This is a genomic window from Microcoleus sp. Pol12A5, from assembly GCF_036701435.1.
GTDB lineage: Bacteria > Cyanobacteriota > Cyanobacteriia > Cyanobacteriales > Microcoleaceae > Microcoleus.
This window is the reverse complement of the sequence record NZ_JAUBQU010000027.1, coordinates 1-57671: the sequence shown is the minus strand read 5'-3', so window position 1 is coordinate 57671 and position 57671 is coordinate 1. Positions and strand designations below refer to the sequence as shown.

Genomic DNA, 57671 nt, shown 5'->3' with positions numbered 1-57671 from the left:
CCAACAGCAGCAACTCATCAAGACCTTTAGTTCGCCACACTATCCACGATTGGGAATGAAGTTGCGGCGAAACGGCAAGAGCCCTAGTACCGCGCTCTATAAAGTTAACAGCGGTTTCAGGCTTTCCTTGATAAAAAGAAATAGCTGTGGAAAGAAACAGGTAGATGTCAGCCCACCGCGGGTCGCGCTGCGTAACTATGTCAAAATAATCTTGGCTCAGATTGTAGCCCGTCACATCTCGGGCTTCGTCGTCGCCAAAATACTGCAAAAATTTTAGAAATGTCCAATCTGCAATTAAATTGTCAAATCCAAAACTAGGGATAGTTTTGACCATTTTTAGCCGCAGGGCTTCTTGCTGTGCTTCTTGCTGTGCGGCTTGCTTGAAACTGGCAGCAGACACTGCAGAGAGCGGCTTTTGCCCCTGAACGCGAACTGGGGACATTCCGCCCAACTCCCCGCTCGACTGCATGGCGACGACCCCCGCCAGCGCTGCTAGACCGATAGCTCCATTAACTAGCAGGCTCAACCACTTACGTGAAAATTGTTCGATTTTAGCTTCCACGGCACTTTATAAATCCAAGTTTTAAATTAAGTTTATTGAAAGAGAGTAATAATTGGTTGGCGATCGACTATGAATCTCGTTAAACTGTCCAAAGGGATAGTGGAGCCTCCACACAATAGTTTAAGTAGTAGTGTGAGATTTTTTAGCAATATAAAATCTCAAATCAAAAATCTAAAATCGAATTGAGCCAAATTCAATGAATCAAGCCCGCAGACGCTTTTCTAAATTACAGGCAGCCCTGTTCAGTGGGGCGATGGCAACAACCGCTTCGATATCTTTACTCGTTCCCGGCCTGAGTCAATCAGTCCGCGCCGAGCTTCAAGATAGCCCCAAAGCTGTCTTAGATGAAGCTTGGCAGATTGTGAACCGAGACTATGTTGATGGCAGCTTTAACAAGACTGACTGGCAATTGACCCGCCAAGAACTGTTGAGCAAAAACTATACCTCTCGCGAAGCAGCCTATACCGCTCTCCGTAAAGCTCTAGAGAAATTAAACGACCAGTACACGCGCTTCATGGACCCGAAGCAGTACGAAGCGCTGACGAATCAAACCTCTGGGGAACTGACAGGGGTGGGGATGAGGCTCGAAGAAGACGAGAAAACGAAAGTGATTACTGTAGTCGAGCCGATGGAAAATTCCCCCGCCCTGAAGGCCGGGATTTTAGCGGGCGATAGGATTTTGGTGATAGACGGCAAAACTACCAAAGGCATGACTGTCTCGGATGCGGCTCAGATAATTCGAGGCGATGAAGGCACAAAAGTCACGCTGCGGATTGCTCGTGAGGGTAAAAGCGAATTTGATGTAACTCTGACTAGGGCGAGAATAGAGGTAGCAGCGGTTCGCTACAGCCTCAAGAAAGAAGGCGGTCAGAATGTCGGTTACATCCGTTTGCAAGAGTTTAGCTCTCATGCCGGGGAACAAATGCAGGCGGCAATTAAAAAGCTCTCGGATCAGAAAGCTGATGCTTTTGTTTTAGATTTGCGGGGAAATCCCGGCGGGTTGCTGCGAGTGAGCATTGATATCGCTCGGATGTGGATGGATACAGGGGCGATCGTCCGTACAGTCGATCGCACGGGAGATTCTCAGGAAATGCGGGCCAACCGCACTGCAATCACTGACAAGCCTTTGGTGGTGCTCGTGGATGATAACTCGGCCAGCGCTAGCGAGATTTTGGCCGGTGCTCTGAAGGATAACAAGCGCGCAACTGTGATGGGCGGCCAAACTTTTGGCAAAGCTTTGGTGCAGTCGGTACATTCTTTGGCTGACGGTTCGGGATTGGCAGTGACGATCGCTCACTACTATACTCCCAACGGTACGGATATCAGCCACAAGGGGGTTACTCCCGATGTGAAAGTTGAAGTAACCGACGAACAAAAGCTGAAATTAGCTAACAAACCGATGTTGGTTGCGACTAAGGAGGATCCTTGCTACGCGCAGGCGATCGCTCTTTTGAAAACTACTGCTTCCTCGGCCCGTCCCGTTGCCGCTCATGAGGTTGTCGTTCCTCATAAGTAGTTGAAACCGTCAGTCCTTAAACAATTAGCTTTAAGATAAAACCCGCTCCGGCGGGTTTTGTTGTTGTAGTTTGATTGAGCCTCAGATTGCTAGAAAATGGTTTGTAATAACAGCCAACTATTTAATCCTACTATAATACTAGCCACTAACCAAGCTAAGGCTTTCAGCCAAAATGGATTTACAAAATCTCCCATTAAGTTGCGGTTTGAGGTAAACATTACCAAGGGAATTACTGCAAAGGGTAATTGCAAACTGAGAATCACTTGACTGAAAATCAGTAAATTAGTTGTACTACCTTCCCCAAACAAGATAATTACGCTCAAAGCCGGCACAATTGCAATCAGTCGAGTTAGCAAGCGCCGCAACCAAGGTCGCAGTCGAAAATTTAGAAACCCTTCCATCACAATCTGTCCTGCTAAAGTTGCTGTCAAGGTTGAGTTCTGCCCCGAAGCCAATAAAGCAAAGGCAAAAATTGCACTGGCAGAACCCACGCCCAGTACCGGAGAAAGCAGTTTGTAAGCATCTTGAATTTCTGCTACTGCTTGATAGCCGGAAAAATGAAAGCTGGCTGCAGACAAAATCAGAATAGCTGAATTAATAAACAAAGCTATTGACAGCGCTACTGTAGAATCAATTGTGCCAAATTTAATTGCTTCCCATTTTTTATCAGCCGTTTCTTCCCAAGAGCGAGTTTGCACGATCGACGAATGCAAGTAAAGATTGTGCGGCATCACAGTTGCCCCTAAAATACCAACCGCAATATAAAGCATTGCCTGATTTTGCAAACTCTCTAGGTTGGGAACATAACCGAGTAAAACTCCTCCGGCATCTGGTTTGGCAAAAATTATTTCTGCGATAAAGCAACCGCCAATAATTGCAATAATTGTAATCACTAAAGCTTCGATATAACGAAAGCCTTTTCCTTGTATAAATAACACCATTATCACATCTAGTGCAGTGAGGCACACTCCCCAAACTAAGGGAATGCCAAATAGCAATTGCAGTCCGATCGCACTACCAACAAGTTCAGCTAAATCGCAAGCAGAAATAGCAATTTCACAAAGTATCCACAGAAAAAAACTGACTCGCGGACTGAAATAATCTCGACAAGCTTGTGCCAAATCTCGTCCCGTTGCCACTCCCAAACGCACGCAGAGTGATTGCAGCAAAATTGCCATCAAATTAGATAGCAAAATCACACTTAATAGCGCATAGCCAAACTTTGCTCCCCCTGTTAAGTCAGTCGCCCAGTTTCCGGGGTCCATGTAACCCACTGAAACCAAATATCCAGGCCCTGCGTATGCCAGCATTTTACGCCAGAAACCTTTGCTGTTGGGAATGGGGATGCTGCGGTGGACTTCAGGAAGGCTGGGCCTATTGTCCGAGTCAGTCATTGGTTTTACCGTTCAATATTTTTCATATTTTTTTCATAATATGATAAATTCCGCTAAATTTGATCGGTCGTATAGCTCAAAATCCGCCGGAGTCACTGTATATATTAAGTTGTGTATATTTTGAGGTTGAACTGAGGTGCGCGCGATCGACTATGATGAGGTCGATCGGCAAAAATCACTCTTATCTGCGAATACTCTATTTCAAAACTCTAGTCGCATTGAAAATAGCTGCTAAAGCCACCCCAACATCGGCAAAAACTGCTTCCCACATTGTCGCTAACCCAAAAGCACCCAAAGCAATAAATATGCCTTTGACTAACATGGCAAAAATGATATTTTGCCAAACAATATTGTGAGTTTTTCGGGCAATTTTCATGGCTTCAGCCACCTTTGACGGTGCATCTGACATAATTACAACATCGGCAGTTTCGATCGCCGCATCGGAGCCCAAACCCCCCATCGCTATGCCCACATCAGCTCTAGCAAGCACGGGTGCATCATTAATTCCATCCCCGACAAAGACAATTTTATCGCCTTTTTTAGATTGACCGATCAATTTTTCGATTGCCTCGACTTTTCCTTCTGGTAATAACTCAGCTAAATAGGAATCTAAACCGAGATTTTTCGCAACACTATCGGCTACAGCTTGATTATCTCCTGTGAGCATCACGATTCGCTCAACACCAAGTTTCTTGAGGTCGCGAATAGCCTGTACTGCGTCTTCCTTCAGCTCGTCAGCAATCAAAATATACCCAGCATAGCGGTTGTCTACGGCTAAATGCACGATCGTACCTTCAGCATTGCAGACATCGTGAGCAATGTTTTTTCGGTGCAGCAAACGGTCATTTCCCGCCAGCACAGTTTGATTATTTAATTTTGCTCGGATGCCATGTCCCGCTATTTCTTCGTAATCTTTCACATCCGATGAATCTACTTTTCTGCCGTAAGCTTCCAGAATAGATTTCGCGACTGGGTGATTGGATTGAAATTCTACTTGAGCCGCTATTTCCATTAACTCTGTTTGGGAAAAACCATTCTGAGGCACAATTTGTGCTACTTGAAAAACTCCTTTTGTCAGAGTTCCTGTTTTGTCCAAAACAACAGTCTTGACTGCTGTCAGGGTATCTAGAAAAGTCGAGCCTTTAACCAAAATACCGCGCTTGGCTGCACCGCCAATTCCCCCAAAGTATCCCAGAGGAATGCTAATTACCAATCCGCAAGGACAGGAAATAACTAACAAGACAAGGGCGCGGTAAACCCATAAAAAGCGATCGGCATTAGTTGCTCCTGAAATGAACAAAGGCGGAATTAAAGCCACTGCTAGCGATGCAAATACGACAAAAGGCGTGTAATAACTGGCAAATTTGGTGATAAATTTCTCAGTTTCAGCTTTTTTGCTTCTGGCATTTTCTACTAATTCCAGAATTCGGGAGATTGAAGATTCGCCGAAGAGTTTGGTAACTTTGACAGTGAGAACTCCTGTCTGGTTAATTGTTCCTGCTAAAACTGTTTCTCCAACTTTCACCGTTCGAGGTACTGATTCTCCCGTGAGTGCAGATGTGTCAATCTGAGAGTTGCCGTCTATAATTTCACCGTCTAAAGGAATTTTTTCTCCCGGTTTGACAAGGATGATATCGCCGACGGCTACGGTTTCTGGCGAAACTTTTTTGATGTCGCCATTTGCCTTGAGGTTGGCGCTGTCTGGGCGAATTTCTAAAAGCGATTTGATCGATTGACGCGATCGCCCGATCGCAAATTCTTGAAAAAGTTCTCCGATTTTGAAAAACAACATCACCCCGACTGCTTCAGGGAGTTTGTGAATAGCGACAGCGCCGAGTGTTGCTATAGTCATTAAAAAATTTTCATCAAAAAATCGACCTCGCAGAATATTGCGACCCGCACTGGTTAAAACATTCCATCCGCTTAAAAGATAGGCTGGGAGGAAAACCAGATATTCACCTATAGAATAGGGCGTGTTGTGGAGTTGTTCTTCAAAAATTAAACCGCCGACAAATAGTACAACAACCAATATCACAGGAATCAATTCTTGATTGAGGTTGAAATCTCCGTTCCCGTGGTCGTGGTTGTGGTCGTGGCCGTGGCCGTGGTCGTCGTGGTTATGATTCTCATGACTGTGTTCGTGGTGGTCGTCGTAACTACAGCAGCCGGAATCGCTCGACTTGGCTTTTTGCATGGTTTTTCGTGGGTTTTGCTTATGCCTGATCGTATGAATAGATATTCATATTATAGGGTCAAAAATAAAATCTACTAGATTTTGAGTTAAAAATCTAGTAGATTTTATAAAAATATTGTTAAGTTGGTAGGAAACGTTATGAGGGATTAAGAGTAATAACTATTCTCAGTTTCCGATTGAGAAAGACAATGATTATCCATAGTCGTTAGTAATTAACTAATTAAGCCGCCGGATAAATTCTAAAGGCAAACCATCAGTATCGGCAATAAAAGCTACTTCGTAAACATTTTGCCCGATCGCCTGTTGAGTCGGTTCTAATAAAACTTTCAAAGCTTGAAACTGGTTTGGTTGGTCTTTAGCAGCTTCCTCAAACCGTTCTTTCAGAGACTGCAACCAACTAGGTAAGTCAGTTGTCGCGTCAGTTAAATCGAAAGATAAATGATAATATCCAACATAATGCTCGTCTCCAAAAGCATCCGGTGCGGGTTTTGGTTCCGGGATTTGAATTAGTTCGATGCGTCCGTTGAGACCTTCCATCCAACAGGCTAGGGTGTAACCTGTGGTAAAGCGATCGCTCACAGTAAATCCCAAATGTTCGTAAAAGGCGATCGCCCGGTGAATGTTAGCAGTGCGAATCGAGGCGTGGTGCATTCGATTTTAGATTTTAGATTTTAGATTTTAGATTTTAGAAGGGAAGTAGGAATTCCGGCTTGGGATTTTAGATTTTAGAGGGTAAATTCGTAATTCGGAATTAAAAACGGTCGCATCTTTAGCGCGAAAGCAATAGAGCCTTCTGCCCTCTTCCCTCTTCCTTCTTCCTTCTTCCTTCACTTATTCAAACAACCGAAAATAGGGATATCTAATCGGAACTCCCGGCTCTTTTTCCAAATCAAAATTAATCACTTCCCAGCAAGGGTCCTCTTGAGGATCGGGGCTAAAATCCACAGGCAAACCGTACAGCCTCGGCCGGGGCGATTCCGACTGACCGCGCCAAGGCGTGCTGCGTTCCAAATAAGCGCTGATTAAGTCTCGATAGCGTTGGGCAACGATCACGCGAGTTGCTCGGTAGCCTTGAGTATAAAGTCGATCGAGCGCCTCGTGAATTTCAAACCGAATCCCGTCCGGGTGGGTGTGCTGGCGATACCATTCACCCTCCCAGCGGCGCCAGTGCCGCCCAGACTGAAGGTGAACCAGTTCCCCCGTTTTTGGATCTGCCTCAAATGCCCCGTGACGCGGACACAAATAGGTATCCGTTAGCGTTAGAGCCGGAATTGTTTGGCGACAGTGGGGACACTGAATTTCCGGGCCAAACATCGGGTATTGCAAGGCAACTTCAATCATTTATTTGCGTCCCAGCATATTTTCTCTGCAAAAGTGCCAAATACTCTTATTATATCCCGTATCAACAACCAGCTAATCTGCTAGAAGTATAACGATCGACCAACAAATGAGCAATCTCAACGAACCTCTACCTGCACTTCCTTCCTATTGGCCCAGGCCAGATCTGTCCCAAGCGGCTTTTGTCGCTGAAGGCGCTGTTGTCATCGGCAGGGTAGAGGTGGCAGCGGGCGCTAGTATCTGGTACGGGGCGGTGGTGCGGGCGGATGTAGAGCGAATTGCGATCGGCTCAAGTACCAATATCCAAGATGGAGCAATTCTGCACGGCGATCCGGGGACGCCGACTGTTTTGGAAGATTTCGTGACAGTGGGGCACCGAGCCGTGATTCACTCAGCTTACATTGAACGGGGCTGCCTGATCGGGATTGGGGCGATCGTCCTCGATGGAGTCAGGGTGGGAACAGGCTCTATCGTCGGTGCAGGGGCTGTTGTCACCAAAGACGTTCCCCCTCACACGCTAGTTGCGGGAGTGCCTGCCAAACGCCTGCGGGATGTCTCTGAGGAAGAAGCTGCGGAGTTGGTGGAACACGCTAAGCGTTACGAAAAGTTGGCTTTGGTACACGCCGGGAAAGGTTCTGAGTTGGGATTTGGTTAGTTGATAGAATAAGATTTTTAGCAAAAAACTATTAGTTTCCAATGGCTTACACCGCGCCAAAAATCTTAACTTTTGAAACATTCCTCGATCGATATTGTGACAACTTCCGCTACGAACTCGCTGACGGAGAATTAGTTGACAGGGAACCCACAGGCCCGCACGAAACCGTCAGCGGTAAACTGGTAACTCAAATCGGCATCGCCATCGCAGCCGAAAAACTACCTTGGTTCATTCCGCGCACTTGTTTGATCCGTCCCTTCTCAGATGCAGCTACCGCCCGCCGTCCCGATATTGTCGTATTAGATGAAACTGCTATTGTCAGCGAACCTCTTTGGGAAAGAGAACCTGTGATTACGCTGGGGCGATCTATTAAATTGGTGGTAGAAGTAGTCAGCACTAACTGGGAAACAGATTACGCCCGCAAAGTTGAAGAATATGCTCTTTTAGGAATTCCCGAATATTGGATCGTTGATTATCGCGGATTGGGAGGCATGGCTTTTATCGGTAAACCAAAACAACCTACTATCACCGTTTGCCAACAGATTGACGAAGAGTACGTGCAGCAACAATTTCGCCTGGGCGATCGGATTATTTCTCCTCTGCTAAAGAACTTGCAACTTCGGTTAGATGATATTCTGCCCCGTTAGGGGAATCGCCCAAGCGATTTTAGATTTTAGATGGGAGAATTGATGAAGCCTGCGAACCTGAAACCAATTGCTTTAGACCAACAATCAACAGTCAACAATATTCGGAAAAATCGGGATTTGTTCGAGCGATAAAAGTTGAAAATCAAATAAAAAAAATTGTAAAGCTCGATCGAGCGCTAAGATTAATCACATGAATAACGATCGCACATCCAATCCAAACATTCCCCCACAGGCCTGGAAACGTCCCATCGGCCTCGGTTGGGAAAATCCCTATACAGTCCGCTACGCAAGCAATCTAGACGACGGGCCCTGGCACGGAATGCCTTTGGGCGGATTCGGTGCCGGCTGCATAGGGCGATCGCCCCGCGGCGACTTCAACCTCTGGCACATTGACGGCGGCGAGCACATTTTTCGCAGTTTGCCCGCTTGTCAGTTCAGCGTTTTTGAAGAAACTCAAGGCAAGAAACAAGCTTTTGCACTGTCCACTGAACCGCCTACAGATGGCAGTTTATCTAGTTGGAAATGGTATCCTTGCGAAGGAAGAAGGAAGAAGGAAGAAGGAAGAAGGGAAGAAGAAGAAAGAACCGGGGAAGAGTCTAATTCTTCGGGGAGTTATCATGCTTTGTATCCGCGCAGTTGGTTTGTTTACGAAAATGTTTTTCAGGCTCAATTAAGCTGCGAGCAATTTTCGCCAATTTTGCCGAACAATTATCAGGAAAGCAGTTACCCAGTCGCCATGTTTGAATGGGTGGCACACAATCCTACAGATGCGCCGATCACTCTCAGCATCATGCTGACTTGGGAGAATATTGTTGGTTGGTTTACTAATGCCAATAAGTCGCCTAAAGTGATGGTGCGAGATGATGGTAGTCCATTTTATGACTATCAACCCCGGTGGGGAGAAAGTGCCGGAAATTTGAATTTGTTGGTGGAAGATTTTCACCGGATAGGTTGCGTCATGACCCGGTTGACTGCTGAGGACGAACCGCAAGAAGGGGATGGACAATGGGCGATCGCCACTATTACTAATCCGGCGGTAGAAGTATTCTATCAAACTCGCTGGAACCCGGCGGGGAATGGCGACGATATTTGGCGCAACTTTTCTGCTGAAGGTTTCTTGTTGGATGACAAAGACGAGACAGCCGCAGCAGCAGGAGAACAGTTGGCTTGTGCGATCGCAGTTCGCTTTACTCTTCGACCGGGAAAAACTCGCAAAATTCCCTTTATTATAGCTTGGGATTTGCCCGTTACTGAGTTTGCATCGGGAGTTTGGTATTACCGCCGCTATACAGATTTCTTCGGCCGTAACGGCAAAAATGCTTGGCCGATTATTCGCACTGCAATGAAGCATTCTGATACTTGGCGCGAAAATATTGAAGCTTGGCAAAAACCGATTTTAGAACGGAAAGATTTGTCAGATAGTTTTAAAATGGCGCTGTTTAACGAGTTATACGCCCTGACTGACGGCGGTACTCTTTGGAGTGCGGCTGACGAACGCGATCCAAAGGGTCAATTTGCAGTTTTGGAGTGCATTGATTACCGCTGGTACGAAAGTTTGGACGTGCGGCTTTACGGTTCTTTTGCTTTGTTGATGCTGTGGCCTGATTTGGAAAAGTCGGTGGTTTTAGCGTTTGCTAGGGCAATTTCTGCGGGAGACGATACGCCGAGAATTATTGGCTGGAATCAAGCTTCTGCTATTAGAAAAGCTGTCGGGGCGACGCCCCACGATTTGGGTGCTCCTAACGAACACCCTTGGGAAAAAACGAATTATACTAGCTATCAAGATTGCAATTTGTGGAAGGATTTGCCTTGCGATTTTGTGTTGCAGGTTTATCGTGACTTTTTGTTGACTGGCGGCACCGATTGCGAGTTTTTGAAAGAGTGTTGGCCGGCAATTGTTGAGGCTTTGGCTTATCTGAAAACTTTTGATGAGGATGGGGACGGAATTCCCGAGAATTCTGGAGCACCCGATCAGACGTTTGATGATTGGCAAATGCGGGGGATAAGTGCGTATTGCGGCGGTTTGTGGTTGGCGGCGCTGGAGGCTGCGATCGCGATCGGCGAAATCTTGGAAGATGCAGCACCGGAGATAATTCCTAACCCTCAAGCAAAGATTGCATTATATCACAGTTGGCTGCTACAAGCAAGACCGAGCTATCAAGAAAAGCTGTGGAACGGTCAATATTACCGTTTGGACAGCGAGAGTAATTCCGAAGTGGTGATGGCTGACCAACTGTGCGGTCAATTTTACGCGAAACTGTTAGGATTGCCGGATATTGTGCCGCAGGAATGTGCAGTCAGCGCTTTAGAAACTGTGTACGATTCTTGCTTTTTGAAGTTCAACGATGGCGAGTTCGGTGCGGCAAATGGCGTGATGCTGAATGGTTCGCCGGAAAATCCGAATGCGACTCATCCTTTGGAAGTTTGGACGGGGATTAATTTTGGGCTGGCGGCTTTTTTGGTACAGATGGGGATGGAGGATAAAGCGTTTAAATTGACGGATGCAGTGGTGAAGCAGATTTATGAAAATGGCTTGCAGTTTCGCACGCCGGAAGCGATTACGGCGGGGGGGACTTTTCGGGCGAGTCACTATTTGCGGGCGATGGCAATTTGGGCAATTTACGGGGTGTTGACGAATTTTAAATAGGGAAAAAGGTATATTAGCTGGTGCATTCCACTAAACTTTTTAAAGTTTAATCCTTCCACCCAATTTTTAGCAAGGAAAACGGTTAATTTACCTATCAATAAAATTGACCGTAAAATTTTTTCGCGTTCGAGGAAGACATTAATGTTTCATTCTCAAATGTTAGCACAGCTAAAGTTTGAGCATGAAACAGCCGTGGGATGCGATGGAGAACGAACTCGGCTATAAATGAGGGAGACAAAGGGTATGAGGCAATTGTTGACACCAATGCAGTCCGCACCTTACCCGTATATAATTTGGAGCGATCGACAATTTCAAGATAAAATATAAAAATGTCAAATCCCTTACTTTCCCTCAACTACGAACCCGCCCTCGAATCTCTCGGTGGCGACTATTTTGATGAAGTCCCTGCTGCCGATTTTCCGCAGCACATTCTCCGCTTCCGCAATGACGAATTATTACGGAAATTGGGTTTAGACCCCGCACAAGTAACTGACCAACATTTTATCGAAGCGTTCGGCGAATTTCACTGCGTCCGTCCCTTTCTCGCACTCCGTTACCACGGCTATCAATTCAACGAATACAACCCGAATTTAGGCGACGGTAGAGGCTTTTTGTACGGCCAAGTTCGCGGCACTGACGGCAGACTTTACGACTTCGGCACTAAAGGTTCCGGCCGCACGCCCTACTCGCGGCACGCTGATGGTAGACTCACTCTCAAAGGGGGAGTTCGCGAAGTTTTAGCCGCCGAAGCTTTGCACCGGTTGGGAGTTCGGACATCTCGCTGTTTTAGTTTAGTTGAAACGGGCGAGGCTTTGTGGCGGGGTGATGAACCATCTCCGACGCGATCGTCCGTAATGGTGCGTTTTAGTCATTCTCACATTCGGTTTGGAACTTTTGAAAGATTGCACTATATCCGCCGCCCGGATTTAACTAAAAAACTTTTAGATTTTGTTATTGAATATTACTATCCAGAACTGCATTTAGAAGCAAGTAAAGCGGGTGTTTCGCCTGCTGAAAAATATGCGCTCTTCTATGCAGATTTAGTCAAGCGAGTAGCCGAATTAGTCGCTCAGTGGATGGCAGCAGGATTTTGCCACGCTGTGCTGAATACTGATAATATGTCGATTACTGGAGAAAGTTTCGATTACGGGCCTTTTGCTTTTATCCCAACGTACAAGCCGGAATTTACAGCAGCTTATTTTGACCATTACGGTCTGTATTGTTACGGCAATCAACCGTTTATTTGTAAGGGTAATTTAGAGAAGCTCCAGCAACCGCTAGCAGCCGCGATTTCTCAAGCTGATATGGATGCTGCTTTGGAAAAGTTTGGCGAGTATTATAATGCAGCTTATCGGCAGTTGATGCTAAATAGATTGGGATTTGAGGATTTGCCAGAGGCGGAAGGAGATGAGTTGTTGAAGGTGACAATTAAAATGCTGGCGGAGTCTCAAGTGGAGTATCACGATTTCTTTTTTGAACTGCGAAGGCAGTTCGATCGCACTTGGCGAGATGATGGTAGTCTAATTTTTGCTGAGGCGGAACCGGCCGACTTAATAGCACCTTGGCGGCAGTTTTATTATCACGTTTTGCAAAGTTTGTCGGCGGATGATATGGACCAAATGGCGGACAGGTTGCGGAAGCACAATCCCGAACAATCGCTGTTGAGGCCGACGATTGAGGCTGTGTGGGAGGCCATTGCTATTGATGATAATTGGGAACCATTTTATGAGTTGGTGAAGAGACTTCAAAACTCTTAAAGGGAAGTGGGCATGGGGCGTGGGGCATTGTTGACTGTTGACTAATAACTAGCAACTAACAAGTGACAACTGACTAATGACTACTTGAGCTTTTCAATCTCAAATTGTGCATCTTTGTAACCGCCAGTAAGTCCTTGATCTAAAAACATTTTGCCGGCTTTTTCTAAATCGCTAATCGCTCCTGCTTTGTCTCCCAAGGAGCGGCGAACTATGCCTCTACCGTAGTAAGCAGCAGCATAATTCGGACTGATCCGAATAGCTTGCACGTAATCGGCGATCGCACTATTGTAATTCTTTAACTCCTGATAAATCTTAGCCCGATTGGCGTAAGCTTCAGCATTGTTGGGATTGAACCCGATTGCTGCTGTAAAATCTGCGATCGCCCCCTGGGCGTCACCCCCTGCGCTGCGAGCTAAAGCACGATTGTTATAAGCATTATAATCATTCGGATTCACTTTCAGCGCTTGAGTGCAATCGGCAATTGCTTTTGGATAATCCTTCAAATTTAAATAAGCAATACAGCGATTGTTGTAAGGAACCCCATCCTCATCGCTCAGCGAAATTGCCTGAGTGCAATCGTCAATTGCCGCTTGATGCGCTCCCAAATTCAACTGCGTACTGCAACGATTAGCGTAAGCATCTGCACTCTTCGGATCGATCGCAATTACCTGAGAATAATCCGCCAAAGATCCCTGATAATCTCCTAGGTGAAAGCGAGCTCTACCCCGACTGTAAAAAGCATCAACATTCTTAGCATCAAGTTTAATTGCCTCAGTATAATCTCCAATCCCGCCCTGCAAATCGCCGCTCCCAGCACGAGCCAACCCCCGCGAATGATAAGCTTTACCAAGGTTCGGCTGCAACCGAATTACTTCTGTAAAATCCTGAATAGCCATCTTGTAGTCTTGCAGTTCTAAATAAGTAACTCCTCTTTCATAATATGTATCAGCATCCTTGGGCTGGAGATTCAAAGCTTGAGTGTAATCCTCAATCGCCCCGCGCTTGTCGTTAAAATCGTGACGGGCTAGCCCGCGGTTAAAATAAGCAGGAACATATTTAGGATTGAGAGCGATAGCTTGAGAATAATCCGCAATTGCTTCTTGATATTTTTTTAAATCATAATTAGCATTACCGCGCTGGTAAAAACTTTCAGCATTTTTAGGATTCAATTGAATTGACTTATTAAAAGCCTGCAAAGCTGCCTCCGCATCTTTATTGCGAGACTTTTCTACTCCCTGTTCGTAATATTCCTTAGCTTTAATCGGATTCGGTCGGCTCCAATAACTAAATAGAAATATCAGAACTATTACCGCCCCTATGCCCGCCAAAATCAGCAACCCAAATCGACTTCCCAAACGTGAATAAAAACGATCGTCGGAAGACACTAAGCTGGGAGCAATACTTTTCTTGTGAGCGGTATTCACAGGCTCTTGGCGGTGTCTCAACTTGCTGAGAGCTACCAAAACTTCCTCGGCAGATTGATAGCGCTTGGCAAATTGGTGACAGACCATTTTGTCAATTATATTGGCTAATCCCACTGAACATTGAGATCGGTTTCGCCAAACAATTTCCCCCGTATGAGAAGGACTCGGATCTTGCAATTTTGGCAAATCCGTACCGGGTAAACCAGTGATAGCTTGGACTGCCATCATCCCGACTGCATAGAGGTCACTGCTAAATTGCGGGTTGCCTTGAAATTGTTCGATCGGCATATAAGCCGGAGTTCCCGTAGCAATGGTGCGCGGAAATTCTGTATCGTAGTCACTGACGTGACTTGCAACTTCTTTAACGGAGCCGAAGTCAATTAAAACTAATTTGCCGTCTGGTTTGCGGCGGATTAAGTTGGAGGGATTAACATCGCGGTGAATCACTCCCTGAGAGTGTACGAAGGCGAGAACTTGTAACACTTCTTGCAACAGATCCAGCACTCGTTCTTCTCGCCAAGGTTGACCGGCCACAATTTCCCTATTTAGGGCGTGTCCGGGTACAAACTCTTCGACGAGGTAGAACTGATTGGCTTCTTCAAAATAAGCTAGTAAAAATGGAATTTGATCGTGTTTTCCCAGCTTTTCTAATATTTCTGCTTCTTGTTTAAATAAGCGGTAAGCGGTTTTGAGAACTGTGGAAGTGTTGCTGGGAGGGCGCAGTTGTTTGACTACACATTGAGGGTGGCCCGGCCGGCGAGTATCGACAGCTAAATAAGTTTGTCCAAAAGCTCCTGAACTCAGAATTTGCACTACGCGATAACGCCTGTCTAAAAGTTGACCAACCATGTTCATATCGGGAATTGGGAATTGGTAACGGGGAGGTGGTAATGGGGAATTGGTAACAGGAAGTTGGTAACGGGGAGTTGGTAACGGGGAGTTGGTGATTTGGCCTTCTTCCTTCTTCCTTCTTCCTTCTTCCTTCTTCCTTTTTTCTTCTTTTTTTAACATCTGACGGACTGACTACTAATAGCTTATTTAGGGTCGTTGATTTGTGCTTGTGCGTTTTGGAAACCATCGGCTCTTCCTTGTTCTAGAAAGAGGGTTGCAGCTTTCTGAAAATCCTCGATCGCCCCGGTACGGTCTTTGAGTTGGCGGCGGACGAGGCCTCGGCTGTAAAAAGCGCTAGCATTGTTGGGGTTGAGCCGCAGCGAGTGAGCGAAATCCTCAACGGCTAAGGGGTAATTTTTTAGTTCTGAGTAAATAGTACCGCGATTGCTGTAAGCTACTGCATCGCTGGGATTGAGCCGAATTGCTTGAGTAAAATCTTCTAAAGCTCCCTGCTTGTCTCCCGAAGCCGATCGAGCTAATCCTCGATTGCTGTAGGCTTTGGGATTGTTGCCGTTGAGTCCGATCGTCAAACTGCAATCTTCGCTGGCTTTTTGAAATTGTTTTAAATTCAGATAAGCAACGCAGCGGTTGTTGTAAGCTGCTTCATCTTTTGGATCGAGGCGAATTCCTTCGGTGCAATCTGCAATCGCTTTGTCGTAGGTGGCCAAATTCAAGTAAGCGCTGCACCGATTGGTATAAGCATCAGCGAGATCTGGTTGCAATTCGATCGCCTTAGTATAATCTTCCATCGCTCCTTGATAATCTGCCAGATTAAACCGTGCTCGACCGCGACTGTAGTATACGCCAGCTTGTTTGGGACTAATTTGAAGGGCTTGAGTAAAATCTGCCATTGCTCCTGTTTTGTCGCCTGCAGCCGATCGAGCTAAACCCCGATTGCTGTAAGCTGTAGCATCGTTGGGACTGAGCCGAATTGCTTGAGTGTAGTCTTCAATTGCCGTGCGGTAGTCGCCCAAATCGTAGTAGGCTAAACCCCGCTGAGAGTATGCCTCACCGTCGCTGGGATTGAGTCGCACTACTTGGGTGAAATCTTCCACTGCCCCCCGCTTGTCCCCGATGTCGAGGCGGGCCATACCTCGATTGTAGAGAGCTTTGGTGTGGTTAGGATTGACTTTAATTGCTTGCGTGTAATCCTGTATTGCTTGCTCGGTTGCGCCCATGTCGTAGCGAGCGTTTGCCCGCTTGTAGTAAGTTTCCGCGTCGCTGGCATTCAGGGCGATCGCTTGAGTATAATCGGCGATCGCGCCTGTTGTGTCACCTTGCTGCGCCTTGGTAACGCCGCGGGCTAACAATTCTTTTGCCCTCGCGGGACTTTGACTCTGCCACAAGTAAATTATCAGTGCCGTGAGGATTAAAGCTGCCGCTGTGGCAACCAAAAGCAGCAGTTTGGTTTGGCTTTGTCTTCGCGGTTGACTCATAGCGTGCGTGATGATAGTGGCTGGCGGCGGATCAACCTCCAATTTTACGGCGATTTGTTGGAGGTCTGCTAAAACTTCGGCGGCCTCCTGATAGCGTTCCTCGCAGTCGGGGCGCACCATTCGATCGATAATATCTGCTAGGGCAGGTGAACAAGTTGCCCGGTTTCTCCAGGGAATTTGGTTTTTGTTGCTTTTTAAGGCACTCAATTCGTTGGGTGAGAGTCCCGTCACGGCAAGCTGAGCGATCGTACCTAGAGCGTAAAGGTCGCTATTGTACCGGGGGTTGCCGTTCAATTGCTCGATCGGCACGTATAACTCCTGGGCCCCCAAATCCTGCTTTTTTGCCTCATGCCGTTTAACAGAATTCGGTGAAGTTTGCGACAACAAATGACAGTTAGCAAGTTCCGGGTTAATTTCTTTGTCTAAGCTAAAGTCTACCAATACAAATTTGCCGTCTGACTCGCGCCGGATCGCTCTGTCTGGTTGAATTCTGCGGTGAATGAAACCTTTCTCGTGTATGAACACCAAAATTTCTAATATTTCTGATAGCAGACCAATTACTTGGTCTTCATCCCAAGGTTGACCGGGTATTAGTTCTTGACTTAAAGGTGAGCCGGCAATAAATTCTTCAATTAAGTATAAACTTTGATTTTCCTCAAAATATGCCAATAATTCGGGAATTTTGTCGTGTTTTCCCAATTTTTCAATTATTTCGGCGTTTCTTTGAAATATAACTTTGACTAATTCTGGAGTTTGCGAACTTGTGCCGGGTAGCCGCATTTCTCTAACCGTGCATTGCGGATACCCGGGACGGTGAGTATCTGCTGCTAGATAAGTTTTTCCCACCTCACTTGAGTCTGTGACTTTAATGATGCGGTAACGTCTGTCTAGAAGTTGACCAATCATGCTTTGCCCTCTACCCTGTCAATGTTCCATTATCGCATGAAATCAGAATAGCCAAAATATTTGGCTGAGTAATTTAAGTACGATCGAGCCGTGACTCCCACCCAAAAACGGATAGTTGCTTTCCCACAGGAGTCGTTAGCCTCCCCAAATTTTAGACCAGAGTTGAATATCCCCGATTGATCTGTGGAGTCAATCTAAAATCTCAAATCTCAAATCTCAAATCGATTGACTGAGCAAACGGGTGATGGGAATGGCGAGCCAAGTCCAGCGGTGTAGCCACGCTCTTCTAATATCTTAGAAAAAAAATGCTGAAATTGTTTATCCTCTCAATGAAAACTGTATAATTTAACAACCGGGGCAGAGGTGGCTCAAATGAACGTACAACTGGTTGAATCCCTAATTCAAGTTATCCTGTGTCTCGAAGCCTGCGAGCAATTAGCGATCGCAGGAAAAAGATTAAAAAATCTACCTTGGCTTTTGACTCAGAAACTCGTGCAGCTTGGCCAAAAGGGCGGGAATTTAATTTTTTTGAATGACGAACCAGAAATTTATATCCTCGAATACCGATAAGCAATTGCCTGATACTCAACAACAGGAGATTGAGAGAACTTTTAAATGTGTGAACAATAAAAATGTCTGAATCATTAACAAAAGGAGGAACGATCGCAGCGATCGCCACTGCCATAGTTCCCCAACAAGGCAGCGTCGGCATTGTGCGAGTTTCCGGTTCCGCAGCCTTAAAAATTGCCGAAACTCTGTTTTGCGCCCCAGGACGGCAAATATGGGAGTCTCACCGCATTCTTTACGGCCACATCCGCCGCCCCAAAACTCAAGAATTAGTCGATGAAGCTTTGCTGCTAATCATGAAAGCACCGCGTTCTTTTACTCGCGAAGATGTGGTGGAATTTCACTGTCACGGCGGCATTATGGCCGTGCAGCAAGTCTTGCAGTTATGTTTGGAAAATGGGGCGAGATTGGCCGCGCCGGGAGAGTTTTCGCTGCGGGCTTTTTTGAACGGGAGGCTGGATTTAACTCAAGCTGAAAGTATTGCAGATTTGGTGGGAGCAAAATCGCCCGCTGCTGCACAAAGTGCTTTGGCTGGTTTGCAAGGAAAATTAGCGCAGCCAATTCGCAAATTGAGAACAACTTGTTTGGACGTGCTGGCAGAAATTGAGGCGAGAATTGATTTTGAGGAAGATTTGCCGCCTTTAGATGAAGCTAAAACTTCTTTGGAAATAAATCATGTTTTGGAGGAATTGTCAACAATTTTGGCAACCGCAGATCGCGGAGAACTGTTGAGAACTGGTTTGAAAGTAGCGATTGTTGGGCGGCCGAATGTGGGAAAATCGAGTTTGTTGAATGCGTGGAGTAAGAGCGATCGCGCGATCGTCACGGATTTGCCAGGTACGACGCGGGATGTGGTAGAGTCGCAGCTAGTTGTGGGCGGCATTCCGGTGCAGGTGCTCGATACTGCCGGCATTCGAGAAACCGAAGACAAGGTAGAAAAAATTGGCGTTGAGCGATCGCGCGCAGCCGCAAAACAAGCCGATTTAGTGTTGTTGACAATTGACGCGGAATCTGGCTGGACAGAGGAAGATTTGGAAATTTACGAACAAGTAAAGCACCGCCAGCTAATTATAATTATCAATAAAATCGACCTAGTAAACACCATGCCTGAACTACCTTTTTCCACTGAAATTTACCGTATAGTTACCACAGCCGCCGCCCTAGATCGAGGCATAGAAGACTTAGAAACCGCAATTTTAGATGCCATCAGCGGTGGGAATTTACAAGCAGCAAACTCAGATTTAGCAATCAACCAGCGGCAAGCAGCGGCGTTAACCAAAGCTAAAATTTCTCTGGAACAATGTACAGATACTATTAGCAACAAATTGCCTTTAGATTTCTGGACAATAGATTTGCGCGGGGCAATTCAAGCATTGGGGGAAGTTACGGGTGAAGAAGTGACAGAATCCGTGCTCGACAGAATATTTAGCAGGTTTTGCATTGGCAAATAGTCATAGGAAAAGAGTAAATTAAATAGGTAAGCTGTCTCGAATTTAAGTTGTATTTTTAGGGCGGGCGGGACGCCCACCCCACAATAATTTCACTCTTTGTGGAACAGGCATCTTGCCTGTTCTTGAGAATGGTGTAAGATGTTAATTTCATCAAACTTGACTGTAAAATTTAGATGCGCCTGGCTTAGTGAAGCAATACTACTGACAAATAACAACTAAGTCATTCTTAGGATCGAGGTCTTCCCAGACTTGTAATATAAAGCACAGCCTCACCCGCCGGAATACCTAGAACGTCATTGACGCGATCGTCAAAAAAGCCCGCGATACCGCTGACACCCAAACGCAGTTGCATAGCTGCTAAATTCAACCGCTGGCCCAAATGACCCGCGTCCATGTGCAAATAGCGGTAAACTCGATCGCCATATTTTGCTACAGCCCTGTTCAAATCCGCCGTGTGAAATAACAGCGCCCCTGCATCTCTGCCCAAGTCTTGCCCCAAACACAAAAAATGCAATTCCCGGCGGAAATTTTTAAACCGAATTTGCCGCAATTCTTGAGCTTTCGGAGCGTAATAGTAACAGCCTTCTTCTAACCCATTCACTCCCGAAACAGCAATAAAAGTCTCGATCAAACTTAGATCGAAATAGTCTGGAGAACCGTCTAACCCTTGGTCGATATAGTGCTGGGGCTGGTAAGTAAAATCGAGCATAGCTAGCAGTTCGCCCAAGCTCAAAGAAGCACCTGTATAAGCACGGGTAGAACGTCTTTTTAGCATAGTATTTTCTAAACTTTCCAGGTTCACTCCCCAAGGAATCGAAGGAGTGACCGTCGAAACTTTAGTACAAAATGGAAAGTTATATTTATCCTCTAATTCCCCTTCACTTTCATCAAGTTTCCAGCCGTCACATCCGGTAGGGTCTGCTTCTAAATGCGTGGCTTTGTGGAGGTATTTTAACAGTTGACCGTCGGAAATTTTAGGGTAATCGGTGGTGGTGTTTCCGGGCAAAGCTGTTTTAAATTTAGGCAAGTTTTGGTCAATATCTAGCAAGTCGGCTAAAGCAACTACACAAATAGCTCCTTCTTGCTCCGAGTCAATGTACAGTAATTCATTGACAGCTTCGTCGGCGAATCCTCCAATTAGGTGAGGTCGGTAATCGTTGACGGCGCAAGCTAACTCGATATTGCTCAATAAATGACCGGTGTCTAGAAAAATTCGCCGATAAGCTCGGTCTTCGTAACGCCAAGAAGAACGGAAAAAAACAGTGGTAATGGCGATCGCCAATTGGGTATTTTCTAGTGCTGGCGACTGGAAACAAGCTGCTTGCAATGCCGGCCAAACTTGACTGTCCCAAAAATGAACAAGTGAATGAGTTCTGCACTGATAGTTGTACAGTCCGGCCGGCAACTGGGCAGTGCCGCGGGAAATTAAATAAACCTCTGCTGGGTAGAGTCCACCCGCCGACGGTGCAGATCGCAAATACAGGTAGCTGTCGTCTACCGTCTGCACTTTCGCCGTCAACCCGTAGCTGCACAGCAACAAGCTGGATAACCGATGCCACCAAGCGGCATCGGACTCGGCATCGGCATCCTCCGAGGGGTCTTTTAGATAAGGCTTGAGGTCAAAATACGCTCCAATTTTATATTCTTTGAAAGGCACAGGTTGCTCTGTCCAATCTAGCTGTTTGCTTTTGGCGGCAATGGTTTCAGGGTCGTATTTTGTCCGTTCGTGGTAGTGCTGAGCAATGGAGAGAGGAAGTTCTGGCATATTTCAGTAGAGGATTCGCTTTGGTTTCTCGATCGATCTTGACATTACTAACCGCTTAGTGGTTGAGCAAGGCAGAAATTTACAAATATAAAAAAAATCTTAGAAAAAATGCGACTGTTGTTACACAAGCTTAACATAATAAGAGACATAAGTATAAATACGCAGAAAAAAAACCATTAATTACTGTTATGGATTGGCTGCAGTAGCTGTCGTCATGAGGAATGAAAATGCAAAAGCTAAGCGCTGAGGAATTGCTTGCTCAGTATGCTGAGGGCGAGCGAAACTTTAACGCCGTTGACTTAAGTGAACACAACTTGTTTCAAGCAGATTTAACAGAAATAAATCTTTCTGGTAGCATTCTGAGGCGAGCTTATTTGCCCTACGGAAATTTGACTCAAGCCAATCTTTATAAAACAGATTTGCAAGATGCTGAATTGGGCGACATTCAACTTTATCAAGCTAACTTGTCGGAAGCAACTTTATCAAGAGCAAACTTATCAAGAGCAAATTTGCGTCACGCCAATTTGCAAGGTGCTAATTTGCAGAAAGCCAATTTGCAAGGTGCGGATTTGTACAATGCAGATTTGACAAATGCCGATTTGAGATATGCGGATTTGAGCCGAGCTAATTTGGAGAAAGCAAAGTTAAGCAAAGCTCAATTAGCGGGATGCAACTTATTTCGATCGCGCTTGGTTGATTTGTCGGAAGCGGAGTGCGATCGCACGACTATCGGGCCCGAAGGGTATTGATGATTTGCAGCGGCTAGTCTAGGGCCTAGGGCGATCGGCTTAATTAGTCATGAAGCGTAGCTATCCCGTAGGGAATCGCCCTTTTTAAAATTTCTTAACATTTCTAGACACAGCGGAAAATGTGAGTTACAGTCATAGAGAACTTATCGCTCCCCAACATTGACAATAAATAACACATTTTTCTAGGGGAAAACAGGCTAAAATTTATGAATTCTCCCGACAAAAAAGCCAGAGAACTCCGGCACAAAGAACAAGAACTGCGGAAGCGAGAACAAGAACTTCGGCTCCGCGAACTAGAAGCCGAAATCGACCGCTCAGTGCCCGAACATATAACAAGCAAGTACCAAGAACCCGACAGCCAAGCTAAGGGCAAACTCAAACAGTGGCGCAGAAAAATTATAGCAGCAGCTCAATTTACAGGCATTGTCATTGCTGTTGTTGTTGCAGTTCGCATAGCATCTTGGCTGGCAGCCGCCCTGATAGTGGGAGGCATTGCTTTGATAGCTTACAAAATGTTTATTGAAGAAGACAGAAGTTGAAAAGCCCAAGCCGGGAAATATTAGGAAATACCCATGAACCTTAAAGTAGAAACTAGCAACTTTCTCAACGATTTAGAGCGCGTAGCCGCCGTCCGCCGAGAAATTGCCGCTCGCCTCAGCAACATCGCGACAGCCATCAACCTATCAGAATTAGCAGCAGGAGAAGCATCGGGAAAACTCGGTTTAGAAACAGAAAACGCTGACATCAATGTCGCCAGTAAAAACTTGCGCCAAGGAGTTTTTCGGCTGCTAGTGCTAGGCGACATGAAACGCGGAAAAAGCACTTTTCTCAATGCGTTAATCGGCGAAAACTTACTGCCCAGCGATGTAAATCCCTGTACAGCTTTGCTGACGATTTTGCGCTACGGTTCAGAAAAAAAAGTTACCGTTTATTTCAATGACGGCAAAAGCCCCAAACAGCTAGATTTTAAAAGTTTTAAACAGAACTACACAATTGACCCCGCTGAGGCAAAACGCTTAGAAGAAGAAAAGAAACCAGCATTTCCAGATATAGATTGTGCCGTAGTAGAATATCCCTTACCTTTGCTGGAAAAAGGCATAGAAATAGTAGACAGTCCCGGACTGAACGATACAGAAGCCCGCAACGAATTATCTCTCGGTTATATCAACAACTGCCACGCTATTTTGTTTGTACTCAGGGCAACTCAGCCTTGCACAATGGGTGAAAGACGCTATCTAGAAAATTACATCAAAAATCGCGGATTGAGCATTTTCTTTCTGATTAATGCTTGGGATCAAGTGCGAGAAAGTTTGATTGACCCGGATGATCCTGAAGAATTGGCAGAAGCCGAAGCGAAACTGCGGCGGGTTTTTCAAGCTAATTTGGCTGAATATTGTTTAACAGAAGGGCACGATATTTACGACGAGCGAGTGTTTGCAATTTCCTCAATTAAGGCACTCAGGTTGCGGATGAAAAACCCGGATGCTGATTTGGCAGGAACTGGTTTTCCCGAGTTTATGGCTGCACTGAATACGTTTTTAACCCAGGAAAGGGCGATTTCGGAATTGCGTCCGGCGAGGACTTTGGCGCGTCAAATTTCTGCTCGCGTCCGCGAAGCTGTTGGGCGCAGATTACCATTACTCGATCGCGATGTCAATGAGTTGAAGGAAAAGATTAATTCAGTTGAGCCGGAGTTTAAAAAGCTGACTCACATTCGCGATGAATTTCAACAAGAAATTATCGAAGTTAGAGATACTAAATCGCGGGCGATCGCAGATTCTTTCCGCGCCTACGTTCTCATCTTAGAAAATACCTTTGAAACAGATTTTTTGCGGTATCAACCGGATCTGAAATTTCTGGATTTCTTCAGCCAAGGCAAGCGAGAAGCCTTTGAAGCATCGCTAAAACGAGCATTAGAGCAGTACATCAACGACAAATTAGCAGCTTGGACTCTCACAGCAGAACAAGAGATGAATTCCGCATTTTCGCAGCTATCGAAAAGTGCGGCAAATTACGGAGCATCTTACACGAAAGTGACGGAAAAAATTACCGAAAAACTGACTGGGCAAAAAATACCCGCAGCAGTCAGCAACTCAAACGAAGATAACTCGCCCGCTTGGGCAAAATGGGCGATGGGATTGTTCTCCTTAACGACCGGAAATCTGGCGGGCGTAGCAATGGCAGGAGCGGGTTTTGATTGGAAAAATATCCTGCTTAATTTAATCACTGTGTTAAGCGTTAGTACAATTCTTGCTAGTTTGACGGGGATTGTTTTGGGACCGCTGTACTTGGCTTTATTGGGGATGGGTGTTGGGTTTTTGCAAGCAGACGGAGCTCGCAAAGAGTTGGTGAAAGCCGCGAAAAAAGAGCTGGTGAAATATCTGCCGCAAGTGGCTCAAGAGCAGTGGCAGCCGATTCACGATGCTGTGAAAGAGTGCTTTGATGTTTACGGGCGGGAAGTGGGCGATCGCATGAATGCTGATATTAATTCCCGGAAAGCTGAGTTAGATAATTTGCTGGAACAAAAGGAATCTCGCGAGATTAATTGTCAGGCTGAATCTGAGCGGTTGAAAAAATTGGAGGCTGATGTTTATGCTGAGTCGCAGAGTATTGAATCGCTATATCAAGCTTTCCTAGCATCCGCTAAATGAAATAAAACAGCAATATGCCACAACCCGAAATTTATCAAAACCTGACCGACTATCTCAAATCAGCACTCGGTATTCTCGAACTCGACAAAAACTCTCAACTGTATCGAGATACCACCTCAATTTGCGACTATCTCGCCAAACCAACTTTTCAAATTGCTGTCTTTGGCCCGTTTAATTACGGCAAGTCAACTTTGCTCAATGCAATGCTTGGAAATCGTGCTTTGCCGATCGACCTTGTGCCCACTACGGGTGCTGCCATTTATGTCAACTACGGCGAGGAATTGCGCGCAAAAATTACCCTGAAAGACGGTACGGAAGTTAGCGAACCGGGGACTGATGTGTTGAAACGCTATGCCATCCTTGACGACGCCAGACAAATGCGGGATGATGTGGCCGCCGTGAATGTTTACTGTCCCCATCCATTCCTGAAAACAGGTGTGGAATTGCTGGATTTACCGGGAACCAACGATCGGGAAGAACAGGATAATTTGGTTCGGGATAAATTGGTAACGGCTGATTTGGTTGTGCAGGTTTTAGATGCTCGCAAATTGATGACTTTAGGGGAACGAGAGAACTTGAGAGATTGGTTGAGCGATCGCAACATCAACACTGTAGTCTTTGTTGCCAATTTTCTCAATCTACTCGAACCCGACGACCAAAAACAAGTTTACAATCGCTTGTTGTTTGTTGCCGAAAGTTTTCGCTCCAACTTGCCGAACAATATCAGCAATATCTACCGCGTCGATGCTTTGCCGGCTTTGAGGGCGAGGCTGAAAGGAGATGTGGCGGCCGCCCAAACTACAGGAATTGCCGCGTTTGAATCGGCTTTGCAAAGTATTGTGGCAGCTCAACAGGAACAACTAGCAGTTAAGTTGCCCAGAATTGAAGCTATAGCTACTAAAATTTGCCAATCTCTCCGCGCCAAAGCTGAAAATGTCAGCGCAGAAATAGCCGCTGCTCAAAAAAAGCATAAAGACAAAATTGAAATTAAACAAAAAGCCGAAAAACTGATATCAAAAGGCTTTCAAGCCAGCGTTTCCGATTTCGAGATTTGGCTTTACCAGCCCACACTTTTGCAGCGGTATCAATCAGAAATGGCGCTGTCGCTTCAGGAAGGAAGTTTTGATGCGTGGAAGCTAAAATTTGAGCGAGAGGTCTTACATCAGCAGCAAACGATCGCAGAATGGGTAAATAAAGCTTGCGAATTTTTTGAGAAAGAACAGCCGATCGCACTTTTGATTTCCTTTCCTCCAGCCCCGCAAGTCAGTTTACCGGAGCCGCCACCACCTCCAGCTCAAAAGTCGAACGACAGCGAAGTGGCTCCAGTGGCGATCGCCACCGGCTTAGGTTGGCTGTTGGGCGGGCCTGTGGGAGCCGCAGTAGTTGGCGGTGCTAGCTATATTTTGAATAAAAGAACTGGGTATGAAAAGCCGGCTGAATCGTCAGAAGCTTATCTAAATCAAGTAAAGGAAATTTGCAACGAGGCTGCTAAAAACTATCTCGATCGCTTCAGCACCGATACTTTTTCCATGCTGCAACACTACAAGGAAATCGCCGGAAAAGTAATCTGTTTTCAAGACAGCAAAGAGCCCCTACAGACAAATATTCAGCAATACCAGATACAGTTAATCAATAATTTGTTAGAAAATATCGAATCCAGCCTTCAAATGACCAAATCTGTAATTAACGGCAAATGATCCGAACCGACCTGAGGGCTAGTATTAATTTTTAAAATACCAATTTCTTTGCAGAGTATAAAGCGATTGAATGGAATATCAATCAGAAGCATAAACGTCGGTCAAGTCGGTAAAAACTGAGATGTTAGACAAACCATTATTGCACTGGAGATATGACCATCGCTTTGGAAGCTATGTCGGGCTAACTTCCACACGGACTATACAACCACAAGTTACACAAGACATTGTGCAAAATTCTATATTTCTATGTGTTTTAAACACTTTGCATTAGGGCTTTTGTATTCCCGAACACATGGAGACTTAGCAGTGATTTATTCCTTTAGACAGTTGGATAACTCACGCACATCTGACAAAGGCTAGAGAAAAGATTCCTTCTAACTCTTTAGGATTATTTCTGTGACCTACTTTGATAGAGGTTTTTTGCATCGGTTCATCTAATACTGTGAGTAAGTCCTAGTTATTTCTTAAAGGAGACATTTATGAATATCAGCAGACGCAATTTGTTAAAAGTAACTTCTGCTTCGGGTTTAGTTGCAGCAGGGCTGGCAGCTTCCGAAGGGTTTTTCAAACCTTTGTTAGCTCAAGATGAACCGGCTCAAGTATACGCTGAAAGTGCAGTTGCCCAAGGTCAAACTCAAAGCGGCGAGATGAGTTACAGGACCCTGGGACGCACGGGAGAGCGAGTGTCTGCAATTGGCTTGGGGGGACACCATATCGGACGCCTTCGAGAGGAGCAAGAAAGTATTAAGCTCATTCGCAGTGCGATCGACCGCGGCATCAATTTCATGGACAACTCCTGGGATTATCACAACGGACGCAGCCACCGATGGATGGGGCAAGCGCTCAAGGATGGCTACCGGCAAAAGGCCTTCCTGATGACCAAAATTGACGGCCGCACCAAGGGCGCTGCGATGATGCAGATTGATGAGTCGCTGAAGGCGTTGCAGACCGATCGCATCGACCTAATGCAGCATCACGAAATTATTCGGATGGAAGACCCCGATCGCATTTTTGCTCCCGGCGGGGCTATGGAGGCCGTAGTAGAAGCGCAGAAGGCGGGCAAGATTCGCTACATCGGGTTTACAGGGCACAAAGACCCTTTGGTTCATCTACGAGTGCTGGAAATTGCCGCCCAAAACAATTTCCGTTTTGACGCGGTACAGATGCCACTGAACGTGATGGACGCTCATTTTAGAAGTTTTGAGCAACAAGTTCTACCAGTGCTGGTGAAGAACCAAATAGGTGTATTGGGGATGAAATCTATGGGCGACCCTTACGTTCTTAGAAGCAATACAGTAAGCCCGATCGAATGTCTCCACTATGCGATGAATCTGCCTACTTCAGTTGTGATTACTGGCATTGATAGTATGCAGCTCCTCGATCAAGCCTTTGAGGCGGCTCGCACGTTTAAGCCGATGGATCGATCGCAAGTTGCAGCAATGCTGAATCGCACTCGCGAGGCGGCGGCAAAAGGGCAATACGAATTGTATAAAACTACCAACCAATTTGATAGTACCGCCATGAACCCCTCGTGGTTAGGATAAGTGCTTTTGTATTCATCAGCACATCTAGACTTGAGCCGGAGCAAACGCAGCCTAATGACGAGCACTTGGGAAATTTTCCCAAAATTTTTTCGCATTTGGCTCCGCTCGGGGCTACCAAAAATTTAGATAAAGCACTACCAAGTTTATGAATAACCCTTCTATACAAGTGCAAAAAATCCGAGCCATTGGATTGACTGTGACAGATGCCGATCGCTCCAAGGATTTCTATACGAAAGCCCTCTCGTTTGAACCTGTTTCGGATATTACGGTTGAAGGGCAAAATTACAGCGATCTCGAAGGCGTTGATGGGGCAAAAATCCGCATTGTTACTTTGCAGCTTGGAAATGAACTGATTGAGCTGATGGAGTATCTTAACGTTGAGGGAAAACCCATCCCAAAAGATTCGCAAAGTAATGATTTGTGGTTTCAACACCTGGCAATTGTGGTCAGTGACATCGATCGCGCCTATGCACACCTGTGCTCTTTTCCCATTGACCCCATCTCCACTCAACCGCAGACAATACCGCCTGAAAATAAAGAAGCTGCTGGAGTGCGAGCTTTTAAATTTAAAGACATTGACGGCCACAATTTAGAGCTAATTTGGTTTCCTCCCGACAAAGGACAAGAAAAGTGGCATCAAAAGAGCGATCGCTCCTTTTTAGGAATCGAGCACAGTGCGATCGCGATTAGCAACACCGAGCAAAGTCTCCAGTTTTACCGCGACTTACTGGGAATGCAAGTTGATGGAGGCAGCCTCAACCAAGGGGAAACGCAAGTTCACCTCGATAATTTGCCAGAAGCTAAAGTCAAAATTACCGCACTGCGGCCGATTCAAGGCGGTTTAGGAATTGAACTATTAGACTATCTAGTTACTCCAAAAGGCCGCCCCATACCGAGGGATTGGAAAAGTTGCGATATTGCCAATATGCAAGTGGAACTAATTGTTAACGATCTCGAGCAACTATTGGAAAAATTGCGACAAAATGGCGTTGAGTTTGTCTCCCCACGACTTGTGCATTTCTCAGATAATGCCAGTTCTTATCGCCAAAGTTGTCTGGTCAAAGATCCTAACGGACACGGAATTTTACTGACCTCCGAACTAGCTAACTATAGCGCTTCTAATCACGGCTAACCAATTAATCTTTTTCACTATTTTTATGCACTTTAGCCCTTAAGTATCTATCTTATCTTTGCTATCTCCTAACATTTGAATCAATTTTCGGGCGACGACAAGACCGACTACTGCACCGCCGACCCATTTAATAACCTCCCCAGTCTGAATCGGGTGCAAGTGCTGCTCAAAAATTTCATCTTTTAACCATTCCGTTGTTACTTTAAAATTATGAATTGGAGTAGGTAATAACTCTAAATAAGTACCTTGGCGGATTAAGTGACCGACTTCTCCGGCAACTTCAATGCTATTGTAAATGTTAGCCACGCTTTCTTCTATCCCGAGTTTTAGCAGCGTTCCCCGCAGGTTAACTTCAGCAGGTTTTAGGCTATTTCCTAAAGCGAGAGCTTTCAAATTGTGAGCAATTGCAGCTCCCTGCTGATAAGCAACTTGAGCGGTGGCAGGTAAAGAATTGCCTTGAACTGTTGCACAATCTCCTGCCGCAAAAACTTCGGGAAAATCTAGCAGTTGTAGTGTAGGGTTCACTAAAGGGTTGCCGTGTTTGTCTCGGCTTTCCTCAGAAATTGCTAAACCTTTAATGAGCGAGTTAATGTTAGTTCCTGTCGTCCAAATTACTGTAGATGTAGGTAAAGTTTCTATCTGTTCCTGGCGCTTATATTCAACTTCGTTGACGCGAATAGCAGTCGCTTTTGCCTCCATAATAAATTCTACGGGTACAGTGCGCTTTTGCAGAGCCTTTTTCGCAATTTCGCGCAGGTGACTATTAATATCGCTGTCAAGAATTTCCTTGCCGTGATTGAGTAAAACGACCCGTACTTCTGCTGGATTGCCACCCATTGCAGCAAACCAATTAGGTAGTAAATCGCCTAATGTACCTGCCATTTCCACACCGGAAGGTCCAGCACCTACTACGGTGACTGTCAGGAATTTGCGACGCTGTTCTGCATCTGGAATCTGAAGAGCTTGCTGGAAGCAATCGCGTAGGTGTTTATCAATGGCGATCGCATCTTCTCCGGTACGGAAAGGGAAAGCATTTTCTTGAGCTCCCTCTATACCAAAATATCCTGTAACGCTGCCTAAAGCTAAAACTAAATTGCTGTAATTGTAAGAATCCCCCGATGTTACTTTCACTTCGCGCCCGTGCAAATCAATGGATTGAACGGCATCTTTAACAAAGATTACACCGCTACCTTTTAGCAATTCATCATAGCGCGGCCAAACTTCTTCTGCACCCATCTCCCCGCTAAAATATTCATAAAGTAACGGCTTAAAGCAAAAGCGATCCTCTTTTTCTATCAAAATTACAGAACGGGGATAGTGTTGATGGCTCAAGTGCAAAGCTGTAAATAGCCCCGCAAAGCCGCCACCTACAATTACAGTTTGATAGATTGTGTTGTTCATAATACTGTTCGTTAATCTTGATAATTCTTGACATACCTAAGAAAATTGTTGTCTCGGTATGGACGGAGGATTTTATTAATCCATTCACTGCTTTTAAAACCAAACTTTTGCGCCTAACAAGCGGTTTTATTAAGTCGCATATAAACCGTTAGTTAACCAATTTTTTTATTCTAACACCCTTATTCTTTGCTCCTCAATTATATAAAAATACAACTACAGCGGTTCTCAAAAAAGTGAGGTATGCCCTATGCCCTATGCCCTATAGTAACTCCTATGAGATATCGAAAGGCTATAGATTATAACTAACTTCAAGTTAGAGGTAATGATTATTCAAAAGTATCTATCTTAAGAAAGAGATAAATTTAACAAATATAATTCTTAAGATAGAAATATATTTTTCTTCCCAATGACTAGACGCTAGAATTAGCAAGACTTTGAAGGAAATAAATCTCTAGTAGCTAGTTTGGTCACAACTTTGACACAAAATTGTTATCAATTTGACAAGTAAAATCTCTATAAGTGTAAAATAAAAAAATAACGGAGAAAAAATTATGAGCTTTTCCCCTGAGCTTCTGAAAAGCCAAAAAGCTCTTGTAACGGGCGCAAGTTCTGGTATCGGCGAAGCGATCGCCCGTTCTCTAGCTTCAGCGGGTGCATCTGTTGCAGTTAATTACCACTCGGAAGTTGAAGAAGCGCAGAAAATTGTGGCTGACATTAAAGCTGCGGGCACAGAAGCGATCGCTCTTGGTGCCGATGTCAGCAAAGAAGACGAAGTTAAGGCTATGTTCAGCCAGATGTTCAAGGAATTTGGTACGATCGACATTCTGGTTAATAACGCAGGTCTGCAAAAAGATTCGCCCCTCGTAGACATGACTATCGATCATTGGAACCTGGTGATTGGAGTCAATCTAACGGGACAGTTTTTATGTGCCCGCGAAGCTGCCAAAGAATTTATGCGGCGGGGCGTACAACCCCATATTTCATCGGCTGCTGGGAAAATTATTTGCATGAGTTCAGTACATGAGGTAATTCCTTGGGCCGGCCACGTCAACTATGCTGCTAGTAAAGGCGGTATTAATATGATGATGCGGAGTATGGCTCAAGAACTCGCACCCCATAGAATCCGAGTCAATAGTATTGCGCCAGGGGCCATCAAAACCCCCATCAATAAATCAGCATGGGAGACGCCAGAAGCCGAAGCAAAGTTATTAAAGCTGATTCCTTACGGTCGAGTAGGGGAAGTAGAAGATATCGCTAAAACTGCTGTTTGGCTGGCTTCTGATGACTCGGATTATGTTTGCGGTGCGACGTTGTTTGTGGATGGTGGAATGACGTTGTATCCAGGATTTGCCACAGGCGGCTAATCGAGATTCTGCAATCTGAAATATTCTCGGATAACTGCAATGGATGCTGAACAGAAACGAATTCAAGAAAATGCTGAAATGACAGCCCACTGGAACCGCTGGGGATCTTATTTAAGCGATCGCCAGTGGGGAACAGTCCGCGAAGATTATTCGCCCTACGGTACGGCTTGGGAGTATTTCCCTCACGATATGCCGCGATCGCGGGCTTATCGCTGGGGTGAAGACGGGTTAGGGGGATTTTGCGATCGCCACGGTCAAATTTGTTTCGCCCTCGCACTGTGGAACGGCAAAGATCCCATTTTGAAAGAGCGTTTTTTTGGGCTTACGAACAGTCAAGGAAATCACGGAGAGGATGTCAAAGAATACTACTTTTATTTAGACAACACGCCAACTCATTCTTATATGCGCTGGCTGTACAAATATCCGCAGCAAGAATATCCTTATACTTTGTTGGTTGAGGAAAATGCGAGGCGCAACAAATCTCAACCAGAATTTGAGTTGCTGGATACAGGAATTTTTGAGGGCGATCGCTACTTCGATATCGTTGCTGAATATGCCAAAGCCTCCCCAGAAGATATTTGCATTCGCATCAGCGCCACTAACCGAGGTTCGGAAACAGCAACCCTTGACTTATTGCCGACTTTATGGTTTCGCAATACTTGGTCCTGGACGGGTAGCGAAAAACAAGCGCAGGTTTCTCAAGCAGCCGATGGAATTATTAAAGCTCAACATCAAAAATATGGCGATCGCTGGCTATTTTGTCAAGGCAATCCCCCTCTGTTATTTACAGAAAATGAAACCAACCTACAGCGTCTCTACAGTGTCCCCAATACCTCACCTTACGTTAAAGATGCTTTCCACGAATTAATAGTTCACAATCGCAAAGATGCTGTAAATCCTGCTCAGATTGGCACGAAAGCTGCTGCCCACTATCACCTAGAAATCGGTCGAGGAGAAACGGCAGTTATCCAACTCAGATTTACTGATTCTTACACCGATACTCCTTTTAGCGAAGAGTTTGCGGAAACATTCATTCAAAGGGAAAAAGAAGCCGATGAATTTTATGACTCGCTGACTCCAAATCTTGATGAAGATGTCCGCAACGTACAGCGTCAAGCCTTTGCGGGATTATTGTGGAGTAAACAATTTTATGCCTACGATGTTCGCACTTGGTTGCAAGGCGATCGCGCAGAACCCACACCATCAGCTCAGCGTTTAAATAGTCGCAATGCTGACTGGCGAAATTTATATGCAGAAGAAGTCATTTCCATGCCCGATAAATGGGAATATCCTTGGTTTGCAGCCTGGGATTTGGCATTTCACTGCATTCCGCTCGCTTTAATTGATGCTGACTTTGCCAAGCGGCAATTGCTACTGCTAACTCGCGAGTGGTATATGCACCCAAATGGTCAAATTCCAGCTTATGAATGGGCATTTGGAGATGTCAATCCACCCGTGCAAGCTTGGGCGGCATGGCGAGTTTATAAAATTGAACAAAAGCGAGTAGGTAAAGGCGATCGCGACTTCCTCGAACGAATGTTTCACAGATTGCTGCTCAATTTTATTTGGTGGGTAAACCGCAAAGATCCTCAAGGTGCAAACCTTTTTCAAGGCGGCTTTTTAGGTTTAGATAATATTGGGGTATTTGACCGCAGCAAACCCTTGCCAACTGGCGGCTATTTAGAACAAGCAGACGGGACTGCTTGGATGGGAATGTTTGCACTGAATATGTTAGCGATCGCGTTAGAACTTGCCAGGGAAGATCGAGTTTACTCGGATATGGCGCTCAAATTTTTTGAACACTTCCTCTATATAGCTGATGCTGTTAACCATGTCGGCCCAGAACAAATTGCTTTATGGGACGAGGAAGATGGATTTTACTACGATGCTCTGTCCCAGCCTAACGGTCAATGTTGCTTGCTAAAAGTCCGTTCAATGGTGGGGATGACGCTGCTATTTGCTGTCGATACTCTGGAAGCTGACTTATTAGAAACAGTGCCGGGACTTAAAGAGCAAATCGATTGGTTTTTCAAGAACCGCCCGGAACTCGCCAAGAATATTGCTAGTATGGAAATTAAAGGAGTCGGTCAGCGGCGGCTGCTTTCAATTGTCACCCCCGAAGCATTGCAGCGCGTCCTCAAAAGGCTGTTTGATGAAAACGAATTTCTCTCGCCCTACGGCATCCGCTCCATCTCTCGCTATCACTTAGAACATCCATTTATTTTTGAGTGGGATGGCACTAAATATCAGGTAGACTATGAGCCGGCTGAGTCTACGACTGGGCAATTTGGTGGCAATTCTAACTGGCGCGGCCCGATCTGGTTTCCCTTAAATTTCTTATTAATTGAATCGCTGCAAAAATACTACCATTATTTCGGCGATGATTTCCAAGTAGAATTTCCTACAGGCTCTGGAGTTATGCTTAATTTATGGGAAGTTGCCTTGCAACTAGAGCAGCGGCTAAACAGCATTTTTATGAGGGGAAAAGATGGTAAAAGACCTGTTTATGGCAGATTAGAGAAGTTTCAAAATGATCCTCAATGGCGCGACATGATTTTGTTTCATGAATACTTTCACGGCGACAATGGTGCAGGATTGGGCGCGTCCCACCAGACGGGATGGACTGCACTGGTAGCAAAACTGATTCAGCAAGTTAGTAAAAAGCCATGAAACTGATACAATTTTGTTTTACATAGCACGTCTCAATGAGTTGTGTTCACTGTAGTGTGATCATCTTGTTCGCGGTACAATTGCATGAATGATTTAAACGCACTAAATCAATCTTTAGATAGATATCAAAGTGCTAATTATAAGGGAATAGTTATTAGCAAGACCAACTAAATTTGGGCGTTGCTATATAAAGTAACGGTAACGCCTTGATGCCGTAAGGATAAAGTAATGCCGGCTCTACCTCTCAATAGCGAAAATCTACCTTACCCCGATCCGATCCATCCGATTATTGTTCACTTTGTAATTGCGATGGTGTTTTTCTCGTTTTTCTGCGACGTTACTGGCTATTTTACCCGCAATCACCGCTTGTTTGAGGTGAGTTTTTGGAATTTATTTGTCGCCGCGGTTTCTATCTTTCTAGCTGTCATTTTCGGTCAATTTGAAGCGGGTTTGGCGCAACCTTATGAGGTAGCTAAGCCTGTACTAGATTTGCACACAATTACTGGTTGGTTGCTGGCGGCAATCCTTGCAGCTATTGCAGGTTGGCGCTTCGTAATTCGCAGGCGCGACCCCTTGAAAGTACCGGCTGCTTATCTGGGTGCGGCAACATTTTTGAGCTGCTTGGTTTTCTTCCAAACATATTTGGGAACTCGGCTGGTTTGGGTGTACGGGTTGCACGTAGAACCGATCGTTGAAGCGACGAAAAGAGGAATTTTACAATGAACTCCCAACTTGTGCAGCAACTTGTCGATCAGTTGGGGTTCAAGCTAGGTGCAAATAGACTACCCTACGAAGTGCCAATTCATCCTAATTTTGTGCATTTCACGCTGGGTTTGTTTATCATTGCGATCTTATTTGATATAGCAGGAAATCTTTTTCCCTTAGAAAGACCAATCTTTAAATTTTTGGCTCTCCCTGCAATCCGATCGAGCTTTTATGATGTGGGCTGGTACAATTTGGTCGCCAGTGCGATCGTCACATTTTTTACTGTAGCAGCGGGCTTTTTCGAGATTATGCTCGCAGATCCGGCAGCGAATGTCAAGAGCGCGTGGGGATTGGGAGCAGCTCCAACGATGATCTTGCACGGTTTGGGCGGAGTTTTGCTGTTGGGGGCGATCGTTGCCATGACTGTGTGGAGGGGGTTTCAGCGCTACCGCTGGCGCCCGGAAGCCACCAGGCAAGTACAGTGGAGCTATTTGCTAGCAGGCGTGGTCATGCTGGGTTTCCTATTCGTTCACGGGACGCTGGGAGCACATCTGGGAGACCAGTTTGGGATTCACAATACCGCTGCGGGTTTGCTCAGACAGGGGGGGAATCCTAGTTCTGCGCTCAAGTAAATAGGTAAACCAATTAACTGTTTTCCGTTAGAGTACGCATCTTTAAAGTTTCTACCCCTTTTTCTGATGAAAGTTTTTAAGGCCTTGCTATTAGCTATTGCGATCGCCGTGGATATGGTCGCCAGCCACTGGGTGGGACAGCAGGCCTATTCTTGGATGCCCAGTCAGGGAACAGCAGAAGCGAAACAAGTTGACAATCTGTTTAGCTTCCTGGTGTCGATCGGAGCGTTTATTTTTGTGGGAATTGTGGGCATTATCCTATATTCGATCCTCACTTGCCGAGCACCGAAAGGAGACTTCAGTCATGGGCATCCTGCGAGGGGAAATTGGAAAATTGAGATCCTTTGGACAGTACTTCCGGTGATGTTAGTATCTTGGATCGCCACTCAAAGCTACATCATTTATCAGCAAATCAACATCCAGGGTTTGACACCGATCGCACACTTGCACCTGCCTCTAGAACAACCTGTTTATGCCGCCAATAAACCCAGTGAAAACAACAACAATTCTAAACCAGTTACTGAAGAAATTGAGGTAATTTCTAAACAGTGGTCTTGGTCTTTCCGCTATCCGCGACGGAATGTTACCAGTACAGAATTGCACCTGCCAGTTAATCAAAATGTGCGGCTGACCTTGCAATCGCAGGATGTTATTCACGGTTTTTATGTTCCTGAGTTCCGCATCAAACAAGACATCATCCCTAACCGCACTCTTAACTTTGTGTTCGCGCCGATCCGAGAAGGCAAATATCGGTTGAGGGATTCTCAATTCAGCGGCACTTACTTTGCATTGATGCAGGCGGATGTGTACGTTGAATCCCCGGAAGCTTACGATCGCTGGCTGGCCCAAGCTGCGGCACAATCGCCAACTCCTGCAAGCAATCAGGCGGTTTCTGAACACACAAACCAAGTCCAGAAAGCCAGAGGTAGTTTCTGGCCGACTGTTTTGCCGGCTCCGCCTCCTGTTGTAAATCATCCCAACTGATCGAACCATCGGCAAAAAACCAAATTTCCTGTTTATTAATAATTAACAACTGAAAGATGACAAATAACTCGATTGAAAACATTGCCGGTGGTAATAATTCTGAAAGCGAGCGCACTGAAAATCCGATTGGTTGGGGGCGCTACCTCAGATTCAGTAAAGATCACAAAGTTATCGGCATTCAATACCTAATCACTGCCTTTATCTTCTTCCTGATCGCGGGTTTATTCTCGATGATTATTCGCGCCGAACTGATCCAACCGCAATTAAATCTAGTCGATCGCCCCCTCTACAATGGCTTGTTCACGATGCACGGCACGATGATGATCTTCCTGTGGGTGTTCCCGTGTCTGGTGGGTCTAGCTAACTATCTAATACCGCTGATGATTGGGGCGCGGGACATGGCGTTTCCTCTCCTCAATGCCATCTCCTTCTGGATAGTTCCCCCGGCGGGTTTGTTACTGCTGTCGAGCTTTTTCCTGCCCAGCGGTACCGCCCAGGCTGGCTGGTGGTCTTACCCGCCGGTTAGTATCCAGAACCCGTCGGGTCATTTAATCAACGGTCAACTGATCTGGCTTTTGAGTATCGCGCTGCTGGGCATCTCGTCGATTATGGGGGGAGTTAACTTCGTGACGACGATACTCAGGATGCGGGCACCGGGCATGACGTGGTTTCGGATGCCCATCTTCGTCTGGACGGTTTTGAGTGCTCAGTTGCTGCAACTGTTTTGCCTGCCTGCCCTCACTGCGGCTGCGGTGCTGCTGTTTTTCGATTTGGCGCTGGGGACAACCTTTTTCGATCCCTTTAACGATGGCAGTCCGATTCTTTATCAGCACTTATTCTGGTTTTACTCACACCCAGCAGTTTACGTGATGGCGCTGCCTGCCTTTGGCATCTTCTCGGAGATACTGCCGGCTTTTTCCCGCAACCCTTTGTTTGGCTATAAATCAGTCGCGATCGCATCCTTTGCCATTTCTCTAGTCAGCATATTCGTCTGGGTACACCACCTGTTTGCCAGCGGCACCCCTGGCTGGATGCGGATGTTGTTCATGTTCTCCACGATGTTGGTGGCCGTACCGACTGGTGTCAAGGTATTCGCTTGGACTGCTACTGTCTGGGGCGGAAAGCTGCACCTACAAACGCCGATGTTGTTTGCCTTGGGAGGTGTGGTGATGTTTCTTTTCGGTGGCATCACTGGTGTCATGCTGGGGGCAGTGCCGTTTGACCTGCACGTAAATAACACATATTTCGTAGTCGGCCACTTCCACTACATTGTCTTCAACACTGTAACAATTGCGATTTTTGGAGCAATTTACTACTGGTTTCCCAAGATGACGGGGCGGATGTATGCCGAGGGTTGGGGTAAAATCCACTTCTGGCTGACTTTTATCGGGGCTAATCTCACTTTCTTTCCGATGCACCCGTTGGGCTTGCAGGGGATGGTGCGCCGAGTTGCCTCCTATGACCGGCAATACCAAGGGTTGAACGTTATTGCCAGTTTGGGGGGATTTCTGCTGGGGGTGGCGACGCTGCCTTTTATCGTCAATATGGTGGTTTCCGCGTTGCAGGGCCCGAAAGCCACTAATAATCCTTGGCACGCTACGGGGTTGGAGTGGACGGTTTCTTCGCCGCCGCCTGTTGAGAATTTTGCCCAGATTCCGGTTGTGACTTTGCCGCCTTACCACTACGTCGATTCTCCAGATCCGATCGCCCAGGCTTCTGCTCAAGAATAGCTGCAATTTCCATCCTGAAAGAGTTACTTATGGCAAATCCTACGCATTCAGGGCGATCGCCCCACTCCTCGCCCAAAGGAAGCAAGCAAAATTCTCAAGAACACGGAAACGCGATGTTTGGCTTTACCGCGTTCTTGCTTTCGGAGAGCATGGTCTTCCTCAGTTTTTTCGCGGCTTATATCATCTTGCGGCAGACAACTCCCAACTGGCTGCCTCCTGGTGTCCCGAAATTAGAGGTGCTTAAACCTGCGATTAGCACGGCGGTACTGGTTTCCAGCAGTTTTGTCCTTTACTTTGCCGAACGCGCCCTCGATCGCCGGAAACTAGCGAAATTTCGCTTGCTTTGGCTGCTGGCATCCTTGATGGGAACTTACTTTTTAGTTAATCAGGCGATCGAGTGGAACCACCTATCTTTTGGGCTGACGACGGGGTTATTTGGCGCGACATTTTATCTGCTGACGGGGTTTCACGGTTTGCACGTTTTTGTCGGGATTATCTTGCAGCTAATTATGCTTGTGCGTTCTTTCATTCCGGGCAATTACAATGCCGGTCACTTCGGCGTGAGTGCAGCTTCTTTGTTTTGGCACTTTGTTGATGTGATTTGGATTGTTTTGTTCTCGCTGGTTTATCTGTGGTAGTTCTATTTCTTTGCCCAAACTCTACCCTTGCGGTTTTGAGAGTGCTTGTAATTCTTCCCAATTGTAATGTTTGGGCAATTCAACTGGCTTAGCATTAGCGCCTAAACCTAACCCGCTCGCAGGCTGAATTTCGGCGATCGCCTCTGAAGCAACATCAGCCACCGCATTGCCGGCAATACCACCCGCGATCGCTCCTGCAATGCTACCAATGGCAGCACCAACCTTTCCCCCAACAGAATTACCAATGGCCGCACCGGCAACACCGCCGCCGACTGCGCCCAATCCTGTGGCGATCGGATGATTATCGGCATTCTTTTGAGGATCGTTGAGATGTTTGTCGTCAGATTCAGATTGCTGTTTGTCATTCATCGTCGTAACCTCCTTAAAACTTGGAACTTTAGATTTTGGAAATCATGGGTCAGGTTTGCACCAACAGCGAGACTAAGATGTGCTGTAGCGAGCTAACACCCACAGAGTAAAGCGCTCCAATCCCACCAACAGGGCAGTAATGCCGACGGCTAAACCAAACAAAACTAAGTTGTTTTCGTTACTCGCCTTCAAAGCAAAACTTAGGGAAGTAGAGACGGCAGGGGGATGGACGACATCCAGCAGGATCATCAGGACGATTGTCACCACCATAGCTATGCCACCGGAGAGATATCCAGAACCAAAAATCATGTACGCAATCCAGCCAATTGTTGCTGCCATTATTTGAGCAAGGCTCAGCGTTCGCATAGTGTTCGTACCGTGCTGCGGATCTAGGTAAATTAGAAACGCACTAGAAGCCAGGGAGGCAAATAAAAGGCGTTGGCGACTTAGCACTTCGACCAAAGCGAATACGCCCAACACAATTGCAGTGGGTGCTACGGCCAATGCGAGCTCACCCTTGAGAGTTAATCTGCGCCTTATGGATCGATTTGCACCTTCTATTGGTTTTAAGCTGGAACGATTTCGGCTCATGCTTCCTTTGCGATGGCGCTCTTCTCATTGAAACGGCGCTGCTCTCCCTGCCTGATCTCACGCTCTAAGAAGTAGTTCAACAGCGTTCGCAGCAGAACGATCGCCCCTAAATTCAAAATATCCTGGCGGGTTGGTGCAACTGCGGTACGCAGGATATCACTCGCTACGGTAAATTCCAGCCCCAATGCCAGCACTCGTCCCAGTTTCAGACGAATACCTTCAGTTGCATCTACATGGTATCTCGAACGCAATAACAACTGATGCAGATACTCCCAAATTCCCCGAATGATACCCAGGCCAATGACAATTGCAGCCGCAATTTCTGCTCCTGCTGCCAAATAGCCCACGATTAGCTTGAGCCAGGACTCCAAAGGAATAGCTGCACTTTCTACTGGCGCCCCTGCTCCAACATTGAGGCTCAACAGAAGTACCAGCCCAAAAATCAGGCCCAGAGGCAATAACAGGTTGATGAGTGATTCGATGAAAAGCTCTTGTTTCATAGACTGTTAGTTATCTCACCACGAACAACGAATCTGCCCCTTGCTACTTCAGCTTTTGCGCTAGGCGATCGCCAACGCGCAGCGCATTTGCCATAATTGTCAGCGTCGGGTTAACGCCTGAATTGGAGGGGAAAAAACTGCCATCCACAACGTAGAGATTATCAACATCATGGGTACGGCAATTCAGGTCAAGGACTGAGGTTTTGGAGTCTGTGCCAAACCGACAAGTACCGCATTGATGACCAACGGATTGTACCGGCATCTGGGCACGGGGATACAGGCTAAAGGGAATGACGTGCTTGGCACAACAACGGTTGAGGGATTTGAGTACAGATGTCCACCGGTGAATTAGGCGATCGCCTGCTTCCGTATTGTTCGGCGTATAATCTAGGCTAATCTTGTCGCCCGCCACCCGAACGCGATTATTTGGATCTGGCAAATCTTCTGTCTGCAACCACCAACCAACAGAGCGCTCAGCAATCAAATGCCGCTCATATTCAGGAATCAATTTTACCAGCGGAGCCATAAGCCCAGGAGCTTCAGCCGGCAGCATATCAGCTAACACATTGCCAGTATTTTGTACCATGCCCATTGGGTAAGGAAAATCCGGCTCTCCCCAATAATAATCATTTACAGCAATTGTTTTTTGAAAGCTAGCTTGATTCACTTCTAGGTGCATGGAAACTAGAGCGGTTGCCAGATGTTTCATCAAATTCCGCCCCACCATATCGGAACTATTTGCTAATCCATTGGGGTGATTCTCGTTTGCCGATTGCAATAACAACACAGCCGAATTAATTGCACCGCAGGAAACCACCACAATATCGCCTGTAAACTGCTGCCGCTCCCCTAAAATTTCTGTTTCTACCCCCGTCACCTCTCGCCCTGATTTGCTGGTATGCAGTCGCAGGACTTTTGCATTAGTTATTAGGGTAAAATTGGCATACCTTTCGCGGGTAGGACGAATTGCATTCACATCCGCATCGGCTTTCGCGCCTACTAAACAAGGATAGCCGTCAAATGTATCGCAGCGAATGCAAGGGCTTTTTGTGCGATCGCCTTCATTCAGCTTTAATCCTAATGGCAAATTAAACGGATTGTAGCCAAGTTCTCGAATCTCATTTGCGAGTACCTGCATATCAGGTTCGTGGCTGACAGCCGGATAAGGATAAGGTTGGCTGCACGGCGGTTCAGTTGGATCGGTTCCTCGCTCTCCATGAACGTCATAGAGTGCTTCTGCTTGCGTGTAATATGGCTCAAAATCGGCGTATTTGAGCGGCCATTCTGGAGAAATTCCTCCCTTATGAATTACGCGATCGAAATCTCGTTCTCGAAGCCGCAAAAGAGCCGCACCATAAACTTTTGTATTGCCGCCAACCCAATAGCCTGTCTGGGGTCTAAACTCCTTGCCTTCCCTGTCGTACCAGCGCTCGTCCGTGTGATAGCGCTCTTTTTGATAAACTTCTAGCGCACTCCAATTAGCTTTTTCCCTGGGCAAAAAGTCGCCTCGTTCTAGCACTAAAATCTTTTTACCAGTCGGTGCGAGACGGTGAGCGAGCGTACCTCCACCCGCACCTGTGCCAATAATGATGATATCGTAGTGATTCGCGGGATTTACCATTGCCAAGTTTTTGCCAAATTGTGCTGGTTTGAGAATAATTTTACCTTAGCTCACTGGTTAAATACTATCCAGAGATTCAGGAATCAAAACAGTATCAATGATGTGAATTACACCGTTATCTGCTTCCACATCTGGAGTGACTACCTTAGCATCGTTTACCTTAACTCCATCAGAGGTATTAATCTTGAGCGTTGAACCTTCGGAGGTGGTGACAGAATCAGTTTTGCCAATTTCTGCTGCTGTGATTTTTTGGTCGGGAATGACATGATAGGTTAAAACTTTGATTAGATCCGGGATATTTTCTAGCAAAGCTTCTACAGTGCCCGATGGCAGTTTAGAAAACGCTTCATCAGTTGGAGCAAAAACGGTAAACGGCCCTTCTGCTTTTAAACCCTCTGCTAAGCCAGCAACATTGAGAGCCGTTACTAAAGTAGCGAAAGTACCGGCATTGATTGCAGTATCTACAACGTCAGGCATTGTCAATCTCCTTAATATTTACAGGGGTTTTACAGTTAAACTTGAAATTACCAACGCGATTTTAGTGGCGATCTAGCAAGACTTGCCCTGCATCAATTCGGATGCGAAATAAGCTGTAAGGTTTCTCGCGCAAGTCTTGCCCATTATGATAGCTGGGGTTCCTATTCCACTGGTCTACAGTAAAGTAGAGATAGCCGTCTTGGGCAACAAAAAGGCAATTCGGCCACAGCATTCGCGCATCGTGTGCGACTGTTTCCAACGTACCATCCGGTAGGCGGCGCAAAATCGAATTGTTTTCGTAGTTCGTCACGTAAAGGCGATTTTTAGCATCGGAAACCATGCCACCGGAAGCGCCTTTTTCACCGTGATCTATGACTGTGGCCGCCACCTCTTCATCAGGTAGATTTTGATTAACTAATGCTTCAATGCTGGCGCTGTAAAGGTGCCGGCTTGCCAGGGGACAATAGAACAGTCTTTGACCGTCACCGCTGAGGGCAATGCCATCGCTACCGGTGTGAATGTGTTTGGGCGGTTGGCCTGGGTGGCGCACCATCATCGGTTGGCCTTCGACTACTGGCAAAAAGCCTGGAATTGGTTTAGTTGAAGGATGGTCATTGAGTTTGCGCCAACTTTTTCCAGAGGCTAAATCTACGACAACAATGCCGTTAGGCCCTTCTTCCGATGAGTCGGTAATAAAGGCAATTCCTTCTTCTCCCCAGCGCAGATCGACGCGCACATCATTGAGGGTAGAATTGGCAGAGGCGATGGATTCGGGAAAGAGAATTTTTTTGACAATGCGATCGCTTTCCAGGTCAATTGCCACCAGTTTCGGGCCGCCGGGAGGAACTGAATTTTGTTTAATTTTTGCGTGGTCTAACAGCCAAAGGCGATCGCGTGCGTCGATGGTCATGCCTTGTACGCAAAGCAACCGTTCTGAGGGCGAAGCTGAATCTAACTTGTGGATTTCTGCATTGGGATAGGGAACGGGATTGCCGTTTTTTTCTGGCGGCTGTTTGAGTTCCGCAACGGTGAATTCTACATCGTCAACCAGACGGGGGTAGCTGATGAAAATTCGCCCTTGCTTGGATACGGCAACACCGATGGGCATGGGACCATCGAATAGCGTTATTAGCTCTAGATTGCCAGCGGATTTGTCAGCAGGCAATGAAGGCATAGCGGCCAAAGGTTCGGTTGCGACCAAGTTCGCCATTGCACTAATCCTATTAAGATTATGAATGATTTAAAAAAGCAGAAATTTAGATGTTAATTATATCTAAAAAAGGTCTAGCCTGCTATTTAATTAACAAAGCACAACAACTTTTTTGGATATTTCGCTGCGGTTAAGTTAACATTATTGAGAAGATTTTAATATCTATCTAATGGCTTAAGTGAGATTTATATCTAAAGACTGATTTGTATTTGAATAATCGTTATTTCAGGATATAAATGACCTTGAAAATGGTAGAAAATACTAATGCTTGAAGGCATCAATATTTATGACGATCGCATGAAATCGCTCCTGCGTCCTGGTGCTTCACTCCAGAAGGTTGCCAGCGGTGCAGTCTGGAGCGAAGGCCCGGTTTATTTCCATGAAGATGATAGCGTGGTGTGGAGTGACGCTCACGGCAACCGCCTGCTGCGCTGGAGTCCCAGTGAGGGAGTGAGCGTTTTGCGCGATCCGTCCGACTATCAAAGTGGCAATTACCGCGATCGCGAAGGTCGCCTTGTCTCGTGTTCGTCGGGTTTGCGCGCGATCGTCCGCCGCGAACACAGCGGCGAATGGCAGGTGTTAGTCGATCGCTACCAAGGCAAGCGCCTCAACAGCCCGAATGACCTGGTAGTGAAGAGTGACGGCACGATCTGGTTTACTGACCCCCCCTACGGCCTCACGCAGCCAAACCAGGGATACGGCGGCGAACAGGAACAGCCTGGATGTTTTGTGTACCGCTTCGATCCGGCGACGGGTGCGATCGATGCAGTGGTGACGGATATGTTGCGCCCCAACGGCCTCGCCTTCAATCCAGACGAAAGCATCCTGTATGTGTCGGATAGTTCAGCTTTCAATATGCCCGAAGGATATCACCACATCCGCGCCTATGATGTTGTAGGCGATGGCGATGCGGACAATGGCCGCGTGTTCGCAGTCATAGATCCTGGTGAACCCGACGGGTTGCGAACGGACGAACACGGCAATATTTTTACGAGTTCCAAAGATAGCGTGCAAGTGTACGCGCCCGACGGTACTCGCTTGGGGAAAATTCCGCTACCGGAGACGTGCGCTAACCTGACTTTTGGGGGAGCCCAGCGCGATCGCCTTTTGATTGCGGCTGGCACCTCTTTGTATGCGATCGATCTCAACACTCGCGGGGTGCAGTAAGTAGAAGAGAAAAGGCTGTATAGCCGACTATTTACGAATCTGTACTTGACGTTTCATCATGTCCAGTTTGGAATATCTCAATAGATTGGAAATGACAAAATGATTTATAAATTTGCTCTTGGCTTGGCGATCGCGCTTCTGTTCGCTCAAGTTTCACCTCATCTGCCAGAACTAAGTTTCAAACTGCTTAGTTCACTCAATCCCGTCTTTCCGGCCGACCTTCCCGGCTGGGCACTTTTATTGTTGAGAGTGGGTGTCGGCGGCTTATTCCTGCTGCACGGCTACCCAAAAATAACACATCTTCGGGAGTGGTCTGATGCTCTGAAAATGCCGCTGTTTCTGTGCTTTCTCTCAGCAGCTTCCATGTTAGCTGGCGGAGTTTGCCTGATTCTGGGATTTCTCACACTCTTAGCAAGTCTGCCGATTCTCGGTTCAATGCTATTCGCTATCTATTTAGATATATCCAAACGGTTGCCTTTTGTTGCTAGCGATCCGTATTTAATTCCTCAAGGGCAGTATGAAGGGCCAAATGGCAAGGGCGAACCGCCAAGCTGGGAAAAAGCGTTTATGTACTGCTTGATGCTGATTGCGATCGCCATTTTAGGGCCTGGTGCATATTCGCTGGATGCTTTAATTTTTAGAGGCTAAATTATTGGTTGGCAGTCTGTTAGCTAGACTATTAGCATTTCGCGATCGCTCTTTACCTATTGTGCGATCGCAGTTTTGGCCTAAAGCGAGGCTGACTCTGCTAAATAAATAGTAACCCGAGCAAATAAAGATGAACAAATATATAAAAGACTGAATCAAGTTCTTGCCCGGATAGAAAGAAGCTTAAAATACGCCTCCAAATAAGTATTATCGTCAAAACCATCAATCATTAATTAAATAACTAGAAATTGATGAAACAGCCTTAATTAAAAGCCAAGGTAATTACTGTGCTGTATTAATAGATGTAATTAACTCAATGACCCTTATCGAAGAATGAATAAAACTTCAATTTAAATAAAATAATAAAAATAGCCCGATTAAAAAATATGTATCTCGCTCTCAAGATAATGCCTGACTTAAAAGAAAACTTTAGAGAAACTATTGAGCGGTAAATAAATTGGCGAGAGGGATTATGTAAACCTGGAGAATTACACTTGAGAGCAAAAAAATATTTTTCTGACAGCCGGCACACTATTATCCGTTGGCTAGATGAGATTATTGCTTACTTTGATAATATGAGTATAAGTCGTGGTGTTGAGGGTATAAAAAACAAGCTCCAGTTCATAAAACGTTCTGGTTATGGTTTGAAAAATCTTAAAAAATACTCTCGTTAGATGTTTGCTTACTGGCACTTTAATGGTGAGTTTTGCCGATCAACTAATCAATAGCCTAGTTAATCAATAAGTTGTGATAAAATATAGCATCTTGCCTTCACAGGACCAAATCTGTAATTAATGGCAAATGATCCGAACCGACATTGCGACCAGTACGAATCTTCAAAACACCAATTTCTTTGCTGACTAGAAAGTGATCGATCGGAATATAAGCTAGTGGCATAAAAGTCGGCCAAGTCGGTAAAATGCCAAACCCCGATCGCGCATTTCGCAAATTTCCGGTTTTTACCATATTTTTGTAGAACGGCGACCACATTGTGGTATTGAAATCGCCAACCACAATCAGCGGATTTTTGACTTGGGCTGCATACTCGCCGATGCCTGCTAGCTGTTTATTGCGATCGATAAAACTCTCTTGTTTGACTGGCACAGTCGGATGAGCAAGAATCAGAGAAATGATTTTACCTTGAAATTTAACATCCGCCGACAAGCTCTTTCTTCGATTTGAAAAGGCTTTAACAGAGGAATTTTCTAAAGGCAGCTTGCTGTATATTGCACTGCCAAATCTCTCAGATTCTTGCTGGGTAGAAAAGTAAGGAAAAATCTCGCTTAAAACCGATAATTCTTTTGCCCAAGTTGAGTTAACTTCTACAAAAACCGCGATATCAGGTTGTTCTGCTTTAACCAGCGAGATCACCTCAGAATATCGCCGATTACTCCTTAAAACATTTGAATGCAAAATCCGCAAGTTGTGTCCGGGAGTTACTGCGGCAACTGCTGGCGCTGGAAAATACCAAGGCACAATTTCCGCCAAATTAATGATAATGCAAAATGCGCTCACCAGCAGCCATAGTTTTTTTGAGCGCACGAGAGCGAAAAATATAAAAGTAGAGAAACCAACCACTAGGTATTGTAGTTTAAAATGAGAACTCAATTCAAAAAAAATGTTGAATTGTCCTAAATAACCGACTATTGACAATACGACATTTACAGTTGCTGCGATAATAAACCATTTTAAAATTATGTGTTTTAAACTAAGGTTTTTGTTTGGTATGCTGTGCATCACCGCCCATTTAAGCTTGATTTTAAGGTCGTTAGTAATCGGCAATTTATCAATTTCTCTTACCAGTTGTTCTTCCTGTTCCAACTCTCGCCGCTTTTGATAAAATCTCACCAGCAAGCTATCTATCACAAAATAACTAAACGAATTGGCAACAAATCCTACAAATACCAACACACCTAAGCCGATCAGCATACCAAAGGAACCGCCGACTTTGACCAAACCCGACCAAACGGCGGCGTCACCTGTTTTTCCTGTAGCTAATATGGCGATAAATAGCATTAAAGTAGGCAATCCTACCGTGATTGTGTTTCTGATGAGAGAGTCCATTGTTTATTTTCTCTGCTAACCTTTTTTAGATTGGCTGGTTGCTCTAAATTTCATAAATTTCTAACGGTAAGTTGTCGGGATCTCGGAAAAATGTAAACCGTTTTTCTGTAATCTCGTCAAGGCGAATTTCTTCTACTTCTACTCGTTGAGATTTTAAGTATGTAACTGATTCTTCGATGTCATCAACTGCAAAAGCTAAATGTCTCAAACCGCAAGCTTCAGGATTGTTAATTCTTTCGGGAGGATGGGGAAATGAGAAAAGCTCAAGGGTGTCGCCGTTTCCGACTCGCAAATCTAGTTTGTAAGAATTTCTCTGGGTTCGGAAAGTTTCTTTGATAATGGAACATCCCAATACTTCTACATAAAATTTTTTGGAGGCTTCGTAATCAGAGCAAATAATCGCCACATGATGTATTGCTTTTATTTTCATTTTAAAAAACTTAGTTAGTTGCGTTTTTCTGAGATGTTGCACCATTCTCAATAAGCTTTTTATGAACAGGATTGCCGGCCTGTTCCACAAAAAGTGAATTTTCTCGCTTCACAGGCTGGAAATCCTGTTCTTGAGAATCGTCGAAGATGTGAGGTTTGTTCAAATGCACAGCACGCTATTAACAATTATATTTGACGATCGCAGACTCGGCGAAAAACCCTGCGAAATTCAGCGCGATCGGTCTTTATTTTCCCCCGCACAAATCTTAATTGAAAAAATTATGTAAAAAAAGTACCCTACTTTGATAAAATGAGAGTTTTGCAGTCAATCACTCAATTTGCATCTCAGGAAACAAGCACTATGGCCCGTATGTATTACGACACCGACGCGAACCTAGACCTCTTAGCCAACAAAACGATTGCTATCATCGGCTACGGTTCCCAAGGACACGCCCACGCCCTCAACCTCAAAGACAGCGGCATGAATGTCGTTGTCGGTTTGTATCCCGGTAGCAAATCTGCCGCCAAAGCAACCGACGCGGGTCTAACAGTTCACCCGGTAGACAAAGCAGCCGCCGCCGCTGACTTCATCATGATTTTATTGCCCGATGAAGTTCAAAAAACTATTTACAAAGAACAAATCGAACCGAACCTTTCTGAAGGAAATGTTTTAGCATTTGCTCACGGTTTTAACATTCACTTCGGCCAAGTTGTTCCCCCTGCCAATGTAGACGTAGTAATGGTTGCCCCCAAAGGCCCCGGACACTTGGTGCGGCGCACTTACGAACAAGGGGAAGGTGTTCCCAGTTTGTTTGCAGTATATCAAGATGCTTCCGGTCAAGCGCGCGATCGGGCAATGGCCTATGCTAAAGGTATCGGCGGCACCAGAGCCGGCATTCTGGAAACCACTTTCCGCGAAGAAACAGAAACGGATCTTTTTGGCGAACAAGTAGTTTTGTGCGGCGGTTTGAGCGCCTTAATTAAAGCTGGATTTGAAACTTTAGTTGATGCCGGATACCAACCGGAATTAGCTTATTTTGAATGTTTGCACGAAGTTAAACTTATCGTTGACTTAGTAGTAGAAGGAGGCCTCGCCAAAATGCGCGACAGCATCTCCAATACCGCAGAATACGGCGATTTAACTCGCGGCCCCCGCATCGTTACGGATCAAACCCGCGCCGAAATGCGGAAAATTCTCAGCGAAATTCAATCCGGCCAATTTGCCCGCGAATTCGTGCTCGAAAACCAAGCCGGCAAACCAGGCTTTACCTCCATGCGCCGTCAGGAAGCAGAACATCCTATTGAAGAAGTTGGTAAAGATTTGCGAGCTATGTTTAGCTGGTTGAAAAAGCACGCCTAATCAATTTTAGATTTTAGATTTTAGATTTTAGATGGGAAGACCAATCTAAAACAGTCCTGGAGGCATAACCTCTATCTGTAGGGTGTGCAATGCACACCTTACTGCTTTGATGAAAATCTAAAATTTCAAGTTTAATCGATTTGAGATTGGAGGAAAAATCTAAAATCTACAATCTCAAATCGTATTGTTTGGTTGTGCTTCGCTTCACCCAACCTACAAGAAAATGGCTAAGTATTGTTATAGAAACTGGCTTTTTCGCTGGTAGGTCAAAACTATCGACTGGGACTAGGAGTTTTTTGCAATTTTTCAATATCCTCTTGCCTTTTCTCGTTGAAATCTCTCGGCCTCAACCAATCTGGCCACAACCCGACGAAAAACTTCCGACTTGCCACGCTAGTATCTCTTACAGGTTTGGGGAGAAAAGTTAAGGTGTCGCCGTAAAGGGTAAACAGGGCTGCAAACAGCAGCAACAGCGGGATAAGATTTTTTTTAAGCATGGCAGTTTGGGGGTAGAGTTTGTGAAAGCGCTTTGTTATATTTTGCCCTTGCACGGACAAAATATATCAGAGACAGCTTAAGAAGAAAAATACACCCTTCGGGGCTACGCGGCCGCGCAGAGAACAGAAAAGACTGCTGCTCACAATATGATGTCCTCTCGAACGACCACTACAAACACTTTTATTATAGGTGTTGGACCGGACATCAAATTATTAGCTAATGACTAATAGCGGTAAGGTGCGCCCTCCGCACCCTACCTAATTATTTTCGAGGTCGAGAACTGTAGAAGATACTAGGTTTTTGGGCGTTTACCTACTTAATTATTAATGACTACTTATTTCCTTGAATAAAAGTTTGCACTACTGCATTAATTTCAGGGGAAATTTCTGTTACCAGCCGCACCGGGATTTCATTGGTAGAGGCAAATTGGGCGTATTCGGGCGTTAGAAAAACTGCATATTTGTCAGCTTCAGGAGTTAGTTGAGCGGCGGTGGCTAAAGTTACAGCTTTTATATAATTGCGTATGCTAGCAGCTTGGTCGCCGACAAATTCATCCCCGGTAATGACTGTGCTAGGTCTCCGAACTTGGTTTAAAGTTGTACTGGTATCTTTGACGCTTAAGTGGGTTCCTCCTACAAAACCGACTAGCCATTTGGGAGATGGAATCTTTGGGAAGCCGGCAATTTGTTCGGCTAAGGCGGGAGTGGTTTTGTCCGCAGAAGATGCTACTATTAATGTAGGAATTTCAATTGAACTCAAACCCGTTTCTCCAAATAGTAATGATGTGATAGGATTCATGGCGATCGCCCTTTTAATCCTCCCATCCCGCAATTGATACCGTTCTTCGGGCAATCCGGCCGCCGCGCACTGAATGCCTTCGCCTAAGCTGAACCCAATCAAATCTCCCTGACACCGCTGTTTGAGTCCACTCAATTGCAGTTCGGCGCCGGCCACGGACAAGGCTGTAGCGCCCCCGAAAGAATAGCCAATTATTACCGATGGATCGATCGCCATTTTCCCCTGCAAGTTATCATCAGTTTGGTTCAATTTTGTCAGTTCGTCGAGTACAAAACTGATGTCTTTGGGACGGTCTAAAAACTCTTGAGGAGCTAGCAAGGGACACTTCCCCGCCATCGCAGCATTGGTATTCGTCTCGTTGCTGCCTGGATGTTCTAAAGCTGCTACTACATAGCCGTGAGACGCCAAATGCTCCGCTAAGTAGCGCAAATCCGTGCGGACGGAACCCAACCCGTGAGAAAAGACGATCGTCGGTTTGTCGGCTGTTGCAGCTTTCGACCAATACACATCCACCGGAATAGGTCGATTGCGGGCGCTATCGTTCAAATCTAGCGCCCGTACCTGCACCGAATTAGGGCCGGGTTGGGTTGGATCGAAAGGCAGGTTAAACAGGGGTTTAACCGGTGCTAACTGAGGTGCGATCGCCGCCATAAAGCGCTGAGTTTGCCAAAAACTTGCGTTCATATTTCCCAAAACTGCGAAAGCTCGATCGAGATCTACCACGACCCGCGAGCTTGGATAAGATTCAATAAAACTCAATACCGATAAGCCTTCTGGCGCGTTGGCTCCCTGCAGCAGAGCCGCTCGCAACGCTTCCACACCCCCACCGTCGCCGCTGGGTATCACTGTAGTCAAATCCGTCAGGATGGCAGTGCCGATGCCCGTATTTAGCAAGTTGCTCAGGCCGACTACATTTAAGGGAATTTTCGCTTGCAGCGCCCGAAAAATTTTACTCCGCTGTTCGGAGGACAGGAGATTGGCATAAGCTTGCAGTTTTGCCGGGACATTTCCTGTTTCTGCGAGTTCGCGCAAATCTGCAACCGATATTGAAGATTCTAAAATACCTTTGCGGACAACAACAGTTTCTGCAGCTTTTACAGGAGATGTCACGTCGCTGAAAGGATTAATCGAAATCGAACCCAAAACACTCGCCACCGAAGAAAACCATCTGAAATTTGGTCTGATGCTCATTTTTACCTTATTGAACTAGAGGGGGTAGATCACCATATTCTCAAAATTCTCCCAGATACCGAGAAATTGTCCTAGATGCCGAGAAATTGTCTTCATCGGGGTGCGATCGGCAAAGCACCTACGCATATTTACTTGCCGATCGCACATTCGGTACCTAAGTACACTTCTTGTGCGGGTGCTAACGATGATGAGTTGAAGGATTTTTTTACCGACCGCCCAAAAAATACAAACTTCACGAGTGAAAAGAGCGATCTGCTCGCCAGATTAATTTTCCGGAAACTGCACGGCGCGTGTCCTGACTGGGGGTAATATTAATTCTGATGATACCGGATTTGATATTTTTTAAGGCACTAAGCCAAATTGCGGTAAGGGCAAGATTCAAAATAGGGTCTATCGATTAGCTATCAAAGTTTTGCCTAAAAACTATGTACGGCTATCTAGTATATTTCAGAGTCGCGCAGCGGAAGTTTTGCTAGCAATTCCGTTGAATTAGGATTAAATATAGGACTTAAGCTAATCCGCATTTAAATTGCATAGTAAAATAATTTTTTCCTCTTGTGGGGTGGGCATCCTGCCCGCCCTCAACATACAAATTAAATGTACAACAGCTTACACAATTGTCACAAATAGGGGGTTAAATTTTAGGTATGTAGTTGCGATTGTGCGCTCTTAGCTTAAGAAAGATCGCACAAGCATAACTACATACCTTTGTTTAATTTGCCACTTGGCTTTAGTCCTCCAACATTAACCCCAGATGAATGCAGATTCATAACATCATCGGCGGTTAAAATCTTCCTCAAGATACAGGAAAATAAACAACAAGCATCGAAATATTCTGGTGAGTCCGGGCGATCGCTTCCGGTTCTTTGAGAGTTCCCGGTTTTTCCCACAAATTCTGTTGCTGAGAAATTGTTGTTAAAATCAGCAAATCGTGTTCTAACAAATTCTGCGAAACTAGCTTGATAAAATTTCCCCGCACCAGATTTACTGGTATCTCAGAAAGAATTTCCACCTCCGCCGCACTTTTCTGGCTTTTCTCCCGTTGTGTCGCCACCAACAACACTTGCAAACTCGCCTTAAGTTCCTCTGCCAAACTCTTAGCAATATTCACGGTTTCCTGAAACCCAAACCGAGTCAACTCGCTGTCAGTTACCGCCAAAATAACTCTGGCTGTATTCTGGAGAGGATCGGGAAATCGAGCAATCAGTACGGGTACGGGCGATCGCCTGACCACATTATCAATGATGCTGCCAAAAAAATTGTCGCGAGTCGTAGAAAATCCCTTCCAACCGCAAACAATTAAACTAGCCTCGCGTTCGGTTGCACTCCGAAGGATTCCGCGATCGATCGCATCATCTATCCTCGCGATCGGTTCAACCGCACAAGCAGCGGCATGAGCCACAGTTTCCGCAGCCTTCAAAAGTTGAGTTTGCTGCATTTTCTCTGCGGGCAAAATTGCTTCCCCGCGATCGGACAAAATATGCAGCGGTAGCAAAGTTCCCTGAGATTTTTTGGCTAAAATCAAAGCCAAACGCAGCAAATTATCTTCCGTATTCGGATTAGCAACAGGCACTAAAACTCGCTCTCCCCATGAAAGCTTTCCCAAACTAGGAGTCGGCAAACTCGACCCCGGCTGCTGCATTTGTTGACCCCACCGAGATACAATCCAAGGAGAAGCGACACAAGTTACTAAAATCATGGCAATGATGCCGTTCACCGTTACGCGATCGACCAATTTAATCTCAAAAGCAACCGTAATCGCCGCCAAAGTAGAAGCAGCTTGAGCAACAGAAAGACCGAACATTACCATAATGCTGGGAAACTCAAAACGAAATAATTTCCCCGGTAGCCAAGCTGCCAAAAACTTGCTCACCACCTCAGCTACAATCATCACCGCAGCCACCAACAAAGACTGCGGCTGCTTCACCAAAATTAGCGGGTCAATTAACATCCCCACAGAAATCAGAAAAAACGGCACAAACAGCGTATTGCCAATAAACTCAATCCGATTCATCAAGGGACTCATTTTGGGAATAATTTGAGTAATGGCAATTCCCGATAAAAACGCACCAATAATTGCTTCAATTTCAATTATTTCTGCTGCGTAAGAAACTAGAAATAGGGTAGCCAATACAAATATAAATTCGGCATTTTCGTCGTGACCGAATTTCTTAAAGAACCAGCGACCGATTTTGGGAACTCCCCACAAAGTACCAAAAGTGTAGATAGCAAGAGATGGAATTAGAAACAGCCAAAATTCGAGAGTGAGATTTCCTTTGAAAGCTTTGACAACAATTGCCAGCACCAACAGGCCCAACACATTCGTAATTAAAGTCCCGCCCAAAGTCGTAGTAATAGTCTGAGTTCGCATCAATCCCAATTTGGTGAGAATTGGCAGCGCTAAAAGTGTGTGCGTAGCGAAACAAGAAGCGACTAAAATTGCAGCCAGCCAGCTATATCCCAACAGCAGCATCGCTGCTGTCCCCAATATCATCGGTAGCGAAAAAGTAGCCAGCCCAAATATGACAGCTTTGTCCGCATTTAGTTTGAGGTCGTCGAGGCTAGTTTCCAGTCCCGCTAGGAACATCAAAAACAGCAATCCTACAGTACCTAACAAAACAATAGTAGCGTCCCGTTGCAGCAAATTGAGACCGTTGGGCCCGACGATTACGCCAGCAATAATTAAACCGACTATTCCCGGCAGTCGCAAGCGCTCAAATACCAGCGGCGCGATTAGCATGATTGCTAAAAGAACTAGAAAAACGGGAACGGGAGCGGTAATCGGCCCGGAAGTTAACATAAATTTCACCCTAAATATTGGCAGCGAACTGCTATTATATTTAAAATCAAATAATCAAAATATCTATCAATCTAAAGAGGTATTATCAATAAATTACAGCCTAATTGGTAATAAGTAATACTGGGCGGTAGCAACTAGGTTTATAGGGAAAACATGGGTTTGATGACTATAAATTAGGTGCATCACGAACTCCGATAAAAAACTATCTTTTTCAGTCCTGGAGTCACAAAAACCCGGTTAAAATTCAAAATAACAGGTTGTGAGCGATCGACGTTAACGCCGAAACCTGGTTTGTGATCCTATTTGCGTCCACCACTATTTAGGTATCAAATGCAGGGAGACACAGACATATATCCCAAGATGGAGCTTGGCAAACTCGGTCTAATTCAGAAACCCGGTTTCTTAAAAAAAACCGGGTTTTTCACCACAACAGACAAATTAAATGGGTTAGTCTTGGACGAGAAACAACTCGGTTTCTACGCAACGTACTTAACCTTACCCTTACGGTAGCTAAGTATGTATTTCTTGTCAAGATTTTTCCATCTAATTTTCAATGATATGCTAAGCGATCGACACAATACTAGCTCGCTCGTAAGGCAATCTGTTAGTCGGCAAAACATCCAGATTAATTTGCAACGAATCCAAAGCCGGATTTTCGGCTAGCAGCTTTTGCGTCAAACTCTTATTAAGAATTTCCCAGAAATCCGTTTCATTGGGATAATTAGTCAAGAAACTGTCGATGCTTTTGTAAATCGGCACAAAGTCTGGATACTCATCCTGCGTAATTCCTGGTTTGTACTGATATTTGACATCAATATTGAGGTTATTCAAACCCTGGTGAGCGATCGAGTAATTAGCAATCTTGAAATCCCAGGCTTCGCCTAATTTACCATCTTGAGTGCGAGTAACGGTACTGCTGCGCTCGTAAGGCAATCGGTTCGTCGGTAAAACATCCAAATTAACCGTCACCGACGAAACTGCCGGATTATCAGCAAGCACTTTTTCGGTCACATTTTTGTTAACAATTTCCCAAAAATCTGTTTCGTTCGGGTAGTTAACTAAAAGATTGTCAATGCTCTTGTAAATAGGCACAAAATCAGGATACTGATAATTTTGAATCCCGTCTTGGTACTTATAATTTACATCAATATTCAGGTTGTTTAACCCTTGATGATTAATTGGGTAATTTGCCAATGTAAAATTCCATTTCTGGGTCAGTTGAGCATCGGATGGAAAGAAAGCAATTCCTATTGGACGCTGTAGCTTGCTGTCGGGAGGGACAAAAATAGAACTGTTACTGGACCCAGGATTTCCCGATATGGGCAGCGGTTCGTCAGTCTTGCCATTATACCGCAAAACGGCGCCGGCACCGTTAGCATTAGCGCGGTTGTCAAAGCCAACTGCAAACAAATTGCCGATCGGCGAAAAGGCCAAACTACCTACATAATTGCTACTGGGCGAAGTATCAGTATAATTGGTAGATAAAACCTTGACCAATTCCCCACTTTTTAAATTGTAGCGCCTGATATCGTTAGCAAAATCGCTGACATAAAGATCGCCGTCAGCGGGCCCGATTGCCATTCCCAAAAGACTTGCAAATCCCTGACCCCGAGGCGAAGGATCGGGCGAAGCAAAGATACTTGACTGCCGGGTTTGGGGGTTGTAACGCAGCACCTGACTGGGGAAACTTGCGCTAAAATCAGCTTGACCGTTGCTCGCAACACTCCCCTCCGTTGTCACATACAAATTGCCGTCAGGCGCAAACAGTAAACCGTTCGGGCCATTCAATCCTCCTGCTTGCTGATTTCCCGAAGCAAATACATCAATAAATTGTCCTGTTTTGCCGTTATATCGAAGAATTTGGTCACTCAAAAAACTGCTGACATAAAAATTACCGTCAGGGCCAAAAGCTAAACCGTAAGGGCGAAACAATCCGCCAGTTTCATCGGCCGCCGTGTTCGGATTATCGCCGACAAACTTGTCAATAAAGGCGCCAGTAATTCCGTCATACCGCAATACCGCAGAGGCTGTCGGTTCTCCCGAATTTCCGGGCTTGTCGCCGCTAGTAACGTAAATGTCCGACTTATCATCGCCATTGCCATCGGGTCCAAAAACGATCGTATCTGGATTGAACAAACCGCCGTTTCCCGGTGGAATAAATTCCCCTAGAAAATTGCCGGTATTGCCGTCAAACCGAAGTACATTATTTCCCCGGCTATTGCCAACTAGGAAAGTTCCTTGAGGATTGCTGGGTTGAGTGCGAGTAACTTTGCTGGTGCGGTTGTAGGGCAAGGTTTGGCTTGGCAGAACGTTGAAATCTATCTTAATTGCTGCCAAGGCAGGATTTTCGTTGAGGATATTTTGAGTCAAGTTTTTATTGACAACTTCCCAAAAATCAGTTTCGTTCGGATATGTGGTTAAAAAGTTATCAAGGCTCTTGTAGATTGGCACAAAATCGGGATATTCATTGGGAGCGATTTCCGGCTTGTACTGGTAATCTATATCGAGATTGAGCTTGTTCAATCCTTGGTGATTGATTGCGTAGTCTTTGACTGAAAAATTCCAATCTTCTGTGATTTTGCCCGCTTGACTCCGGAAAACTGTACTGGCGCGCTCGTAGGGCAATCTCTCCGTTGGCAAAACTTCCAGTTGAATCGTAACATCTGTCAGTACCGGATTTTCAGTAAGCACCTTTTCCGTCAAATTTTTGTTAACAATTTCCCAAAAATCTGTTTCGTTCGGGTAGTTAACTAGGAAATTATCAATACTTTGGTAAATGGGAACAAAATCTGGATATTCGTTCGGGGTAATTCCCGGTTTTAACCAGGGTAAGCTCATCTAATTTGGTATAAATTGTACTTGACAATGACTCAAATGAGTGTTCTTAAGTCAAGTCGCTAT

General features: G+C 45.5%; 46 protein-coding genes (1 of these 46 running past the window's edge). 25 read left to right on the top strand and 21 right to left on the bottom strand.

Annotation, left to right across the window (positions count from 1 at the left end; genetic code table 11):
• Nucleotides 1-562: the 5' portion of a hypothetical protein gene (locus tag QUA45_RS10135; protein ID WP_333220567.1), read on the bottom strand. 284 nt of this gene lie to the left of the window's left edge; only the first 562 of its 846 coding nucleotides appear in the window; its start codon is at nucleotides 560-562; the stop codon falls past the left edge of the window.
• A gap of 196 nt (nucleotides 563-758) precedes the next feature.
• On the opposite strand from QUA45_RS10135, the gene ctpB reads away from it, so the two are divergent.
• Nucleotides 759-2078, top strand: a complete 1320-nt coding sequence (gene ctpB, locus QUA45_RS10130; protein WP_333096653.1) for a carboxyl-terminal processing protease CtpB — start codon at nucleotides 759-761, stop codon at nucleotides 2076-2078.
• Nucleotides 2079-2167: 89 nt separating this feature from the next.
• Here ctpB and QUA45_RS10125 read toward each other — a convergent pair whose 3' ends face one another.
• From QUA45_RS10125 to QUA45_RS10110, 4 genes are all read right to left on the bottom strand, one after another.
• Nucleotides 2168-3472: an Nramp family divalent metal transporter gene (locus tag QUA45_RS10125; protein ID WP_333220565.1), complete on the bottom strand. Its 1305-nt coding sequence runs from the start codon at nucleotides 3470-3472 to the stop codon at nucleotides 2168-2170.
• Between the two features lie 196 nt (nucleotides 3473-3668).
• Nucleotides 3669-5666 (bottom strand): heavy metal translocating P-type ATPase, encoded by a 1998-nt coding sequence (locus QUA45_RS10120; RefSeq protein WP_333220563.1) that lies wholly within the window; start codon nucleotides 5664-5666, stop codon nucleotides 3669-3671.
• A gap of 216 nt (nucleotides 5667-5882) precedes the next feature.
• Entirely contained in the window at nucleotides 5883-6317 is a 435-nt protein-coding gene (locus QUA45_RS10115; protein ID WP_333096660.1) for a VOC family protein, read from the bottom strand.
• Between the two features lie 180 nt (nucleotides 6318-6497).
• On the bottom strand, nucleotides 6498-7007 hold the full coding sequence (locus QUA45_RS10110; RefSeq protein ID WP_332957361.1) for a TIGR02652 family protein: 510 nt from the start codon (nucleotides 7005-7007) through the stop codon (nucleotides 6498-6500).
• A gap of 106 nt (nucleotides 7008-7113) precedes the next feature.
• Here QUA45_RS10110 and QUA45_RS10105 point away from each other — a divergent pair, with 106 nt between their 5' ends.
• From QUA45_RS10105 to QUA45_RS10090, 4 genes are all read left to right on the top strand, one after another.
• Nucleotides 7114-7659: a gamma carbonic anhydrase family protein gene (locus tag QUA45_RS10105; RefSeq protein WP_333096664.1), complete on the top strand. Its 546-nt coding sequence runs from the start codon at nucleotides 7114-7116 to the stop codon at nucleotides 7657-7659.
• 41 nt (nucleotides 7660-7700) lie between these two features.
• Nucleotides 7701-8306 (top strand): Uma2 family endonuclease, encoded by a 606-nt coding sequence (locus tag QUA45_RS10100; RefSeq protein WP_333220561.1) that lies wholly within the window; start codon nucleotides 7701-7703, stop codon nucleotides 8304-8306.
• Nucleotides 8307-8496: 190 nt separating this feature from the next.
• On the top strand, nucleotides 8497-10953 hold the full coding sequence (locus tag QUA45_RS10095; RefSeq protein ID WP_333220559.1) for a GH116 family glycosyl hydrolase: 2457 nt from the start codon (nucleotides 8497-8499) through the stop codon (nucleotides 10951-10953).
• Nucleotides 10954-11282: 329 nt separating this feature from the next.
• A complete protein-coding gene (locus QUA45_RS10090; RefSeq protein ID WP_333220557.1) occupies nucleotides 11283-12710 on the top strand; it encodes a protein adenylyltransferase SelO family protein in 1428 nt (475 codons plus the stop codon).
• Between the two features lie 80 nt (nucleotides 12711-12790).
• Here the strand turns inward: QUA45_RS10090 and QUA45_RS10085 are convergent, their stop codons facing one another.
• Nucleotides 12791-14983, bottom strand: coding sequence for a tetratricopeptide repeat protein (locus tag QUA45_RS10085; RefSeq protein WP_445305300.1), 2193 nt, complete (start codon nucleotides 14981-14983; stop codon nucleotides 12791-12793).
• Nucleotides 14984-15168: 185 nt separating this feature from the next.
• The gene (locus QUA45_RS10080) at nucleotides 15169-17367 is read right to left on the bottom strand and encodes a tetratricopeptide repeat protein (RefSeq protein ID WP_333220555.1); all 2199 of its coding nucleotides are present in this window, start codon (nucleotides 17365-17367) and stop codon (nucleotides 15169-15171) included.
• A gap of 372 nt (nucleotides 17368-17739) precedes the next feature.
• On the opposite strand from QUA45_RS10080, the gene QUA45_RS10075 reads away from it, so the two are divergent.
• Nucleotides 17740-17937, top strand: a complete 198-nt coding sequence (locus QUA45_RS10075) for a hypothetical protein (protein ID WP_333096677.1) — start codon at nucleotides 17740-17742, stop codon at nucleotides 17935-17937.
• A gap of 62 nt (nucleotides 17938-17999) precedes the next feature.
• Nucleotides 18000-19385: a tRNA uridine-5-carboxymethylaminomethyl(34) synthesis GTPase MnmE gene (gene mnmE / locus QUA45_RS10070; RefSeq protein ID WP_333220553.1), complete on the top strand. Its 1386-nt coding sequence runs from the start codon at nucleotides 18000-18002 to the stop codon at nucleotides 19383-19385.
• A gap of 226 nt (nucleotides 19386-19611) precedes the next feature.
• Here the strand turns inward: mnmE and QUA45_RS10065 are convergent, their stop codons facing one another.
• Nucleotides 19612-21150: a SagB/ThcOx family dehydrogenase gene (locus tag QUA45_RS10065; RefSeq protein WP_333096681.1), complete on the bottom strand. Its 1539-nt coding sequence runs from the start codon at nucleotides 21148-21150 to the stop codon at nucleotides 19612-19614.
• A 227-nt stretch (nucleotides 21151-21377) separates the two neighbouring features.
• Here QUA45_RS10065 and QUA45_RS10060 point away from each other — a divergent pair, with 227 nt between their 5' ends.
• The 6 genes from QUA45_RS10060 (at nucleotide 21378) to QUA45_RS10035 (ending at nucleotide 28923) form a co-directional block, all read left to right on the top strand.
• The gene (locus QUA45_RS10060; protein WP_333096683.1) at nucleotides 21378-21899 is read left to right on the top strand and encodes a pentapeptide repeat-containing protein; all 522 of its coding nucleotides are present in this window, start codon (nucleotides 21378-21380) and stop codon (nucleotides 21897-21899) included.
• A 206-nt stretch (nucleotides 21900-22105) separates the two neighbouring features.
• Nucleotides 22106-22438 (top strand): hypothetical protein, encoded by a 333-nt coding sequence (locus QUA45_RS10055; RefSeq protein ID WP_333096685.1) that lies wholly within the window; start codon nucleotides 22106-22108, stop codon nucleotides 22436-22438.
• Nucleotides 22439-22471: 33 nt separating this feature from the next.
• Nucleotides 22472-24550: a dynamin family protein gene (locus QUA45_RS10050; RefSeq protein WP_333220551.1), complete on the top strand. Its 2079-nt coding sequence runs from the start codon at nucleotides 22472-22474 to the stop codon at nucleotides 24548-24550.
• Between the two features lie 14 nt (nucleotides 24551-24564).
• Nucleotides 24565-26247, top strand: coding sequence for a dynamin family protein (locus QUA45_RS10045; protein WP_333220549.1), 1683 nt, complete (start codon nucleotides 24565-24567; stop codon nucleotides 26245-26247).
• A 479-nt stretch (nucleotides 26248-26726) separates the two neighbouring features.
• Entirely contained in the window at nucleotides 26727-27791 is a 1065-nt protein-coding gene (locus tag QUA45_RS10040; protein ID WP_333096689.1) for an aldo/keto reductase, read from the top strand.
• 145 nt (nucleotides 27792-27936) lie between these two features.
• On the top strand, nucleotides 27937-28923 hold the full coding sequence (locus QUA45_RS10035) for a VOC family protein (RefSeq protein WP_333220547.1): 987 nt from the start codon (nucleotides 27937-27939) through the stop codon (nucleotides 28921-28923).
• Nucleotides 28924-28962: 39 nt separating this feature from the next.
• Here the strand turns inward: QUA45_RS10035 and QUA45_RS10030 are convergent, their stop codons facing one another.
• The gene (locus QUA45_RS10030) at nucleotides 28963-30324 is read right to left on the bottom strand and encodes an NAD(P)/FAD-dependent oxidoreductase (protein ID WP_333147751.1); all 1362 of its coding nucleotides are present in this window, start codon (nucleotides 30322-30324) and stop codon (nucleotides 28963-28965) included.
• Between the two features lie 551 nt (nucleotides 30325-30875).
• Here QUA45_RS10030 and QUA45_RS10025 point away from each other — a divergent pair.
• From QUA45_RS10025 to QUA45_RS09995, 7 genes are all read left to right on the top strand, one after another.
• Nucleotides 30876-31688 (top strand): SDR family oxidoreductase, encoded by an 813-nt coding sequence (locus QUA45_RS10025; RefSeq protein ID WP_333096695.1) that lies wholly within the window; start codon nucleotides 30876-30878, stop codon nucleotides 31686-31688.
• Between the two features lie 39 nt (nucleotides 31689-31727).
• Complete coding sequence (locus tag QUA45_RS10020) at nucleotides 31728-34358, top strand: MGH1-like glycoside hydrolase domain-containing protein (protein ID WP_333220545.1); 2631 nt, start codon at nucleotides 31728-31730, stop codon at nucleotides 34356-34358.
• Between the two features lie 228 nt (nucleotides 34359-34586).
• Entirely contained in the window at nucleotides 34587-35081 is a 495-nt protein-coding gene (locus tag QUA45_RS10015) for a DUF2231 domain-containing protein (protein WP_333220542.1), read from the top strand.
• Entirely contained in the window at nucleotides 35078-35695 is a 618-nt protein-coding gene (locus QUA45_RS10010; protein ID WP_333147758.1) for a DUF2231 domain-containing protein, read from the top strand. The genes QUA45_RS10015 and QUA45_RS10010 overlap by 4 nt, the downstream gene beginning before the upstream one ends.
• A gap of 66 nt (nucleotides 35696-35761) precedes the next feature.
• Nucleotides 35762-36679 (top strand): cytochrome c oxidase subunit II, encoded by a 918-nt coding sequence (locus tag QUA45_RS10005; protein ID WP_333096702.1) that lies wholly within the window; start codon nucleotides 35762-35764, stop codon nucleotides 36677-36679.
• Nucleotides 36680-36735: 56 nt separating this feature from the next.
• On the top strand, nucleotides 36736-38409 hold the full coding sequence (gene ctaD, locus QUA45_RS10000) for a cytochrome c oxidase subunit I (RefSeq protein ID WP_333220540.1): 1674 nt from the start codon (nucleotides 36736-36738) through the stop codon (nucleotides 38407-38409).
• 29 nt (nucleotides 38410-38438) lie between these two features.
• Nucleotides 38439-39047 (top strand): heme-copper oxidase subunit III, encoded by a 609-nt coding sequence (locus QUA45_RS09995; RefSeq protein WP_333220538.1) that lies wholly within the window; start codon nucleotides 38439-38441, stop codon nucleotides 39045-39047.
• Between the two features lie 21 nt (nucleotides 39048-39068).
• On the opposite strand, the gene QUA45_RS09990 is transcribed toward QUA45_RS09995, so the two are convergent.
• The 6 genes from QUA45_RS09990 to QUA45_RS09965 form a co-directional block, all read right to left on the bottom strand.
• The gene (locus tag QUA45_RS09990) at nucleotides 39069-39416 is read right to left on the bottom strand and encodes a colicin V family bacteriocin (protein ID WP_333220536.1); all 348 of its coding nucleotides are present in this window, start codon (nucleotides 39414-39416) and stop codon (nucleotides 39069-39071) included.
• Between the two features lie 72 nt (nucleotides 39417-39488).
• The gene (locus QUA45_RS09985) at nucleotides 39489-39920 is read right to left on the bottom strand and encodes an HPP family protein (RefSeq protein WP_333096708.1); all 432 of its coding nucleotides are present in this window, start codon (nucleotides 39918-39920) and stop codon (nucleotides 39489-39491) included.
• Nucleotides 39921-40003: 83 nt separating this feature from the next.
• The gene (locus QUA45_RS09980; protein WP_333220534.1) at nucleotides 40004-40507 is read right to left on the bottom strand and encodes a DUF1622 domain-containing protein; all 504 of its coding nucleotides are present in this window, start codon (nucleotides 40505-40507) and stop codon (nucleotides 40004-40006) included.
• A gap of 43 nt (nucleotides 40508-40550) precedes the next feature.
• Entirely contained in the window at nucleotides 40551-42128 is a 1578-nt protein-coding gene (locus QUA45_RS09975) for a GMC family oxidoreductase (protein WP_333220532.1), read from the bottom strand.
• A 57-nt stretch (nucleotides 42129-42185) separates the two neighbouring features.
• On the bottom strand, nucleotides 42186-42605 hold the full coding sequence (locus tag QUA45_RS09970) for a fasciclin domain-containing protein (protein WP_333220530.1): 420 nt from the start codon (nucleotides 42603-42605) through the stop codon (nucleotides 42186-42188).
• Nucleotides 42606-42666: 61 nt separating this feature from the next.
• Nucleotides 42667-43815: an L-dopachrome tautomerase-related protein gene (locus QUA45_RS09965; RefSeq protein ID WP_333220528.1), complete on the bottom strand. Its 1149-nt coding sequence runs from the start codon at nucleotides 43813-43815 to the stop codon at nucleotides 42667-42669.
• Nucleotides 43816-44079: 264 nt separating this feature from the next.
• Here QUA45_RS09965 and QUA45_RS09960 point away from each other — a divergent pair, with 264 nt between their 5' ends.
• The 3 genes from QUA45_RS09960 (at nucleotide 44080) to QUA45_RS29155 (ending at nucleotide 46304) form a co-directional block, all read left to right on the top strand.
• Nucleotides 44080-44982: an SMP-30/gluconolactonase/LRE family protein gene (locus QUA45_RS09960; RefSeq protein WP_333220526.1), complete on the top strand. Its 903-nt coding sequence runs from the start codon at nucleotides 44080-44082 to the stop codon at nucleotides 44980-44982.
• 99 nt (nucleotides 44983-45081) lie between these two features.
• Nucleotides 45082-45630, top strand: a complete 549-nt coding sequence (locus tag QUA45_RS09955) for a DoxX family protein (protein ID WP_333220525.1) — start codon at nucleotides 45082-45084, stop codon at nucleotides 45628-45630.
• 494 nt (nucleotides 45631-46124) lie between these two features.
• Complete coding sequence (locus QUA45_RS29155) at nucleotides 46125-46304, top strand: transposase (RefSeq protein WP_445305299.1); 180 nt, start codon at nucleotides 46125-46127, stop codon at nucleotides 46302-46304.
• Nucleotides 46305-46401: 97 nt separating this feature from the next.
• Here the strand turns inward: QUA45_RS29155 and QUA45_RS09950 are convergent, their stop codons facing one another.
• Nucleotides 46402-47694 (bottom strand): endonuclease/exonuclease/phosphatase family protein, encoded by a 1293-nt coding sequence (locus tag QUA45_RS09950; protein ID WP_333096723.1) that lies wholly within the window; start codon nucleotides 47692-47694, stop codon nucleotides 46402-46404.
• Between the two features lie 43 nt (nucleotides 47695-47737).
• Nucleotides 47738-48124: an SMU1112c/YaeR family gloxylase I-like metalloprotein gene (gene gloA2, locus QUA45_RS09945; protein WP_333096725.1), complete on the bottom strand. Its 387-nt coding sequence runs from the start codon at nucleotides 48122-48124 to the stop codon at nucleotides 47738-47740.
• A 130-nt stretch (nucleotides 48125-48254) separates the two neighbouring features.
• On the opposite strand from gloA2, the gene QUA45_RS09940 reads away from it, so the two are divergent.
• On the top strand, nucleotides 48255-48410 hold the full coding sequence (locus QUA45_RS09940) for a hypothetical protein (RefSeq protein ID WP_333220523.1): 156 nt from the start codon (nucleotides 48255-48257) through the stop codon (nucleotides 48408-48410).
• Between the two features lie 23 nt (nucleotides 48411-48433).
• Nucleotides 48434-49483: a ketol-acid reductoisomerase gene (gene ilvC, locus QUA45_RS09935; RefSeq protein WP_333040067.1), complete on the top strand. Its 1050-nt coding sequence runs from the start codon at nucleotides 48434-48436 to the stop codon at nucleotides 49481-49483.
• A 272-nt stretch (nucleotides 49484-49755) separates the two neighbouring features.
• Here ilvC and QUA45_RS09930 read toward each other — a convergent pair whose 3' ends face one another.
• The 4 genes from QUA45_RS09930 to QUA45_RS09915 all read right to left on the bottom strand — a co-directional run bounded on the left by QUA45_RS09930 (nucleotide 49756) and on the right by QUA45_RS09915 (nucleotide 57608).
• A complete protein-coding gene (locus QUA45_RS09930) occupies nucleotides 49756-49980 on the bottom strand; it encodes a hypothetical protein (protein ID WP_333096729.1) in 225 nt (74 codons plus the stop codon).
• A gap of 331 nt (nucleotides 49981-50311) precedes the next feature.
• Entirely contained in the window at nucleotides 50312-51970 is a 1659-nt protein-coding gene (locus tag QUA45_RS09925) for an alpha/beta hydrolase (RefSeq protein ID WP_333220521.1), read from the bottom strand.
• 796 nt (nucleotides 51971-52766) lie between these two features.
• The gene (locus tag QUA45_RS09920; RefSeq protein ID WP_333220519.1) at nucleotides 52767-54770 is read right to left on the bottom strand and encodes a cation:proton antiporter domain-containing protein; all 2004 of its coding nucleotides are present in this window, start codon (nucleotides 54768-54770) and stop codon (nucleotides 52767-52769) included.
• 561 nt (nucleotides 54771-55331) lie between these two features.
• On the bottom strand, nucleotides 55332-57608 hold the full coding sequence (locus QUA45_RS09915) for an NHL repeat-containing protein (protein WP_333220517.1): 2277 nt from the start codon (nucleotides 57606-57608) through the stop codon (nucleotides 55332-55334).
• Nucleotides 57609-57671 lie beyond the last annotated feature (63 nt).

Excerpts from the sequence above, each read along its gene's own strand:
- QUA45_RS09925 (WP_333220521.1), bottom strand. The coding sequence starts at position 51,970 with ATGAGCATCAGACCAAATTTCAGATGGTTTTCTTCGGTGGCGAGTGTT.
- QUA45_RS10125 (WP_333220565.1), bottom strand. The coding sequence starts at position 3,472 with ATGACTGACTCGGACAATAGGCCCAGCCTTCCTGAAGTCCACCGCAGC.
- QUA45_RS10050 (WP_333220551.1), top strand. The coding sequence starts at position 22,472 with ATGAACCTTAAAGTAGAAACTAGCAACTTTCTCAACGATTTAGAGCGC.
- ctaD (WP_333220540.1), top strand. The coding sequence starts at position 36,736 with ATGACAAATAACTCGATTGAAAACATTGCCGGTGGTAATAATTCTGAA.
- QUA45_RS09965 (WP_333220528.1), bottom strand. The coding sequence starts at position 43,815 with ATGGCGAACTTGGTCGCAACCGAACCTTTGGCCGCTATGCCTTCATTG.
- QUA45_RS10015 (WP_333220542.1), top strand. The coding sequence starts at position 34,587 with ATGCCGGCTCTACCTCTCAATAGCGAAAATCTACCTTACCCCGATCCG.
- QUA45_RS10045 (WP_333220549.1), top strand. The coding sequence starts at position 24,565 with ATGCCACAACCCGAAATTTATCAAAACCTGACCGACTATCTCAAATCA.
- QUA45_RS09975 (WP_333220532.1), bottom strand. The coding sequence starts at position 42,128 with ATGGTAAATCCCGCGAATCACTACGATATCATCATTATTGGCACAGGT.
- QUA45_RS10120 (WP_333220563.1), bottom strand. The coding sequence starts at position 5,666 with ATGCAAAAAGCCAAGTCGAGCGATTCCGGCTGCTGTAGTTACGACGAC.
- QUA45_RS09915 (WP_333220517.1), bottom strand. The coding sequence starts at position 57,608 with ATGAGCTTACCCTGGTTAAAACCGGGAATTACCCCGAACGAATATCCA.
- QUA45_RS09960 (WP_333220526.1), top strand. The coding sequence starts at position 44,080 with ATGCTTGAAGGCATCAATATTTATGACGATCGCATGAAATCGCTCCTG.
- ilvC (WP_333040067.1), top strand. The coding sequence starts at position 48,434 with ATGAGAGTTTTGCAGTCAATCACTCAATTTGCATCTCAGGAAACAAGC.
- QUA45_RS09920 (WP_333220519.1), bottom strand. The coding sequence starts at position 54,770 with ATGTTAACTTCCGGGCCGATTACCGCTCCCGTTCCCGTTTTTCTAGTT.
- QUA45_RS10030 (WP_333147751.1), bottom strand. The coding sequence starts at position 30,324 with ATGAACAACACAATCTATCAAACTGTAATTGTAGGTGGCGGCTTTGCG.
- QUA45_RS10100 (WP_333220561.1), top strand. The coding sequence starts at position 7,701 with ATGGCTTACACCGCGCCAAAAATCTTAACTTTTGAAACATTCCTCGAT.
- QUA45_RS10060 (WP_333096683.1), top strand. The coding sequence starts at position 21,378 with ATGCAAAAGCTAAGCGCTGAGGAATTGCTTGCTCAGTATGCTGAGGGC.
- QUA45_RS09950 (WP_333096723.1), bottom strand. The coding sequence starts at position 47,694 with ATGGACTCTCTCATCAGAAACACAATCACGGTAGGATTGCCTACTTTA.
- QUA45_RS10085 (WP_445305300.1), bottom strand. The coding sequence starts at position 14,983 with ATGGTTGGTCAACTTTTAGACAGGCGTTATCGCGTAGTGCAAATTCTG.
- QUA45_RS10065 (WP_333096681.1), bottom strand. The coding sequence starts at position 21,150 with ATGCCAGAACTTCCTCTCTCCATTGCTCAGCACTACCACGAACGGACA.
- mnmE (WP_333220553.1), top strand. The coding sequence starts at position 18,000 with ATGTCTGAATCATTAACAAAAGGAGGAACGATCGCAGCGATCGCCACT.
- QUA45_RS09970 (WP_333220530.1), bottom strand. The coding sequence starts at position 42,605 with ATGCCTGACGTTGTAGATACTGCAATCAATGCCGGTACTTTCGCTACT.
- QUA45_RS10115 (WP_333096660.1), bottom strand. The coding sequence starts at position 6,317 with ATGCACCACGCCTCGATTCGCACTGCTAACATTCACCGGGCGATCGCC.
- QUA45_RS10105 (WP_333096664.1), top strand. The coding sequence starts at position 7,114 with ATGAGCAATCTCAACGAACCTCTACCTGCACTTCCTTCCTATTGGCCC.
- QUA45_RS10075 (WP_333096677.1), top strand. The coding sequence starts at position 17,740 with ATGAACGTACAACTGGTTGAATCCCTAATTCAAGTTATCCTGTGTCTC.
- QUA45_RS10055 (WP_333096685.1), top strand. The coding sequence starts at position 22,106 with ATGAATTCTCCCGACAAAAAAGCCAGAGAACTCCGGCACAAAGAACAA.
- QUA45_RS09990 (WP_333220536.1), bottom strand. The coding sequence starts at position 39,416 with ATGAATGACAAACAGCAATCTGAATCTGACGACAAACATCTCAACGAT.
- QUA45_RS10035 (WP_333220547.1), top strand. The coding sequence starts at position 27,937 with ATGAATAACCCTTCTATACAAGTGCAAAAAATCCGAGCCATTGGATTG.
- QUA45_RS10095 (WP_333220559.1), top strand. The coding sequence starts at position 8,497 with ATGAATAACGATCGCACATCCAATCCAAACATTCCCCCACAGGCCTGG.
- QUA45_RS10040 (WP_333096689.1), top strand. The coding sequence starts at position 26,727 with ATGAATATCAGCAGACGCAATTTGTTAAAAGTAACTTCTGCTTCGGGT.
- QUA45_RS10110 (WP_332957361.1), bottom strand. The coding sequence starts at position 7,007 with ATGATTGAAGTTGCCTTGCAATACCCGATGTTTGGCCCGGAAATTCAG.
- QUA45_RS09980 (WP_333220534.1), bottom strand. The coding sequence starts at position 40,507 with ATGAAACAAGAGCTTTTCATCGAATCACTCATCAACCTGTTATTGCCT.
- QUA45_RS09955 (WP_333220525.1), top strand. The coding sequence starts at position 45,082 with ATGATTTATAAATTTGCTCTTGGCTTGGCGATCGCGCTTCTGTTCGCT.
- QUA45_RS09995 (WP_333220538.1), top strand. The coding sequence starts at position 38,439 with ATGGCAAATCCTACGCATTCAGGGCGATCGCCCCACTCCTCGCCCAAA.
- QUA45_RS10025 (WP_333096695.1), top strand. The coding sequence starts at position 30,876 with ATGAGCTTTTCCCCTGAGCTTCTGAAAAGCCAAAAAGCTCTTGTAACG.
- ctpB (WP_333096653.1), top strand. The coding sequence starts at position 759 with ATGAATCAAGCCCGCAGACGCTTTTCTAAATTACAGGCAGCCCTGTTC.
- QUA45_RS09930 (WP_333096729.1), bottom strand. The coding sequence starts at position 49,980 with ATGCTTAAAAAAAATCTTATCCCGCTGTTGCTGCTGTTTGCAGCCCTG.
- QUA45_RS10090 (WP_333220557.1), top strand. The coding sequence starts at position 11,283 with ATGTCAAATCCCTTACTTTCCCTCAACTACGAACCCGCCCTCGAATCT.
- QUA45_RS10010 (WP_333147758.1), top strand. The coding sequence starts at position 35,078 with ATGAACTCCCAACTTGTGCAGCAACTTGTCGATCAGTTGGGGTTCAAG.
- QUA45_RS10020 (WP_333220545.1), top strand. The coding sequence starts at position 31,728 with ATGGATGCTGAACAGAAACGAATTCAAGAAAATGCTGAAATGACAGCC.
- QUA45_RS10005 (WP_333096702.1), top strand. The coding sequence starts at position 35,762 with ATGAAAGTTTTTAAGGCCTTGCTATTAGCTATTGCGATCGCCGTGGAT.
- gloA2 (WP_333096725.1), bottom strand. The coding sequence starts at position 48,124 with ATGAAAATAAAAGCAATACATCATGTGGCGATTATTTGCTCTGATTAC.
- QUA45_RS10080 (WP_333220555.1), bottom strand. The coding sequence starts at position 17,367 with ATGATTGGTCAACTTCTAGACAGACGTTACCGCATCATTAAAGTCACA.